Annotated in this window: 48 protein-coding genes, 1 other RNA gene, 1 riboswitch and 2 other annotated features (1 of these 52 running past the window's edge); of the genes, 12 read left to right on the top strand and 37 right to left on the bottom strand. The window is 32.2% G+C overall.

Annotation, left to right across the window (positions count from 1 at the left end):
- Positions 1-212, top strand: the 3' end of a protein-coding gene (locus ABF633_RS04060; RefSeq protein WP_415522273.1) for a DNA polymerase. 1,780 nt of this gene lie to the left of the window's left edge; the window shows 212 of its 1,992 coding nt (coding positions 1,781-1,992); its start codon lies beyond the left edge, outside the window; it ends in the stop codon at positions 210-212.
- 47 nt (positions 213-259) lie between these two features.
- On the opposite strand, the gene ABF633_RS04055 is transcribed toward ABF633_RS04060, so the two are convergent.
- Complete coding sequence (locus ABF633_RS04055) at positions 260-907, bottom strand: helix-turn-helix domain-containing protein (RefSeq protein ID WP_415522271.1); 648 nt, start codon at positions 905-907, stop codon at positions 260-262.
- Between the two features lie 521 nt (positions 908-1,428).
- Here ABF633_RS04055 and ABF633_RS04050 point away from each other — a divergent pair.
- From ABF633_RS04050 to ABF633_RS04025, 6 genes are read left to right on the top strand one after another with little or no spacing between them, the layout of a single operon-like run.
- The gene (locus tag ABF633_RS04050; RefSeq protein ID WP_415522269.1) at positions 1,429-1,638 is read left to right on the top strand and encodes a type II toxin-antitoxin system Phd/YefM family antitoxin; all 210 of its coding nucleotides are present in this window, start codon (positions 1,429-1,431) and stop codon (positions 1,636-1,638) included.
- Between the two features lie 17 nt (positions 1,639-1,655).
- On the top strand, positions 1,656-3,800 hold the full coding sequence (locus ABF633_RS04045; protein WP_415522267.1) for an N-6 DNA methylase: 2,145 nt from the start codon (positions 1,656-1,658) through the stop codon (positions 3,798-3,800).
- Positions 3,800-5,134: a restriction endonuclease subunit S gene (locus tag ABF633_RS04040; RefSeq protein WP_415522265.1), complete on the top strand. Its 1,335-nt coding sequence runs from the start codon at positions 3,800-3,802 to the stop codon at positions 5,132-5,134. The genes ABF633_RS04045 and ABF633_RS04040 overlap by 1 nt, the downstream gene beginning before the upstream one ends.
- Complete coding sequence (locus tag ABF633_RS04035) at positions 5,122-8,247, top strand: DEAD/DEAH box helicase family protein (protein ID WP_415522264.1); 3,126 nt, start codon at positions 5,122-5,124, stop codon at positions 8,245-8,247. Before ABF633_RS04040 ends, ABF633_RS04035 begins: the two co-directional genes overlap by 13 nt.
- A gap of 15 nt (positions 8,248-8,262) precedes the next feature.
- Positions 8,263-9,828 (top strand): ImmA/IrrE family metallo-endopeptidase, encoded by a 1,566-nt coding sequence (locus ABF633_RS04030; protein ID WP_415522263.1) that lies wholly within the window; start codon positions 8,263-8,265, stop codon positions 9,826-9,828.
- Positions 9,828-10,733, top strand: a complete 906-nt coding sequence (locus ABF633_RS04025) for a GIY-YIG nuclease family protein (protein ID WP_415522261.1) — start codon at positions 9,828-9,830, stop codon at positions 10,731-10,733. Before ABF633_RS04030 ends, ABF633_RS04025 begins: the two co-directional genes overlap by 1 nt.
- Positions 10,734-10,989: 256 nt before the next feature.
- On the opposite strand, the gene rlmD is transcribed toward ABF633_RS04025, so the two are convergent.
- Positions 10,990-12,348, bottom strand: coding sequence for a 23S rRNA (uracil(1939)-C(5))-methyltransferase RlmD (gene rlmD, locus ABF633_RS04020; protein WP_415522259.1), 1,359 nt, complete (start codon positions 12,346-12,348; stop codon positions 10,990-10,992).
- Positions 12,349-12,686: 338 nt separating this feature from the next.
- A complete protein-coding gene (locus ABF633_RS04015) occupies positions 12,687-13,094 on the bottom strand; it encodes a hypothetical protein (RefSeq protein ID WP_415522257.1) in 408 nt (135 codons plus the stop codon).
- Between the two features lie 518 nt (positions 13,095-13,612).
- Between ABF633_RS04015 and ABF633_RS04010 the strand changes: the two genes are divergently transcribed.
- A complete protein-coding gene (locus ABF633_RS04010; RefSeq protein WP_415522255.1) occupies positions 13,613-15,529 on the top strand; it encodes an LTA synthase family protein in 1,917 nt (638 codons plus the stop codon).
- A gap of 213 nt (positions 15,530-15,742) precedes the next feature.
- Positions 15,743-16,564 (top strand): sulfite exporter TauE/SafE family protein, encoded by an 822-nt coding sequence (locus ABF633_RS04005; RefSeq protein WP_415522253.1) that lies wholly within the window; start codon positions 15,743-15,745, stop codon positions 16,562-16,564.
- Between the two features lie 192 nt (positions 16,565-16,756).
- Here the strand turns inward: ABF633_RS04005 and ilvD are convergent, their stop codons facing one another.
- From ilvD to ilvC, 5 genes are all read right to left on the bottom strand, one after another.
- Positions 16,757-18,406, bottom strand: coding sequence for a dihydroxy-acid dehydratase (gene ilvD, locus ABF633_RS04000; protein WP_415522251.1), 1,650 nt, complete (start codon positions 18,404-18,406; stop codon positions 16,757-16,759).
- 15 nt (positions 18,407-18,421) lie between these two features.
- Positions 18,422-19,495, bottom strand: a complete 1,074-nt coding sequence (gene leuB / locus ABF633_RS03995) for a 3-isopropylmalate dehydrogenase (protein WP_415522249.1) — start codon at positions 19,493-19,495, stop codon at positions 18,422-18,424.
- Between the two features lie 159 nt (positions 19,496-19,654).
- Positions 19,655-20,149, bottom strand: coding sequence for a 3-isopropylmalate dehydratase small subunit (gene leuD, locus ABF633_RS03990; RefSeq protein WP_415522247.1), 495 nt, complete (start codon positions 20,147-20,149; stop codon positions 19,655-19,657).
- The gene (gene leuC, locus ABF633_RS03985; RefSeq protein ID WP_415522245.1) at positions 20,149-21,417 is read right to left on the bottom strand and encodes a 3-isopropylmalate dehydratase large subunit; all 1,269 of its coding nucleotides are present in this window, start codon (positions 21,415-21,417) and stop codon (positions 20,149-20,151) included. Before leuC ends, leuD begins: the two co-directional genes overlap by 1 nt.
- Before the next feature lie 454 nt (positions 21,418-21,871).
- Positions 21,872-22,876 (bottom strand): ketol-acid reductoisomerase, encoded by a 1,005-nt coding sequence (gene ilvC, locus ABF633_RS03980; RefSeq protein ID WP_415522243.1) that lies wholly within the window; start codon positions 22,874-22,876, stop codon positions 21,872-21,874.
- Positions 22,877-23,371: 495 nt separating this feature from the next.
- Positions 23,372-23,571, top strand: a binding site (T-box leader).
- A gap of 24 nt (positions 23,572-23,595) precedes the next feature.
- Positions 23,596-23,792 (top strand) — a binding site (T-box leader).
- 48 nt (positions 23,793-23,840) lie between these two features.
- Between ilvC and ilvB the strand changes: the two genes are divergently transcribed.
- Complete coding sequence (ilvB, locus tag ABF633_RS03975; RefSeq protein ID WP_415522241.1) at positions 23,841-25,499, top strand: biosynthetic-type acetolactate synthase large subunit; 1,659 nt, start codon at positions 23,841-23,843, stop codon at positions 25,497-25,499.
- Between the two features lie 43 nt (positions 25,500-25,542).
- On the opposite strand, the gene ABF633_RS03970 is transcribed toward ilvB, so the two are convergent.
- Complete coding sequence (locus tag ABF633_RS03970) at positions 25,543-26,910, bottom strand: NCS2 family permease (protein ID WP_415522239.1); 1,368 nt, start codon at positions 26,908-26,910, stop codon at positions 25,543-25,545.
- A 115-nt stretch (positions 26,911-27,025) separates the two neighbouring features.
- Positions 27,026-27,126, bottom strand: a riboswitch (purine riboswitch).
- Positions 27,127-27,463: 337 nt separating this feature from the next.
- On the opposite strand from ABF633_RS03970, the gene ABF633_RS03965 reads away from it, so the two are divergent.
- Positions 27,464-28,363, top strand: a complete 900-nt coding sequence (locus ABF633_RS03965; protein WP_415522237.1) for a DMT family transporter — start codon at positions 27,464-27,466, stop codon at positions 28,361-28,363.
- Positions 28,364-28,484: 121 nt separating this feature from the next.
- Here ABF633_RS03965 and ABF633_RS03960 read toward each other — a convergent pair whose 3' ends face one another.
- The 9 genes from ABF633_RS03960 to ABF633_RS03920 form a co-directional block, all read right to left on the bottom strand.
- Positions 28,485-29,663 carry a trans-sulfuration enzyme family protein gene (locus ABF633_RS03960; RefSeq protein WP_415522235.1) on the bottom strand — a complete coding sequence of 393 codons (1,179 nt, stop codon included), beginning with the start codon at positions 29,661-29,663 and terminating at the stop codon, positions 28,485-28,487.
- Between the two features lie 349 nt (positions 29,664-30,012).
- Positions 30,013-30,366: RNase P RNA component class A (rnpB, locus tag ABF633_RS03955), an RNA gene on the bottom strand.
- Positions 30,367-30,417: 51 nt separating this feature from the next.
- The gene (locus ABF633_RS03950; protein WP_415522233.1) at positions 30,418-31,152 is read right to left on the bottom strand and encodes a zinc ribbon domain-containing protein; all 735 of its coding nucleotides are present in this window, start codon (positions 31,150-31,152) and stop codon (positions 30,418-30,420) included.
- A gap of 141 nt (positions 31,153-31,293) precedes the next feature.
- Entirely contained in the window at positions 31,294-32,109 is an 816-nt protein-coding gene (locus tag ABF633_RS03945) for a Nif3-like dinuclear metal center hexameric protein (RefSeq protein ID WP_415522232.1), read from the bottom strand.
- On the bottom strand, positions 32,100-32,789 hold the full coding sequence (locus ABF633_RS03940; protein WP_415522230.1) for a tRNA (adenine(22)-N(1))-methyltransferase: 690 nt from the start codon (positions 32,787-32,789) through the stop codon (positions 32,100-32,102). Before ABF633_RS03940 ends, ABF633_RS03945 begins: the two co-directional genes overlap by 10 nt.
- Positions 32,790-33,006: 217 nt before the next feature.
- The gene (locus tag ABF633_RS03935; RefSeq protein ID WP_415522228.1) at positions 33,007-33,897 is read right to left on the bottom strand and encodes a PH domain-containing protein; all 891 of its coding nucleotides are present in this window, start codon (positions 33,895-33,897) and stop codon (positions 33,007-33,009) included.
- 103 nt (positions 33,898-34,000) lie between these two features.
- Complete coding sequence (rpoD, locus tag ABF633_RS03930) at positions 34,001-35,122, bottom strand: RNA polymerase sigma factor RpoD (RefSeq protein ID WP_415522226.1); 1,122 nt, start codon at positions 35,120-35,122, stop codon at positions 34,001-34,003.
- A gap of 21 nt (positions 35,123-35,143) precedes the next feature.
- Positions 35,144-36,916, bottom strand: coding sequence for a DNA primase (dnaG, locus tag ABF633_RS03925; RefSeq protein WP_415522394.1), 1,773 nt, complete (start codon positions 36,914-36,916; stop codon positions 35,144-35,146).
- A 315-nt stretch (positions 36,917-37,231) separates the two neighbouring features.
- Positions 37,232-38,260, bottom strand: a complete 1,029-nt coding sequence (locus ABF633_RS03920; protein ID WP_415522224.1) for a deoxyguanosinetriphosphate triphosphohydrolase — start codon at positions 38,258-38,260, stop codon at positions 37,232-37,234.
- A 325-nt stretch (positions 38,261-38,585) separates the two neighbouring features.
- Between ABF633_RS03920 and ABF633_RS03915 the strand changes: the two genes are divergently transcribed.
- Positions 38,586-39,656: a CotS family spore coat protein gene (locus ABF633_RS03915; protein WP_415522222.1), complete on the top strand. Its 1,071-nt coding sequence runs from the start codon at positions 38,586-38,588 to the stop codon at positions 39,654-39,656.
- A 239-nt stretch (positions 39,657-39,895) separates the two neighbouring features.
- On the opposite strand, the gene ppdK is transcribed toward ABF633_RS03915, so the two are convergent.
- The 19 genes from ppdK to dnaJ form a co-directional block, all read right to left on the bottom strand.
- Positions 39,896-42,526: a pyruvate, phosphate dikinase gene (gene ppdK, locus ABF633_RS03910; protein WP_415522220.1), complete on the bottom strand. Its 2,631-nt coding sequence runs from the start codon at positions 42,524-42,526 to the stop codon at positions 39,896-39,898.
- 59 nt (positions 42,527-42,585) lie between these two features.
- Positions 42,586-43,227 (bottom strand): helix-turn-helix transcriptional regulator, encoded by a 642-nt coding sequence (locus ABF633_RS03905; protein WP_415522218.1) that lies wholly within the window; start codon positions 43,225-43,227, stop codon positions 42,586-42,588.
- 267 nt (positions 43,228-43,494) lie between these two features.
- A complete protein-coding gene (locus tag ABF633_RS03900; protein WP_415522216.1) occupies positions 43,495-44,070 on the bottom strand; it encodes a DUF4342 domain-containing protein in 576 nt (191 codons plus the stop codon).
- Between the two features lies 1 nt (position 44,071).
- Positions 44,072-44,818: a DNA repair protein RecO gene (recO, locus tag ABF633_RS03895; protein ID WP_415522392.1), complete on the bottom strand. Its 747-nt coding sequence runs from the start codon at positions 44,816-44,818 to the stop codon at positions 44,072-44,074.
- 46 nt (positions 44,819-44,864) lie between these two features.
- Positions 44,865-45,758 carry a GTPase Era gene (gene era, locus ABF633_RS03890; RefSeq protein ID WP_415522214.1) on the bottom strand — a complete coding sequence of 298 codons (894 nt, stop codon included), beginning with the start codon at positions 45,756-45,758 and terminating at the stop codon, positions 44,865-44,867.
- Positions 45,759-45,978: 220 nt separating this feature from the next.
- A complete protein-coding gene (locus ABF633_RS03885) occupies positions 45,979-46,374 on the bottom strand; it encodes a cytidine deaminase (RefSeq protein WP_415522212.1) in 396 nt (131 codons plus the stop codon).
- Between the two features lie 26 nt (positions 46,375-46,400).
- The gene (locus ABF633_RS03880; RefSeq protein WP_415522210.1) at positions 46,401-47,099 is read right to left on the bottom strand and encodes a diacylglycerol kinase; all 699 of its coding nucleotides are present in this window, start codon (positions 47,097-47,099) and stop codon (positions 46,401-46,403) included.
- A gap of 23 nt (positions 47,100-47,122) precedes the next feature.
- A complete protein-coding gene (gene ybeY, locus ABF633_RS03875; protein WP_415522208.1) occupies positions 47,123-47,626 on the bottom strand; it encodes an rRNA maturation RNase YbeY in 504 nt (167 codons plus the stop codon).
- A 14-nt stretch (positions 47,627-47,640) separates the two neighbouring features.
- Entirely contained in the window at positions 47,641-49,695 is a 2,055-nt protein-coding gene (locus ABF633_RS03870; protein ID WP_415522206.1) for an HD family phosphohydrolase, read from the bottom strand.
- Positions 49,696-49,759: 64 nt separating this feature from the next.
- Positions 49,760-50,902, bottom strand: coding sequence for a sporulation protein YqfD (gene yqfD / locus ABF633_RS03865; protein ID WP_415522205.1), 1,143 nt, complete (start codon positions 50,900-50,902; stop codon positions 49,760-49,762).
- Position 50,903: 1 nt separating this feature from the next.
- On the bottom strand, positions 50,904-51,185 hold the full coding sequence (yqfC, locus tag ABF633_RS03860) for a sporulation protein YqfC (protein WP_415522203.1): 282 nt from the start codon (positions 51,183-51,185) through the stop codon (positions 50,904-50,906).
- Positions 51,186-51,301: 116 nt separating this feature from the next.
- On the bottom strand, positions 51,302-51,745 hold the full coding sequence (locus ABF633_RS03855) for a GatB/YqeY domain-containing protein (protein ID WP_415522390.1): 444 nt from the start codon (positions 51,743-51,745) through the stop codon (positions 51,302-51,304).
- Between the two features lie 22 nt (positions 51,746-51,767).
- On the bottom strand, positions 51,768-51,944 hold the full coding sequence (gene rpsU, locus ABF633_RS03850) for a 30S ribosomal protein S21 (RefSeq protein WP_003441547.1): 177 nt from the start codon (positions 51,942-51,944) through the stop codon (positions 51,768-51,770).
- A 177-nt stretch (positions 51,945-52,121) separates the two neighbouring features.
- Positions 52,122-52,454: a histidine triad nucleotide-binding protein gene (locus ABF633_RS03845; protein ID WP_415522200.1), complete on the bottom strand. Its 333-nt coding sequence runs from the start codon at positions 52,452-52,454 to the stop codon at positions 52,122-52,124.
- Positions 52,455-52,502: 48 nt separating this feature from the next.
- Complete coding sequence (gene mtaB / locus ABF633_RS03840) at positions 52,503-53,810, bottom strand: tRNA (N(6)-L-threonylcarbamoyladenosine(37)-C(2))-methylthiotransferase MtaB (RefSeq protein WP_415522198.1); 1,308 nt, start codon at positions 53,808-53,810, stop codon at positions 52,503-52,505.
- Positions 53,810-54,562, bottom strand: coding sequence for a 16S rRNA (uracil(1498)-N(3))-methyltransferase (locus ABF633_RS03835; RefSeq protein ID WP_415522196.1), 753 nt, complete (start codon positions 54,560-54,562; stop codon positions 53,810-53,812). Before ABF633_RS03835 ends, mtaB begins: the two co-directional genes overlap by 1 nt.
- A 27-nt stretch (positions 54,563-54,589) precedes the next feature.
- Positions 54,590-55,525, bottom strand: coding sequence for a 50S ribosomal protein L11 methyltransferase (gene prmA / locus ABF633_RS03830; protein WP_415522194.1), 936 nt, complete (start codon positions 55,523-55,525; stop codon positions 54,590-54,592).
- 293 nt (positions 55,526-55,818) lie between these two features.
- A complete protein-coding gene (locus tag ABF633_RS03825; RefSeq protein ID WP_415522192.1) occupies positions 55,819-56,013 on the bottom strand; it encodes a hypothetical protein in 195 nt (64 codons plus the stop codon).
- Positions 56,014-56,129: 116 nt separating this feature from the next.
- Positions 56,130-57,275: a molecular chaperone DnaJ gene (dnaJ, locus tag ABF633_RS03820; RefSeq protein WP_415522190.1), complete on the bottom strand. Its 1,146-nt coding sequence runs from the start codon at positions 57,273-57,275 to the stop codon at positions 56,130-56,132.
- Positions 57,276-57,671: the final 396 nt, after the last annotated feature.

Here is a 57,671-nt window from a genome sequence, read left to right as displayed (position 1 = left end):
AGGCAATCTCAAGAGATATCCTCAGCTATGCTATGCATACACTAAGACACTATTTCATCTGTGGTCATGTCCATGACGAATTAATTATTGAATGTCCTATGGATGAATCCTTGGATATCATCTGTGAACAAATGGGGATAACACCCCCGTGGATGAAAGGTCTGCAGTTAAGAGCCGATGGCTATGAGACAATGTTCTATAAAAAAGATTAACCAAAATGGTAGCAACACTGATTCTCAAGTGCTGCTACCATAGTTTTTTAAATCATATCATCCAGTAAATCCATTGCAATTTTCTTAATCTTTGCCACTTTATCAGTGACAGTACTCTTTCCTATCCCAATTTCAGCTGCTATTTCCCTATGGCTGAATCCATCAGATAATAGCTTAAGTATCCTACCATAGTTAGGGTCAATTTCCTGTACACGACTAATCAGTTCATTCAGCGTACCAAAATAGATATCTTCTGAACCATATGTAACTGGAGTAACTGCTTCGAAATCAACCTCTTCCCCTTCTGCATTTTCTGCTGACAGACAGCTGAATGTTAGTGTTCCGAAGTTCTTCTTATCCAATGAAGTGGCATATGGACACTTACTGCATTTGTTACTTTCTGGGCAACGAATCAATTTTCCTTTGCCATTACTTACTTCGCAGCGTTTATCACGATCCTCTGCTTTAAACTCCGCTGAATAGGAACTCATCACGGCATCGTACTGCACTTTAGTTCCTGGAATCAGAACCACATCTACCTTTCTGTTCCCCACTCTCCATTTTCTAATCTGGGATTTTTCTACACCTACTATCATCCCATGTTCTTCGATAGAATCCCTATCGATAATCATAGGTATTAGTACCTGTTCCTCCTCTGCTCTATTTACTCTGATTTCCTGTGTTTCTTTTTTCATTAAGTACTCCTTTCCGCCAAGTTGCTTTGGCGGCAAAGGATACAAAAATAGGGCTTGTGCCTAAAAGAAGTACACAAACCCTAAAAAAGAGCGCAATAAGGGAAGGTACTTCTATTGCAACGCAACTGTTCTTATTAACAGTGCGAAACAATATGTATCCTTTGCCTTATTGCAACTCAGGCATTTGATATTTTTTCAGCAGCCCTTTGACTGCTTTATACAGAAGAATTCTCCGTTCTTCTATATAAAAGTTTATAGAAAAACTTAACTGTTGTCGTATCTTCCCAAGTTAAACAAAAACCCTGAAACAAAGTACTTCCAGCCCTCTACCTGATATTAAAACAAGTTAAAAACAAGCTTTTCTCGAATTGAATTCTAACTTGCCAAGTTAGAAATATCTTTAGTTCTATAAGTAATTGAAATCATTTAATATATGTAAATTTAAAAAGTAGTTGTAATAGTAATTACTTTTTTGATACAATGTAGTGTGAATTGTTGCACACAAGAATAGGAGGTTTAAGATGGCTATTCCAAAGAAAATAAAAACACCTATGGAACATTACAATATGTCTGACTTGCTCAGAGGTCAGGCTTCAAAAATAGTTACATCCATTGCTGAAAAAGATACAACTGGATATATTTTAAAAAATGGAAAGCCTCTAGCAATCCTCATTTCTAATGAGAGATATGAACGTTTGCTAAAGGCCGGAATTGATATAAGTGAATTTTAAACTGGAGGAAAACAAAAATGGCAGATACAAAAATAACTAAAGTTATGATGGATGACGCAAGCATCAACGTAAGTAAAGAAGTAGATATGGTCTTCTCTATTGCTAATACTCTCCGTGGTCCATATAAAGCAGATAAATACAAAGATATTATTATCCCGATGATTATTATAAGACGATTAGAATGTGCATTAGAGGTTAAAGATACTGACGGCAAAACTAAGAAAGAAAAGGTTACTGATGCCTTTAAGAAAAATCCACAAACACCTGCACAAATTCTCACAAGATTGTCTGGCTACCCTTTTTATAATACTAGTGACTTTAATCTAGCAAACCTGTTAGATGAGGCCCCAGCTATTGTAGAGAATTTCTGTTTTTATATTGAATCATTCTCACCTAATGTGCAGGATATTTTAATTAATAGGCTTAAGTTCAAAGAAAAAATTGCTGATTTAGATAAAAATAATCGTCTTCTCGGTGTTGTAAAGAAGTTCTCTGAACTAAATTTAAATCCAGATACCATTGATGGTCACAAAATGGGTTATATGTTTGAAGAAATCATTCGTAGATTCTCTGAAAACGCTGAAGCTGGTGACCACTATACTCCTCGTGAAGTTATTCGATTACTTTCAAGTATTCTACTAGCTGAAGGTTGCGATGATGTATTTAGTGAAGGAAAAGAAATTACAGTATTAGATATGGCCTGTGGCACAGGTGGTATGCTTTCCACTACACACGATTTTATAAAGAGAATGAATCCTGATGCCTCTATTCGTCTGTTTGGTCAGGAAAATAATCCTGAGTCTTTTGCTATCTGTCTTGCTGATATGCTTATAAAAGGGCAAGCCGCAGAAAATATTAGATTTGCTGATACTATGAAAGAAGATTGTTTTGAAGACACTTCAATGCGTTTTGTAATTGCTAATCCTCCATTTGGTTTATCTTGGGGTGGTAAGGATGCAGGCGATGGAGTGGAAAAAGCTGTACGCGCAGAATACAAAAAAGGAAAGAGCGGACGCTTTGGTGCAGGTCTTCCAGGAACAGGTGATATGCAATTACTTTTCATGCAACACGCTATAGCAAAGATGGATAAGGATAACGGACGTGCTGCTATTATTACAAACGGTTCTCCTCTTTTCTCTGGCAATACAACAAGTGGCGAAAGTCAGATAAGACGATTTATGCTTGAGAATGACTTGGTTGAAGCTATCATAGCTCTCCCATCCCAGTTATTCTACAATACTGATATTGGCATTTATGCATTTATTCTTTCAAAGAATAAACGTAAAGAACGTATGAATAAAATTCAACTTATTAATGCTGTAGATTTGTGGAAACCTCTTAAGCGTTCCCTTGGAAAAAAACGTAGAGAGATTTCTCTTGAACAAATTAAGGAAATAACACGCATATATTCTGAATTTCAACCCGGACCTCTTTGCAAGATTTTTGACAAAGAAGAATTTATGTATAAAGAGTATTCCGTATGGCAACCGTTGCAGCGTAGAGGTGTTATCAATGCGGAAAGTATAGAATCTTTAAGAACCAGTGCTTATTTCACGAGCAACTCAAATATTTATAATGAGGCTGATTTTACCGAACTTGAAGAAACAAATCCTCGTGATGCAGCAGCTGAAAAGAAATATCAGAAATATAAACGTGGTCTTGTATTTACTACTGCAGTCATTGAAGCTCTTAAAGCGCATCAATCTGAAACAATCTATACTGATTATGCAAAACTTGAGAATGCTATTAAGTTGATTATCAAAGATATCGATGGATATTCTGCTTCACGTTTAACTGGAATTGCAATGGAAATGTCTGTAATGGATAAAACGGCCGTTATTCAGAAAGACCGTAAGGGAAATATTATCCCTGACCCAACTACTAAGGATACTGAGATAATAAAGCTCAATCAAAATGTACAAAAATATTTTGAGACAGAGGTATTGCCTCATGTTCCAGATGCTATATGGGCATATGAATTCGATGAAAATAAAGCACTTAGCTCTACTAATAAGGAAAAACTTGGTGCTGAATTCCCATTTGCTCGTTTTTTCTACGAATACAAAGAACCTGAAAAAGCTGATGATTTATTAACTCAATTTATAGAGATTGAATTGAGTTTGAAAGAGAAAATCTCACTTTTAACTGGAGGTAAGCATTAATGTCTAAAACAAAAGAAAGTGGTATTAGTTGGATTGGCACCATTCCCGTCGATTGGCAAACTAATAAAATTAAATATATTTCTACATTAAAAGGTCGTATTGGTTGGCAAGGTTTAACTTCTGAAGAATATTGTGATGAAGGAGCTTTTCTAATTACTGGTACAGACTTTGTCAATGGTGGTATTAATTGGGATACCTGTGTTCATGTTCCTATGAAACGTTGGGAAGAAGCTCATGATATCCAAATTGAAAATGGAGACTTACTTATTACCAAGGACGGAACAATTGGTAAAGTAGCCATTGTTGATGGTCTGACCGCCCCAACTTCCCTTAACAGTGGTGTACTTCGTATTTCTACAATAAGCGGATATGATCGTCGTTTCCTTTACTGGGTACTCCAATCAGACGTATTCTGGACTTGGTATGCTATTAAAAATGCTGGCAATAGCACAATTCAGCACTTATATCAAGGTGATTTTGCTGAATTTAAATATACAATACCAAAAATAAATGAGCAAAAGATAATAGCAAATTTTCTTGATAAACAATGTTCACAAATTGACAGTATTATTATAGATTTAAAAACACAATTAGAACTTCTTCAAAATCACAAAAGAAGATTAATTACCGAAACTGTATCACGTGGAATAAATAATTCTGAACCAAGAAAATATAGTGGTATTGAATATATTGGTTGTATCCCCTCATCATGGGAGACAAAAAAAGTTAAATATGTTATTGCAGGTATTAAAGATGGAACTCATGGAACATTTGATAGAGTTTCATCTGGCAAACCACTACTTAGTGCAAAAAATGTTTTTGATGATGGATTGCATATTAGTGATTCAGAGAGTGAAATATCAGAAAAAGACTTCAATCTCATTGTTTCCAATGGCTATCCTCAGAGAAATGATGTTTTACTTTGTTGTGTTGGAACCATAGGTAGATGCTGTGTTTATGAGTACAATGAACCTGTTGCTTTTCAACGTAGTGTAACATTTTTACGTCCACTTTCAACTACTAATCCTAAGTATTTAGCATACTGTTTAAAATCAGAATCGACTTTGATTCAGGAACAACTTTTAACTAATAAATCTGCGCAAGATGGTTTATATATGGGGGCAGTAAAAGAGCTCATTATACCTTTTACTGAAAATATTGATGAGCAGGTCAAAATTGTAGAGTTTCTTGATAAACAATGTGGACGCATTGACTCTGTTATATCTGAAAAGCAAAAACAGATAGAAGTAATGCAGCAACATAAGAAGTCACTCATCTATGAATTTGTAACAGGAAAGAAGCGTGTAAAGGAGAATAAATCATGCCAATTATAGCAGACCAATTGAAAGAAACTAAAGATTATCAAAAATTAATTCTTAACCATTTGCATGATGTAAATGGTTTTCGAATTCGCCAATCCTCTGCTTATAAAGCAGGATTATCAATGGACACAGAAGTGCTCTTTGAATTTTTTGAAAATACTCAGTCCGATGTTATGAATAGCCTTAGAAAGCTATACAAAGATCGCACTGAGGAAACCATACTAAATACAATCAACGCTGAAATAAATCGACATAATGGAAATCTTATCTCTCGCGGTCTTATTGATGTAATAAAAAACGGTGTAGAGTTTGATAATGGAAAAACACTTAAACTAATGTTCCGCAAACCAGATAGTACTAGAAATACAAAGGCGGTTGAAAATTACAATAAAAACATTTTCTCTGTAATGGAAGAGGTCTATCATAAGAATGATGAACGAATTGATCTTGTTATATTCTTAAATGGCATCGCTATTTTTGCTATAGAGTTAAAGTGTAATACATCAGGCCAGACTTATAAAGATGCCATCACTCAATATAAGGACGAACGTGACTGCAATTCTCGTCTACTAAAAGAAAAGATTGGTGTGTTTGCTGCATTTGCAATGGATTTAAATGAAGTCTATTTCTGTACAAAATTGCAAGGAAAAGATTCTTTCTTCAACCCATTTAATATCGGTGATAACTTTGGAAAAGGAAATCCTCACAATGATAATGGAATCAATGTTTCCTATATGTGGGAAGATATTTGGACTAAAGATAGAATTCTTTATTTAATTGAACGTTTTATTTATATAAAAACTAAAGAAACCAGAAATGCAGACACTGGAAAAAACAAGAAAACAAAAGAGCTCATTTTTCCTCGTTTCCATCAGCTCCGTGCCGTAGAAAAGGTAATGGATGATGTTATAATCAATCATACTGACTGTAACTACCTAATTGAACATTCAGCTGGCAGTGGAAAGACAGAGACAATATCTTGGCTTGCACATATTCTTTCCACTGTACATGACCCTGCAAATGATAATATTTTCGATACCGTATTAGTTATTACTGATCGTATTGTTGTTGACAGGCAACTACAAGAGTCCATTTTAGGGATGGACCACAAGAGTGGACAAGTTAAAGTTATGGATGACAAATGTGATTCTGAAGATTTAGCTATCGCGCTCTCTGGAAACACAAAAATTATAGTAACCACTATACACAAGTTCTTCTATATACTTAATAACGATTTATTAGGTAATCTTAAACAGAAGAAATTTGCTATTTTAATTGATGAGGCTCATTCTTCTACAGAAGGAGTATTCATGCAGTCCGTTACTCAGGTTCTATCGAATGAAGATAATGATGAAGAAAAGACAGAAGAAGATAAGATGGTTGAAGAAATACAAAAAAGTGGCAAGCAGAGCAATGTTTCCATGATTGCATTTACTGCAACTCCAAAACCAGATACCATTCAACTTTTTGGCACATTAAATGCTGAAGGTAAGAAAGAATCTTTTGATGTTTATTCCATGAAACAAGCTATTGAAGAAGGCTATATTCTAAATGTCTTAAATAACTATATAACTTGGAAAACTTACTGCCATATTAACAAAGCAATTCAAGATGATCCAGAACTAAATACTATCACTGCTAAACGTAAAATGGCACGTTTTATTGACTTACACGAAACCAACATAGCTCAGAAAGTTGAAATTATTGTAGAACACTTTAAAAATAATGTAATGCACTTACTAGATGGTAATGCTAAAGCAATGGTTGTTACTTCTTCTATTCCCGCTGCTATTGAATACAAATTAAAATTTGAAAAATATATTAACCAAAAGGGCTATACAGGTTTAAAGGCTTTAGTTGCATTTTCAGGCAAATGCACCCTGAAAGATGATCACGATAACCCAACCGAATATACAGAACGTGGAATGAATGGAATTAAAGAAGATGAACTCCGTTATGAATTCGATCGCAAATGTTATCAAGTTTTATTGGTTGCAGATAAGTATCAGACTGGTTTTGACCAGCCAAAGTTGGTAGCAATGTATGTTGATAAAAAATTACGAAAGACTGCAGCTGTTCAGACCCTATCACGTTTGAATAGAATTTGTCCTCCATATGAAAAGACTACTTTTGTTCTGGATTTTAAAAATGAATATTCTGATATAAAGAAGGCTTTTCAACCTTACTTTAAGGATACTATTCTCTTTCAAACAATTTCTCCAGCAGATATTCGTGATCTTGACCGTGAAATTGAAAATTATAATGTATTAGATACTGATGAAATTGATGAATTCAATTCATTCCTATATCAATCTAAACGTACAAATAGGGACAAGCAACGTATGTGGTCATTACTGGATGCATCATTAAGAAGGATTTACAAGATGACTGAAAACGAGCAGATTAAGTTAAAAAAGGATATCCGTCACTTTCTCAAAGGATATTGTTTCTTAATACAAGCTACTGCATATGAGAACCTTGAATTTCATAAACGTTATAATTACCTTTCCTACCTCATTAAAGAAATTGATATAGGAACTGGTGGTAATAATTTCGATATTGCTGATAAGATAACAGTCAGCAACTTTCGTCAAAAACAAACATCTTCTAATAACGGTGATGAAATTGAAGCCAAGCCGGAAGTATCTATTAAGAAACCTAAGCCTGCCACTGTTGAGGAACAGCAGAAAAAATTACTTTCAGCGATTATTGATGAGGTTAACGCCTTGTATGATAAAAACTACGAATCGGATTCTACCTCTAAAACAGCATCACAGATACGAGATTTACTCTTAAATAACAAAGAACTCCATGAGCGCTTAGTGAAGAGTGCAAAAATCAATTCGTTTGATGATTTTAAATTTACGTATGATGATTGCGTTCAAGATGCATTGGTTATCGGATATGATCAAAATGTTGACTTTTATACCCTGCTTTTAAACAATGAAGAAATTAGAGGTAAAATTGCCAATGTATTCATGGGGGAAATATACAAAATCCTACGTGGTGAAACTGCTACTATAAATGACTTTCAAAAGTCAACAAGTAAATATGCACTATCTTCACAAACATATAAAATTGCTGAGAACTCAATACCTTACGTAAAAACTTCAGATGAGGAATAGATATAAGGAGGTACTATGGCTGAAAGAAAAAATCCATTTATGCCATTTATTGATGATTTCGATCAAGAGGCAGAAAAGTTTCTAAGAAAATATAATTGTGCTGAGGCTATTTATACCCCTATGCCTATTCCTATTTGGGATATTGCCACAAAACTTATGGCTTTAGACATCGTACAGACTGAAAACTTATCTGCAGAGAGCAATGTACATGGTGCCATTGCTTTCACTAAAGGAATTATAGAGATATACGATTGGCTTGAGCAGGAGTATATAGGATATGAAGTCAAAAAGGGTACTGTATTCTTAGATGCAGATATGCTAAATAATGGTCGCATCAATAATACACTTGCTCATGAATGCTTTCACTGGTATAAACATAGAGCCTATTTTGTTTATCGCTGTACTCATGAAGCTGGTGTTGAATTTGGATTTCGCTGCGATAATAAATTACATCAAACAGACAATCAAAATTCATGGTCAGATGAAGAAAAGATGGAATGGCAGGCTCGTACTATCGCTCCTAAAATCTTAATGCCAAAAAAGGCTACAATAAAGAAAATTGATGAATTGTACAAAACTGCTTTAAATGCCAATGTATCAGCTGACCGTTTTTCAGTTACAAAATGTGTTATAAATGAGCTAGCATCATTCTTCCAAGTTTCAAAACAATCTGCTGCTATACGAATGACCGAACTGGGGTACCATGAAGCATCAGAATTCTATCATTACGATGAGCAGGAAAGCCAATCACATCAGCATCGGAGACATCGGCATTCAAAAGCCAAACGATATCAGCAGAAAACCACTCCTGCTGAAGCCTTTGAATTATATTGTAGTAATGATTTCCTAAGGGCAACTATAAATACTGGATCATTCTGTTATGCTGAAGGTTATTTTGTATTAAAAGATAGCAAGTACATCATCTTGGACAATAACAAGATTAGTCTAACAGAATATGCAAAAGACCATCTTTCAGAATGTACACTGGACTTTTCTACAAAGCTGGTAAATGAAAATGAAAGATACGATCACGCAACTCCTTTGTACATGATGTACCGCATAGATATGCAATATATCAAATTGCCTACATACGACTCCACTCCCCAAAACATGGAGATGTTTAATAAGGCAAAAGCATTAGAAAATGTAACTGCTGAATTTGAATCAGACTATACTCGTGCAAGAATAGTAAATCAAACAACAACACAAAGAATGTGGTCATATATTCAAGCAGCCAAATGGAATACATCTATTTTCCAAGATAGAACATTACTTGGACCTATGGATTATTCCCGTGTTCAAAAGCCTGAACATATTTTCAAGATTGAGGCATATACGGCAATGGCGGTCGGCTTGAAATTATCACTTACTGAAGCAAATAGTGCCTTGCAATTATCTGGGATGGTATATAGTCCTACTATTAGAGAACATTATGCATATATGTATATTCTTACATCCTTTCATGGATGTTCTATACATGAATGTAATGAAGTATTGCAGACACTAAAAGTACCTACACTTGGCGCTCACTCTCGAGATGAAAAAACTAAAAAACCTAAAAAACAAAGGAGGCTACCATAATGGCTGCTACAAGAGGAAAAAGTATCAACCTGTTCCTCATGGATGGTGATGCAAACGGACGCATAAAATGTACGCTCGCTAACTGGACTGGTGTTGCTTATAAAATTCCACGTACAGAACTTGATAAATGCAAGGAACGAGATGATCTTAAGCAAAGTGGCGTTTATTTTCTATTCGGAACATCAGATCAGACGGGAGAAAATGTTGTATATATAGGCCAGGCAGGAGCAAGGAAAAATGGCGAAGGAATTCTTTATCGCTTATTAGAGCATAAACGCAACCCAGAGAAGGATTACTGGACGGAAGCCATTGTATTCACAACCTCCAATAATTCATTTGGTCCTACAGAAATAAGCTATCTTGAAAATCGTTTTTGTAATCTTGCTACGCAGGCAAACCGATATATTATAAAGAACGGAAATGACCCAACTCTAGGAAATATTACTGAGGAAAAAGAGAGTGAATTAGAGGAATTCGTAGATTACGCTAAAATCATCATGGGTACACTTGGGCATAAGGTGTTTGTGCCTTTCAGTGAGCCTAAATCTATCACTTCAGAAGTTGATACAAAGACCGATGAAGAAATTATTCTATATCTTAAGAGGAAAAGCAGAAAAAGCGGCCAAGTCATTGAGGCATCTTGCAAACAAACCAGCGAAGGCTTTGTTGTACTCAAAGGTAGTCATATTGAAACAATAGATTCCCAAAGCATCCCTGCTGGAATAAAAGATGCTCGTAAAAATGCAAAAATTGATGAACATGAAGTATTACAAGATGATGTTCTATTTCACAGCCCTTCCTACGCTGCTGCTTTTGTTATAGGCGGTCATGCTAATGGTTTAACTGAATGGAAAACCGCGGAAGGCAAAACACTGAAAGAAATCGAAGAAGAATCTGACAAATAATAAACAGCCAATCTCACCGGAAAAGACAATGCCACGAGATTGGCTGTTTTGCATCCATCTATCCTGCATCCTCAACCTGTCTCACATCTAAACCAACTCCTCAACCTACCCAATAATAATCCTATCCACTCAACTATACTCCATTGACATGTTTCCTGTCACCAATAAAACATAATAAAATCGAGAGTCGGAATCATTGCCTAACCAACTCCAACTCTCGAAAGCCCTTACTTCAAGCCTTTTCAGTCCTTTACTTCTATTTCTTTGTTATCAATACAACACACTCCACGTGCCCAGTCATCGGGAACATATCCATCCCCTTAACTCTCTCCACCTTATATCCGCTATCTATAAGCTTTCTAAGATCCACCATCAAAGTCTTAGGATTGCAGGAAACATATACGATCTCCTTAGCATCAAATTTTATTACATAATCTAAAGCCTTTGGATGTACGCCTGGTCTTGGTGGATCTAGAATTATTACGTCTGGTTTATCCTGAAGTTCCTGTATTACTTTGGCTACATCTCCTGCAATAAAGCTGCAGTTATCTAAATTGTTCAGCTTTGCATTTTCATTGGCAGCTTTTACTGCTTCTTCTATGAGCTCAATGCCTATAACTTTTTTTGCATTTTTAGCTGCTGCAATTTGGCCAATGGTTCCTGTGCCGCAGTATAGATCAAAGATTAGTTTTGAATCAGCTTCACCTACAAAGTCCATAACTATGCTGTAGAGTTTTTCAGCCCCCAAAGTATTAGTTTGAAAGAATGACAGTGGTGATATTTTAAATTTAAGACCAAGTATCTCTTCAATTATATAGTCTCTTCCGTAAAGTATATCAATCTTATCTGCTGCTACCACATCAGAAAAAGAATCGTTAGTAGTGTGAAGAATTCCAACTACATTAGCTTCAAGCTTTAAGGAGAACAGTAATTTAACAACTTCTTCTTTATCAAAGGAACCTTGAGAAGTTGTTACAAGATTGACTAAAATTTCTCCAGTGTGCTCTGTTCTTCTGATTACAAGATTTCTCAGATATCCTTCTCTTTTCATTATTTTATAATAAGTAGACTCTTTATCTCTAAAATAGTTTACAATAGTATCCAAAATTTTTCTAAAATCCGCATGAACAAGAGTGCATTCATGAACATTTACAATTCCAAAGGCCTTGTTTTTCATGTGCATACCTAAAGTGAGCTCTCCACCCTTTTCCATATCTCCAAAGCTGAATTCCATTTTATTTCTGTATTCAAATTCCTTTGGACTTCTACCTATGCCTTCATAGATAAAATCGTCTATTTCTGCATCCTTGAATAATTTTAAAAGTTGCTTTTCTTTTAAGTTTATTTGCTTATCATAATCAATAAACTGGTGGGTGCAACCTCCACAGACTCCAAAGTGGACACATTTAGGTTCCACTTCTCCTTCAATTGTATTAAGCGCTTTTATAAGCTTTGCTTCACCATATTCCTTTTTTAATTTTTTAACCTTTCCCAAAACCTTTTGACCTGGTACGGCGCCTTTTATGTATATTTTTCTATCCTCACTGTATGCAATACCCATACCTGGAAATTCTATATCTACTACATCAAATTCATATTCTTCATGTCTTCTCAATCCTGATCGCTCCTAGATTATTTATACTTTTATTTCATTGTAAAACTTATTTATTTTAATCATATAAAAATAAATAATCAGTCAAATATACTAGCATACTGACTAGCTATTTATTTGAATGTACCTTAATTCAATTTCAAGACTTTCTAACAGTAATGCAGATACTCCCATTAAGTACAATGGGAGTATTACATCAGTTAGTCATCAGATAACTTTTTAAGATAAAAATTCACCTTATGAACTGGCGTATTAAATTACTTACTAAAATTAAATACCCGAAATTTTATAAAAAATGTTTATGAATCCTAAAATAATATAATATTATTAAAAGTTGATACTTATTTCGTAATTTTTAAATGTGCTAATTTTTCTCCAAAAGTACTTGATGCTTTTGCTTTATGCATTATTGTGTTGTAGATTATGTTAACAACTACAAAGAGAATAATAAACATACCTTCTTTGTCTTGAACAAACAGTCCAAAAAGCCTTAAAATGAAATCCCCAATAAATAATACTGCTGCAGATATTCCTAAAGAAATAGCCTGATCTACTACGATACTTATAAAGGAATCCTTTCCATTTACAGAATTTGTTTCCTTTTCAACCTTAATTTCTTCTTTAGCTTCTTCCTTTTTTTCTACAGTTCCTGTTTCTACTTCATCTAACTCATTAGATGATGCAGGTGTTATTTCAGTTATATTTTCTTTTTCGATTTCCTTGTTTTCATTATTATTTTCCATGCTCATTTATCCTATCCTCCTGATTATTTAATATTATAATTCCATTTAAGGCATCTGAAAATGAATAACAAGTCAAAGATGCGACGTATATTTTCAATCCAACAAGGAGAAGATAGTGAGCTATCTGAGGGTTCTGTTGACACAGTAGGATTCAAAATAGACTAGCATACTGACTTAATTATTTTTTGAAGCTGCCTAATTATGTATGTATATATCTTCGCTGATGTATAGAAATAAATTAATGTTCAGCAGCAAAATATATTATTAATATAGCTTACACATATGATTATAACATTATTATGCAATAGTATATGGCATATGTAAATACATATTTGCTAAATATACTGTAACATTTACACTTGATATTATTAATTTTTTTAACTATAATATGTAGGAATTATTATATTACTAAATATTTATTTACAAAAATAATTTACATTTTATTTTTATCCTATACATAGTTACAAGTTATATTAGAATAGTGTACTTTTGTATAGTTTATTTTATAGGGGGTTCAAACACTAATGCACATAAACAATAATGCCACAGCAAAAATCAAAAAATTTTTCATTAATAATTTAGATATAGTTTATTTTATAATTATACTATCAATAAAAGCCTTTAATTTCGATAAATCTATTTCCCCTACATATTTTAGTTATTTTTATGTTGGTTCGGCTACTATATCTTCTGTAGTTATTCTTGGAAGCATCGCTTTAATTTTTAAAAATAATACTAGGACAAGACTTCTCTACATATTTAATATAATTATAAGCATAATTATAATTGTAGATACTGTTTATTATAGGTATTTTAAAGATGTAATATCCCTTGGAGTTGTAAGAAACGGCTTTCTTTTAGGAGGCGTTGGTGCCAGTGTAAAACAGCTTATTAGTCCTACTGATTTCCTATATCTTTTAGATGTCTTCATATTAATCCCACTGTTAAGATTCTATAGGAGAGTAGATAGGCCAAATCCAAAATTTTTAAAAAGATTGGCTATGTTTCTAATAGTATTTGCTGTTTTTACATCTATAGATGCAAAAAAAATCTATGATTTATCTGTAGAGCAGCCAAACCTTATATCTACAATGTTTAACAGGATTTATCTCACCCAGCGCCTTGGAACAGTAAACTTTCATGTACTTGATGCTTACAATGTAATCAAGACAGGTATATCCAATATGCAGAAATTGCCTCAAGAAAGGCAAGATGAAATAAAAACTTATCTGGAAAAGAAGAATTCCTCTACAGGAACAAATTTTAAAGGTGTTGGAGCCGGTAAGAATCTAATAGTAATTCAAGTAGAAGCATTACAGCAATTTGTAATAAATCAAAAGATTAATGGTCAAGAAATAACACCTAATCTCAATAGATGGATAAATAAGAGTATGTACTTTGACAATTACTTTTACCAGGTAGCAGCTGGAAATACTTCAGATGCAGAGTTTTTATCAAATAATTCACTATATCCTGCGGCCTCTGGTGCAGCTTACTACATGTACTCCGGTGATACTTACAGTTCTCTTGCCAAGGAAATGAATGATAAAGAATATTATACTGCTGTATTACACGGTTATCAGGAAGGATTTTGGAATAGAAATGTAATGTATAAAGCTGAAAAATTTGATGATTTTTATGGAGAAAGAACTTACAATATTAATGATACTGTAGGCCTTGGTCTAAGTGATAAATCTTTCCTTAATCAAGCCTTTGATAAATTAAAAACTTTTTCTCAGCCTTATTTTGCCTTTACCATAACCTTAAGCAGCCATTATCCTTATGATGATGTAAAAGGATATGATAGGGAAACTACAGGAACCTTTAATGCAGGCAAATATGATAATACTTTATTTGGTGATTATCTTAAGGGAATACATTACACCGATCAGCAGCTTGGAATGTTTTTAGACAAACTTCAAGCCTCTGGTATGCTTAATAATTCTATTGTTATGCTATATGGAGATCATTATGCCATTCCTAAAAATGACATGCCTTCACTATATGATTTCGAGGGTATTAAAAATCCAACAGATTTAGATTGGTATGAACTCCAAAAGGTTCCAATGTTTATCCATTTCCCTGAGGATGCCAACAAAGGAGTAAATCATTTATATGCTGGTCAAATTGATTTGTTCCCTACTATAGCTAATTTATATAATCTTCCTAACAAATATATGCTTGGAAAAGATTTACTAAACAGTACTGAGGGAGACGTAAAGTTCAGAAATGGTTCCTTTACAGATGGAAAGTCTTTTTACGTATCCTGGACAAATACCTTTTATAATATAGCAAATAAAAAGGTTATACCATCTAATCCTGATTTGGATGCCAAAAAGGATACAACTCTTAAAGAACTTCAGTATTCTGATGATATTTTAAATCATAATCTTCTAAAGAAATTTTTACAGGAAGATAGTCAAGGTAATACAAGTAAATAGAAAATAATTACTATTGTACAAAGTATTTTAATATTAATTTATGAGAAAAGCACTATGAAGGTCTATACTATTCTTAGTGCTTTTCTTACTTTTAACCTAATGTGTAGAATTCTCCTGTTCTCTATAGTATAGTTAGAATATCTCCTTACTTCCTTTTTATAATTATGTTAAAATAATATATAGCTTACTACATAGAGAGGATGTCTTATTAACATGTATATTTTACAACTATATAATTACCCTGTGCTTTCACTGGCAAAAAACATATTTACTCAAATAAATCTAAGTACTTTGGCACTATTATGCGTATTTGGTTTTATTGCAGCCGCTGTGGATTCAATTGCTGGAGGCGGTGGTTTGATAAGCCTTCCTGCTTTTTTACTGGTTGGGCTTCCTACCAGATTGGCTTTAGGTACAAATAAATTCTGTTCAACCTCTGGTACACTGATGAGTTCTTTTGAATATGGTAAAAACAGCAAAATGAATTTTAAGCTGTTAAAATACTTATTTCCTTTTACTTTTCTTGGAGCTGCACTTGGAGTTTTAGTTGTTCTAAATATAAATGAAACCTTTGTGCAGTCTCTAGCACTAATATTAATTTTATTTGTAGGTTTATTTAGTATTTTTTCAAAATCAAGAGGTATTACAAATAATTTTAAAGGTTTAAATATTAAAAACATTTTTCTTGGTATATTACTAGCTTTTGCCATAGGTTTTTATGACGGTTTCCTAGGACCGGGTACTGGTTCATTTCTGATTTTTGGACTTATAAGTATATTTGGATTTGATTATATTAACGCCAGTGGAAATGCAAAATTTTTAAATTTAATAAGCAATATAACTGCTTTAATATTATTTGCAGTACATGGACAAGTGAATTATATTTTAGCAATTCCAGTAGCAATTTGCATGATTTTTGGTGCAAAATTAGGTACAAGACTTGCTTTACTTAAAGGTGCTAAAATAATAAAACCTGTATTTATAAGCATGTCCCTTGCTGTGGCTGTAAAGATGTTAGTTTCAATACTTAGTTAAACTATATTTTTAGAAATTTGAGTTTTATAATTACTAGTCACCAACAATTAAAGCACATCATATCTTGCAATAGATTATATTCACAATAAATAAATTTATAGAAAATTAGAGTAAATAAAAAATCACTATCAAAATTGTTAAAATAAATCTTGATAGTGATTTTTTATAGTTTATTCTTTTCCACTTATAATATTATCTTTCAAATATAGCACCTTTATCCGCAGAAGAAACTCCTTCAGCATATCTCTTTAGATAGCCAGTAACTTCTTTTACTTTAGTTTTAGGTACTCTCTTTTTAAGCTCTTCTTCATCTACTAAAAGATTTAATGTTTTCTTATCCATATCAATCTCTATAATATCGCCTTCTTGAACATAAGCTATAGGCCCACCAAGAGCAGCCTCTGGTGATACGTGGCCAATAGATGCACCTCTTGTAGCACCGGAAAATCTTCCATCAGTTATAAGAGCTACAGTTTTATCCATACCCATTCCAGCAAGTAAAGATGTAGGAGAAAGCATTTCTCTCATACCAGGTCCGCCCTTTGGTCCTTCAAATCTTATGACAACTACGTCACCATGATTAATTTCTCCGCCAAGTATAGCTTTTGAAACCTCTTCTTCACTATCATATACTCTAGCAGGACCCTTATGCTGCATCATCTCTGGTGCAACAGCTGCCTTTTTAACTACAGCACCATCTGGAGCTAAGCTTCCCTTTAATACTACAAGGCCACCTGTAGGGCTATAAGGATGGTCATATCTGATTACGTCATTATTTCTTACTTTTGCATTTTTTACATTTTCATAGACAGTTTTACCTGTAACAGTTAAGCAATCTTTGTTAATTAATTCTTTATCTATTAATGAATTAATTAATGCAGGTATTCCTCCAGCAAAATGGAAATCTTCAATATGATGATGTCCAGCTGGACTTAATTTACAAAAATCTGGTGTTCTAGCACTTATTTCATTTACTCTATCAAAATCAATAACTATGCCAACTTCATTAGCTATAGCAGGTAAATGAAGAAGTGAATTTGTAGAACATCCAAGAGCCATATCTGCTGTAATAGCGTTCATAAATGCCTCTTCTGTAAGTATTTTTGATGGTGTTATATCTTCTTTCACAAGGTCTACTATTTTCATTCCTGATTTTTTAGCAAGTCTCATTCTTTCAGAATAAACTGCTGGTATTGTACCATTATAAGGGAGTGCAAGTCCAAGTACCTCTGAAAGACAGTTCATTGAATTAGCAGTATACATACCTGAACATGATCCGCAAGTTGGACATGCTGTATCTTCAAGCTCTCCAAGTTCTTCTTCAGTCATTTTTCCAGCTTTTACTGCTCCTACTGCTTCAAAAAGACCGCTTAAGTCTGTAGGTTTTCCACAAGTATTTCCTGCAAGCATTGGTCCACCGCTTATAACTATTGCAGGAATATCAAGTCTTGCTGCTGCCATCATCATTCCTGGCACTACTTTATCGCAGTTAGGTACAAGCACTATTCCGTCAAAAGCATGAGCACTTGCAACTATTTCTACGCTATCAGCAATTATCTGTCTTGAAGGTAAGGAATAACTCATTCCCTTGTGATTCATAGATATACCATCACATACTCCAATAGTTCCAAAAGTAACTGGGACACCACCGGCCATTCTTACTCCATCTTTTACTGCCTGAACAACTTTATCCAAATTCATATGTCCTGGTATTATTTCACTGTATGAACTTGCAATACCAATAAGTGGTTTATTCATTTCTTCATCTATAAAGCCTAATGCTTTAAAAAGTGATCTATGTGGAGCTTTTTCTAATCCTTTTCTAGCTGCATCTGATCTCATATAAAATTTCCTCCTCTATATTTGTTCAAGAACTAATTTTCCCATTTCTGCAGTTCCTACTTTTTTAGTTCCTTCAATATATATATCAGCTGTTCTATATCCTGCATTCAATACTTTTTCTACTGCTGCTTCCACATCTCTTGCAGCCTCTGACATGTTAAGAGAATATTCCATAAGCATAGCAGCTGAAAGTATCTGTGCAAGAGGGTTTGCTATATCTAGTCCAGCTATATCTGGTGCAGAACCATGTATAGGCTCGTACATTCCGAAGCTGTCTTCTCTTATGCTTGAAGATGCCAGCATTCCTATAGAACCTGTTATCATAGAAGCTTCATCTGATAATATATCTCCAAATATATTGTTTGTCAATATAACATCAAATTGAGAAGGCTTTCTAACCAACTGCATAGCAGTATTATCAACATACAAATGATTTAATTCTACCTCAGGATATTCCTTAGCTACTTCATTTACAGTTTTTCTCCATAATCTTGATGCATCAAGTACATTGGCTTTATCTACTGAAGTAACTTTCTTTCTTCTCTTCATGGCAGCTTTAAAAGCAGAATGTGCTATTCTTTTAACTTCTTCTACATTGTATTTTTCTGTGTCATAAGCTGTTTCTATTCCATCTATCTCTTTAGTGCCTCTGTCACCAAAATATATACCGCCTATAAGTTCTCTTACTACTAACAAATCAACGCCTTCATCTATTATTTCATTTTTTAAAGGTGAGGCAGCTTTTAATACATTATAAACCTTTGCAGGCCTTAGATTTGCATATAATCCAAGTGCACCACGTAATCCTAGAAGAGCTCTTTCCGGTCTTTTAGAGCCTTCAAGATTATCCCATTTTGGTCCACCTACAGCACCTAAAAGTACAGCATCACTGCTTTTGCATTCATCTATTGTTTCCTTAGGAAGAGGCTCTCCACAAGCATCTATAGCATCTCCACCTGCTTTAACTTCTACAAAATTAAATTTTGTATCATATTTTTCCCCAACCTTAGTAATTACCTTTACAGCTTCTCTTATAATATCCGGGCCTATACCATCACCAGGTATAACTGCAATTTTAAATTCTTTCATCTATAACTAGTCTCCTTATATTCATATTAATTTTGCCATTTTTTACTAAAACAAAACAATTTTTATTATATCTGCAGATTAATATTAGTAGTTTATAATTATACCACTATTTAAATCTTTAAAAATCAGAAAACAAAATTATATTTATTAACATTAAAATTATTTGAAGCTTCCATTTTTAACGCAATTTATCAAGCCTTCATTTTCCATAATATCTATCATAAACTGTGGATAGGCCTGAGCTTTATATTCTTTGCCTAAAGTAATATTCTTTATAATGCCACTAGTAAAATCAACTTCAAGTTCATGTCCGTCTTTTGCATCATCAACAGCATCATCACATTCAAGTATTGGAAAACCTATATTTATAGAATTTCTATAGAATATTCTTGCAAAACTCTTAGCTACAACGCAAGACACTCCTGCTGCCTTTAGTGCGATAGGTGCATGCTCCCTTGAAGATCCACAGCCAAAATTTTTGTCTGCAACTACTATGTCACCTTTATTTAATTTTTCCAAGAAATTTACATCCAAATCTTCCATACAGTGTTTTGCAAGTTCCTTTGGATCTGATGAATTTAAATATCTTGCAGGAATTATAACGTCTGTATCAACATTATTTCCATATCTTAAAACTTTACCCTTTGCCTCCATTATAATACCTCCTCTGGTGAAACAATTTTTCCTGCTAATGCAGATGCTGCTGCTACTGCCGGACTAGCCAAATATACTTCACTTTCAGGATGTCCCATTCTACCTACAAAGTTTCTATTAGTAGTAGATATAGCCCTTTCCCCTTTAGCTAGTATTCCCATATATCCTCCAAGACATGGTCCACAAGTTGGTGTACTTAACACAGCTCCAGCTTCAACAAATATTTTTGCAAGACCTTCTTCTATAGCTTGAAGATATATGTTTTGAGTTCCCGGAAGTATTATCAGTCTTACTCCTTTTTTAACCTTTTTACCCTTTAAAATTTCTGCTGTAATCCTTAAATCCTCTATTCGTCCATTAGTACAAGAACCTATAACAGCTTGGTCTATTTTTACATTCCCTACATTATCTATAGTTCTTGTATTGTCTGGCAAGTGAGGGAAAGAAACTGTTGGCTTTACTTCACTTAAATCTATTTCAATTACTCTTGAATATTCAGCATCCTCATCAGCCTCAAATATTTTCCATTCTCTATTTGTTCTATCTTTTATATACTCTATAGCTTTTTCATCTACTGGAAATATTCCATTTTTAGCTCCAGCTTCAATAGCCATGTTTGCTATGGTAAATCTACCATCCATTGATATCTCTTTTACACCTTCTCCTACAAATTCCATGGACTTATAAAGAGCACCATCTACTCCTATCATTCCAATTATGTGAAGAATAAGATCCTTACCACTTACCCACTTATTAAATTTGCCCTTTAAAACAAATTTTATTGCTTCCGGTATTTTGAACCAAGCCTTTCCTGTGGCCATTCCCACAGCCATGTCTGTGCTGCCCACTCCTGTAGAGAAAGCCCCTAATGCTCCGTAGGTACAAGTATGTGAATCTGCTCCTATAACTATATCTCCAGGAATTGTAAGACCTTTTTCAGGTAAAAGTGCATGCTCAATGCCCATTTCTCCAACTTCAAAATAGTTTACTATTTCCATCTCCTGTGCAAATTCTCTCACCAATTTACAATGTTCAGCAGATTTTATATCTTTATTAGGTGTGAAATGATCTGGCACTAAGGCTATTTTATTTTTATCAAAAACTTTATCAAGTTCTAATTTTCTAAATTCTTTAATAGCAACAGGACTGGTAATATCATTACCTAAAACTAGATCTACATCAGCATTTACTAATTGTCCTGCCTCAACGTAATCAAGTCCCGCATGTGCTGCTATTATCTTTTGCGTCATTGTCATGCCCTTTTTCATATACCTTTTCCTCCTTGGGTTTAAGACTATATTTAATAATAATTTTACATAATAATCGGTTTTTCACTATACTTTAAAACTAGACTATATACTATTATAAACTTTTCTATTATATAATTAAAATACATATTAATTATGTCTGTTATAACTATAGGTTATTTTACAAAACAATTGATCTTTAAAAATATAGTATTATATTATTCTTATAATTTCAATATTCAGTATATTCCAACTCTTTAATTGATCATTCTGTTTATATTTTAATTATTTAATAATTTAAACTACTGCTTAATAATTTAGTTTTTTACAGTTGTATTGTAAAGCACACTCTCAAATCAATTTACATATTCAATATATTAGAAAACCAAGTTTATTTTTTAATTATTAAACTTGGTTTTCTGAAAATACTATATTTAAATATTTTTATTATGTTAAATTATCTTTTAAAAAGCTATTATACTAACTTTTCTTTATCGCTCCAAGACATCATTTTTCTAAGTTCAGCACCAACTGTTTCTAATTGTTGGTCTCTATCCATTCTCTTTCTAGCATTGAAGTATGGTCTTCCAATTTGATTTTCTAAAAGCCAATTTTTAGCAAATACACCTTGCTGAATATCCTTTAATACACCCTTCATAGCTTTCTTAGTATCTTCTGTTATTATCTTTTCACCAGTAACATAATCACCGTACTCTGCAGTATCACTGATAGAATATCTCATTAAGTTAAGTCCGCCTTGGTTTATTAAGTCTACGATTAATTTCATTTCGTGGCAACATTCAAAATATGCCATTTCTGGTTGATAGCCTGCTTCAACTAATGTTTCGAAACCTGCTCTTATAAGAGCTGTTACTCCTCCGCACAATACTGCCTGCTCACCGAAAAGATCTGTTTCAGTTTCTTCTTTAAATGAAGTTTCTATAACTCCAGCTCTTGCTCCACCAATTCCAAGTGCATATGCAAGTGCTATATCTCTAGCTTTTCCTGTTGCATCTTGGTGAATTCCGATAAGACATGGTACCCCTTTTCCCTCTAAGAACTGACTTCTTACTGTATGACCAGGTCCCTTTGGAGCTATTAAGAATACATCCACATTCTTAGGTGGTACTATTTGACCAAAGTGAATAGCAAATCCGTGTGCAAATACTAATGCTTTTCCTTCAGTTAGATTTGGTTCTATTGATTCTTTATAAAGCTTACCTTGCTTTTCATCATTTATAAGAATCATTATTATATCTGCTTCCTTTGCTGCTTCCTCAGAAGTAGTAACTTTTAGACCAGCTGCTTCAGCCTTTTCCCAAGACTTGCTGCCTTTATAAAGTCCAACAATAACATCAACTCCACTTTCATGCAAGTTAAGCGCATGAGCGTGGCCCTGGCTACCATAACCAATTACAGCAACCTTCTTTCCTTTTAGAAATCCTAAATTACAATCCTGTTCATAATAAACCTTTGCCATTATAAAATGCCCCCTAAATTTATTTTAAAAAATTTTTAAATTTTTTATGAGCTGATACCATTTACTATTTTACTACATTTGATGCATAATTAAAAAGCTTTTAATTTGTATTTTTTATAAAAAATTTATTTTTTTAATATATTTTATATTTTTTTACAAATTTCGGAACACCATACTCATTGCCTAGAATTATAGTTATTTATTTGAATGTGCCTTAATACATGATTAAATTTCACTAACTATAATACACAATAAATAAATGCATAACTTAGAAATTAACGCATTTTAAAAGTGTTATCAACTTTTCCAAAATCGTAACACCAAAATTTTAAATTGTCAACCTGTATGAATATATTTTTTAAAGTATCAATATTCACGAAATATTATATTATATTTTTAATAAAACATATGAAAAATTGAACAAATAAAAAGTTTTAGAAAATATCATTGACATATTTTTATGATGATAGTATATTTATACGTAAATATTAGTTTTGAAAAACCTTGAAAGGGAAAAGTAAGTATAAGAGATGTCCAAAAGAGAGCAGGGGCAGCTGAAAACCTGCGGATAATTGTATACCGAAACTCACCCTGGAGTTGCAGACTGAATTAAGTAGGTTGTGCCGGCATGTAGCCGTTATATAAATTAAGTAATAAATTGGGTGGTACCGCGAAACAGTCTCCTCGCCCCAGGAAGGATGGCTGTTTTTTATTTTAAATTAAATGCTATGATAGGGACTAGTATACATAAGGATATCCAAAAGAGAGCGGGGGCAGCTGAAAACCTGCGGACAATTGTATGTTGAAAATCACCCTAGAGCTGCAGGCTGAAATCAGTAAGCTGTGCCGGTCTATTGATCGTTATTTTTACAAGAAAAATTTTGGGTGGTACCGCGAACAGACACTCGCCCCAGGGCATTGTGTCTATTTTTTTATACTTTTTTAATATTAAGGGGGATTTAAATTGAAATTATCAGGTGCGCAAGTACTATTAGAATGCCTAAAGGAACAAGGAGTTGACGTGATTTTCGGTTATCCAGGTGGAGCTGTATTACCAATATATGACGCTTTATACCATGAGAAAGAAATAAAACATATATTAACTGCTCATGAGCAAGGCGCCACTCACGCTGCTGATGGTTATGCAAGAGCAACTGGAAAAGTCGGTGTTGTAATAGCAACCTCAGGGCCTGGTGCTACTAATACAGTTACAGGAATTGCTACTGCCTTTAGTGACTCAATACCACTAGTAGTTATTACGGGGCAAGTTGGTAAATCCTATCTTGGAAAGTCTTCTTTTCAGGAGGTTGATATAACAAGTATAACTAAGGCAATAACTAAAGAAAACTACATTGTACAGGATCCCGAAAGCCTTTCAGACACTATAAGAAGAGCTTTTAAAATAGCCTCAACCGGTCGTCCAGGTCCTGTACTTATAGATATTCCAAAGGATATACAAAATACTATTATTAATTATTATCCTTTAACCGAAACTGTTAAAGATACTTTGCCTGAAACTGGCGATTTATCTCAAGCTGTTAATCTAATAAAAGCATCAAAGAAACCTGTTATCTATGCTGGAGGTGGAGTTATAAGTTCTAATGCTTCTAAGGAATTATACGACTTTGCAAAAAAAATTCAATGTCCTGTATCCTGCTCTCTTATGGGTCTTGGAGGTTTTCCCGGGGATGATCAATTGTTTCTTGGCATGGTAGGTATGCACGGAACTTATACCTCTAACTATGCATTTTCTAATTGCGATCTTCTTATTGCCATAGGTTCACGTTTTAGTGATAGAGTTACAGGCAAGGTTACCTCCTTTGTGCCAAATGCCAAAATAATTCATATAGATATTGATGCTTCTGAGTTCAGCAAAAATTTACCAGAGGATGTTTCCATAAGAGGTGATGTGAAAACTGTACTCACAACTTTAATCTCTTCCTTAGAGGAGAAATGTGAGCCACAATGGCTGGAACAAATTAACCTTTGGAAAAATTCTCATCCACTTATGTATAAAGAAAACACTAGTGTAAATCCTCAAATTTTACTGGATAAATTGCATAAGTTTACGGAGGGAGACTGTATAGTTACTACAGAGGTTGGTCAAAATCAGATGTGGACTGCACAATTTTTTAAATTTTTAAATGCAAGAAGCTTTATTACCTCTGGGGGACTTGGAACCATGGGCTTTGGACTTGGTGCTGCTATAGGTGCCTGTATAGGCAGTGATAATAAAAAAGTAATAAATGTGGCTGGTGACGGCAGTTTTAGAATGAATTGCAATGAACTGGCAACCTTAGCAAAATATAAACTTCCAGTAATTCAGCTTGTTTTAAATAATCATGTACTGGGTATGGTATATCAGTGGCAGGATATGTTTTATAACAAAAACTTTTCCCAAACTGTATTTGATTCCACACCAGACTTTTGTAAACTTGCAGCAGCTTACGGAATAAAATCCTTTAAAATATCTTCTAATGATGAAATAGATTCTGTACTAGAAACTGCTCTTTCTTTAAATGAACCTGTAATAATTGATTGTGAAATATTAAAGGAAGAAAAAGTACTGCCTATAGTTCCTCCTGGTTCTGCAAATACAGATTTGATTGAACTTGAAGATTAAAAAAAGTTGGGATATAATTCCCAACTTTTTTTAATATGAAATTCTATTCTGGTAATATTAAGAATCTTATTATGAATATTACAGCTAATATATAAATCAATGGGTGTACTTTCTTACCCTTTCCAGTAACTAATTTTACTATTGGATAAGATATTATGCCTGCTGCTATTCCGTTAGCAATACTATAAGTAAAAGGCATAATTACTATAGTAAGGAATGCAGGAAATGCTTCAGTAAAATCCTCAAAATTAATTTTTGTAATTGAACCCAGCATCAAAACTCCTACAATAACAAGTGCTGGAGCCGTTGCCTGTGCCGGAACCATACCTACAAGACCTGAGAAAAATAAAGCAAACAAGAATAATACTCCTACTACTAATGATGTAAGCCCTGTACGTCCACCTTCTGCCACGCCCGAGGTAGATTCTACATAAGTTACTACAGTACTAGTACCAAATACTGAACCTACTGTTGTAGCTACTGCATCACATATAAGCGCCTTTGGCATATTTTTAACTCTTCCATTTTCATCAACCATATTTGCCTTTTGTGCTGTTCCAACTAAAGTTCCAAGAGTATCAAATAAGTCAACCAAGCAAATTGTTATAACTACCATTAATACACTGACTATTGCTCCTACAACACCTGCTTTACCTAGTCCAAGAAGTCCACCAAAATCCATTTTTAAAAATGTAGGTGCTATACTTGGAGGAAGACCCACAAGCTGGCTAATTGGTACCGGATGAGTTATTTTAAGAGGTATACCAATAATTGTTGTAACTAATATACCTATTAAGATTGAACCCTTAACCTTTTTTGCCATAAGTATTGCTGTAATGACAATACCTATTAGTGTAAGGGTGGCACTTGGCTCAATAAGTTTACCAAAGCCTACCAATGTAGCTTCATTGGCAACTATAATACCACCATTTTTAAGTCCAATAAGTGCAATAAAAAGACCAATTCCACCTGAGATAGCAAATTTTAAAGTTTGAGGCAGTGCATCTACTATCTTTTCTCTTATAGAAGTTAAGGTAATTATTATAAATAATACACCTGAAATAAAGACTGCTGCTAATGCCTGCTGCCATGTATAATGCAGCGTAAGGCATACAGTGTAAGTAAAGAATGCATTAAGTCCCATGCCTGGAGCCTGTGCAAAAGGCAAATTAGCATACAATGCCATTATAATAGTTCCCACAGCTGCCGCTATGCAAGTTGCAACAAAGACTGCATTTGCATCCATTCCAGTAAGCTTAAGTATACTTGGGTTTACAAATATAATATAAGCCATAGTAATAAATGTAGTAATACCTGCTACAATCTCTGTTCTTGGATTTGTCTTGTTCTCTGACAATTTAAAATATGATTCCAAAAATGATTTGTTTTGAGTTTCTTCCCCGTTTGTCAAAAGTCATTCCTCCTTAAAAATAAATATAGAATAAAGCAAAAAAACCCGTCATGAATATATAATTACATCCATTAACGAATCTTATTTTAAATTTTCCTGTGAAGAAAATTTAAAATATTAACTTAGATTCATCCATAGTCAAAGATTTAAGGTACCTTGGTAGAAACTCTTGACCCATATTGTCAAGATTATACGGATGTTTTAACATTACGTGAAGAATTTTAACATTTAACATTTCAAAAGTCAACCTAATTTTTATTTTATACTGTTATAAATTAATTTTGTATTGAATAAATGATAATACCGTACACCCTAATTAATATCTGCTGTGCAGCATTATATGCTTAGCTTTATGAAAGATTCTAATGCAATATTGATAATCGTTTTCTTTAATATATTTGCATGAATAAAAAAAATATATGTCATTATTGATTATATGTATAATTTAAAAAACAATTTATATATTATTTTTAATAAAAAATTAGTATTAAAGAGGATTTTGAAAAAGATATCTATTATAATTGTAATAGATAAAATAAGGAGGCATTTTTCAATGAAAACTAAATACTTTTTAGCAATAATTTTATTATCAGCCTTATGGGGCTTCTCTTTTCTATTTATGAAAATCAGTTCCCCGGAAATGGGAGCAATCTTTACAACAAATTTAAGGGTTCTAATATCTGCCATCACCTTGATAATTGTCTGCTTCTTAAATAAAGATAAGATATCATTTTTAAAAATGTGGAAAGAATATTTTATTTTAGGTCTGTTAAATGCAGCACTGCCCTTTGCCCTTATATGCACTGCTGAATTACATATAACTGCATCATTAGCCGCAATCTTGAATGCAACTACACCAACCTTTACGGCTATTGTTTCAGTAATTTGGAGCAAAGAACATTTAAATATAAAAAAGGTACTTGGTCTAATTTTAGGTTTTTTAGGAGTTATAGTTCTTGTTGGATTAACAAGTACACATGTTAAAAATATATGGATATATGCTCTTTTGTCTATATTAGCTGCATTTTCCTATGGATTTGTAGGGGTATATTCTTCCTTAAAAGTTTCCAAAAATGTACCTCCCCTAAATTTAGCTCTCGGCCAGCAATTAGCTGCTACAATAATATTGTTACCTTTTAGCATTTTAACTCTGCCTAAGCAAGTACCTAGTTCTAAAGCAATTATTTCTGTTATTTTATTAGGTATACTTTGTACATCTATTGCTTATTTAATATACTTTTATCTAATTAAGCAGGTTGGTGCAGTAAAAACCTTAAGTGTAACTTTTTTAGTTCCTGCATTTGGCATTATATGGGCTGCCCTCTTTTTAAGAGAAAAAATTACTATTCAAAATGTTATTGGATTAATAATTATAATTTTAAGTATTGTTTTAATTAACAATAGAATTCCATACAAGAAAAAAATACAAGCTCTTAGAAATAAAGCTGTCTAATAACTACCATAAATCTTAGAAATTACATTTAAAATTTAATTGATAATAAAAGCACCATGGAAATTCGTAAAGATTCCGTAGTGCTTTGTTATAATCATAAAAGTTTAGTTATAATTGAATTTTACAATCCACATTTCTCAAAGGCTTGCCTTAAATCATTTATAATATCCTCTGGATCTTCAAGGCCCACACTAAATCTAAGATGTCCCTCTTTAAATTCCTCTGGATAAAAGTGATTTCTTTCATCATCAGGTCCAGTGTAGACAATTAAACTTTCATCATGCCCAATGGATACCGCAGAAATAACAATTTCCAAAGAATTTACAAATTTATTATGGGTTTCCACATCTGCCTTTAGACCAAAAGATATAACTCCAGAAAACATACTCATCTGTTTCTTTGCAATTTCATGTTGTGGATGACTTTTAAGCCCAGGGTAAGCAACAAATTTTACTGCTGGATAACTCTCCAAAAACTCTGCAATTTTAAGTGCACTTTCACTATGTTGTTTCATACGTAAAGGAAGTGTTACAACACCACGCATTATTAGCCATGCATTAAAAGGACTTATGGCACCTCCTACGTTTACCATAGCCTCACGTTTAATCTTATCTATGAGTTCTTTCTTACCAATTATACCTCCACCCATAGCATCTCCATGTCCATTTATATACTTTGTCAAACTGTGAACCACAAGATCTGCTCCAAGCTCAAGTGGATGCTGTAAAAATGGTGATGCAAAGGTACTGTCTACTGAAAGTAAAGCTCCTGCCTTTTTCGCAATCTTTGATATCTCTTCAATATCACTTATTCTAGTAGTAGGATTTCCCGGAGTCTCTATATGTATAAGTTTAGTATTTGGTCTTATTGCCTTTTTTATCTCATCTATATTTGAACTATTCACAAGAGTAGTTTCTATACCATATTTATCAGGTAAATATTCATTTAATAACCTATATACTGCTATGTATGAAACATTAGAACAAATTACATGAGACTCCCTATTTAAAAATGTAAAAAATACAGCAGAAAGTGCAGCAACGCCGCTAGCTAGCACAACACAATCCTCTCCACCCTCTAAAGCTGCTAATCTCTGTTGAAGATATATCTGATTGGCAGAAGTATTTCTAGTATAAACTAAATTATTTGGATCACTCCAATTAAGAGTTGATGCATCTTCTGGAAGTCTATAGCTATTTGCCATAGTAAGTGGCCTTCTTATTGCTCCAGTTTCTTTATCTATATCATTACCAACATGGACACATTTTGTAATAAAGCTAATTTCATTTTTATCGGCCATAATATATCCAACCTTTCCTATGTGTTTTATAAATATTATAAAACATTTAAGAAAAAATAACAACCACAATATTAGCAGCATCCTAAAAAATATATATATTTTATTATAAGTGAATAAACAATAGTTATATGGTAATAATGTTAAATGTAGTCTTCATGAAAAATCACTTTTCAAAAGACCTAGGTTTTACTGAGCCTAGGTCTTTAAATTTTTCTAAAGAACATATAAATTCTGTAAGAGAAAATTTTCCCCATCCAATTGTATCATGTAGAATTTAATGTAATTCTCATAGAAGACTCTAAATAAGTTATACTAAAAAAACACCAGGTATAAAACCTGGTGTTTTCAATGGACGAGCACGCCTGTAAGCCGAGTTCTGTGTTAGACAATCATCTATCTAGGCCTATTGTTACCATATAGGCTCAAGCGATACACCCAAAGACGGAACGGGCCGTTCCATAAAGTCTTTCTATTCGATCTTGCTCCAGATGGGGTTTACATAGCCACATAGTTGCCAATGTGCTGGTGAGCTCTTACCTCGCCTTTCCACCCTTACTAGTATAGCTAAAAGCTACCTTTAGCGGTATATCTCTGTTGCACTTTCCTTAGAGTCGCCTCCACCAGGAGTTACCTGGCACCCTTGCCCTATGGAGCTCGGACTTTCCTCTCCTGCAAAAGCAGCAGCGATTGTCTGGCTTACTCGCAGATAATATAATATCATATTACAATGAGAAAATCAATGCTTTTTTGAATTTCATTTAGCTTCTTTCAACTTTTTTCCATCATCATATATTAAAATCCTTCCACAGTTATCACAGTACACTATTTCTTTTCCTTTATATATATTATCCAAAGTAACTGATGAAACTCGCATTTTACAGCCTTCACAAATTTCATTTTTTAACTTTACTACTGCAACTTTTCTCTTATCAATCATAGAATAAAATACTTTTAACTCATTTTCTGGAATTATTTTCTTCAATTCCTCTACTCTATTCTCTGATTCCTGTAACTTATCTTTTGCATCATTTATTTTTTCGCTAGTGACTTTTTTATAATTATAAAAATTATTTTTAACATTTATTAAATCCATTTTAAGTGACTCTATATCTAACTTTAATTTTTCTTCTACTTCTAAAAGCTCTATAGCTTTATCCTCTAAAGTTTTTAATTTCTCCTTGTTAATTTCAATATTGCTTTGAAGTGCATTTATAGCTTTTACATCATTATCAGCATTATTATATAAATCATGTTCATTTTTATCTATTTTATTTTTTAAACTTCTTAAGTCCTTACCTATAGAAGTGTATTCAACTTTTAAATCTTCAAGAGCTTTGCGTTTTCCATTATATTTATTCTTCATATTCTCAAATTCTTTTTTCATCTTTTTTAATAGATAAAGATATGATCCATCATTTAAGACCTTTCTGCTCTCTTCAATATCCTGATAACACCTTTGAAGCTCAAGTAATAATTTTGAATTACCCATAGTAATCATTCCTCCCTGATTCTATAATAAGTAAGATTATTTTACACTCACTATAAATAGTGTTAGAAATAACAAATATTAAGCATCTATATATTTTATCTATATAAAACAAAATGAAGCAGAAATAGCATTAAGCTATTCCTACTTCGTTTTGTATGGATTTCTTGTAACTTCTGATAATACTACAGAATTATTATATCCTAATTTATTAATTCCATTTTCAAGAACAGAGGCTACTTTCTTTAATGCAGGCCATTCTGTTCCAAAATGTCCTGCATCAATAACAGCTATACCCATTTCAGCATAATCACTAGCATAATGATAAGTCACATCTCCTGTAATTATACAATCTGCACCTAATTCTCTGCTTATATCCATATAAGCAGTTCCACTGCCATTAATCAATGCTATTTTTTCAATAGGGCTTTCTTCCTCACCAATATATGCTAAATGAGTAAGTTCCAGCTTCTCCTTTACCAATTCGCATAACTCAGAAAGTTTAATTTTTTTATCTAAAACTACAATTCTTCCAATTCCAGAATTTCCATCATTGAAGCCTTCAATTGTTGATAGTTCTATTACTTCTGCATTAGAAAACCCTAAAATTTCTACTAATATGTCGTTTAGTCCACCCTTTACAGAGTCTAAATTAGTATGGGTGGAATATAAATCTATATCATTTTTAATTAATTTTATAATCTTTTCTCCAAGGAGAGTCCCCGTAGTTATTGAATTAGGTCTTTTGAAGAGTAGAGGGTGATGTGTAAGTATAAAATTACATTTTTTCCTCTTAGCTTCCTCAATAACAGTTAAAGTACAATCCAGTGCAACTAAAATGGAACTTATATTTTTCTCGAAATTTCCGACCATAAGTCCAACATTGTCATAATTTTCGCTTAATTTTTTAGGTGCAACTTTCTCCATAATGGAACAGATATCTTTAACTCTTAAAGGCATTTCAACAACTCCTTAAGTTTTATAATCTTTCCTTCTAATTCACATTTTCTACTTATTGCAAGTTTACTAGTATAATTTATATCATTTAATATTTTATCATACTTTCTGATTTTAAAAAAGATATATTTTTTTAAAAGTGGATGTTTTTTTTCTAATAGTTTTTTACTTATTTCACAATATATATCATCAAACTTTTCAAATTTATTGTCATAAGCGATTTTTATAATCTCATAGTATTTATTCTCATCAACACAAAGTTCCTCGTCAATTATATTATAGCCATTTTCCAGGATATATTTTCTAAGTACATCTACATTCTGAACAGGCTGCAAAATTACATAATCTAAATTTTTAAAAACCTCAATACTATCTTCTAATATATCTCTTATTAAATTTCCACCCATCCCTGCTATAATAGCACAATTTACCTCTTGTGGTAAAATCGTAGTAAGTCCGGCTCCCAACCTACATTGTATCTGATCTGATCTATGTGCAAAATAAATATTGCGTTTTGCCTTTTCTACAGGCCCCTTATTTATATCAGAGGCAATGGCTCTATTACAAATCCCCTGTTCCACCAAATATATAGGTAAATAAGCATGATCTGTACCTATATCTGCAACGCATTCACATTTTCCAACCATATTTGCAATACTTTTCAATCTATTACTTATGTCCATCTCTACACTCCCATATACAATACTTCATTAGCTTAGGCATATTCAAAAAATAACTAAGTCAGTATGCTAGCCTATTTTGAATCCTACGACCTCAGCAGAACCCTCAGATAGCTCACTATCTTCGGAACCTGTTTCCTTGTATGATTCAAAATATACGTCGCATCTTTGACTTATTATTTATTTTCATATGCCTTATTATTTACTTTAACATCAATTATTAAATAACCCTTGATATTATTCTTTGCTGAATTAATAAAAAAATTAAAGCTATAGCAAGAGAAACATATAAATATTTATAGGAGGATTCTCTATGATGCTTTGCACTAAAATGTGCAGCAAAATACATGCACAATAATATGGCTGTATTAAATGCTCCATAACTCATTTGTCTGAATAAAAAGTCTCTGCTTGTACCAATAATAGTTGGCTGAAATTTTATATTAAAGCTTAATGGCATAGACGAGGGAAGCAAATTTTTATAATAAAGTATGGCTGGACGTAATGTAAAAAATACAATTATAATTATTGACGCAAGAAGCGGTATCATGAAATGCTTATCCCTGTACAGATTCACAGGTTTATTTGATTTTGCATACCAATCCCCTATAGAAATATTCTCAGATATTAATCTATTTTCAAAACTTTTAAAGCTTTCAGGGGAAACTCCGTACACCCCTTGATTATTCTTTAAAAAAAATATATTTTTACTGGAAGTCACATACATGTTTACAAATCCTAGCTTTTTAAAAAAACATTTTCCTATAACGAAATTTTTTTTGCCATATCCACTTAATTTTACTGCCTCAATACTCCCACTGGATTTACTGTATTTCTCCATTTCCTTGAAGGGCAGAATAGTTTTTTTCATTCCCCCAAAAGTTATTATATAAAAAGCCTCATCATCTACAGCATAATTAAGAGTAACAAACAGTGCCACATGGTAAAATTGATATATATTAAAAACAATTAAAAAGGCTCTTAAAAAAATATTAAGCACATAATCATTTAAATATATAGAACCTAAGCCAATGAGAATATCAAATAATAAGGTTATAAAAATTATAAATTCCATGCCTTTTCTTCTATCCAAGGGTTTAAAATATTCCATCCTATCACCTTCTCCAAAATTATTATAGCATAAAAGAAATATTATTAAAACTCACTGAAAAAACTGCAACCCCCTTTACCTGATTGCAGTTTTTCGCAGATTATCAATCTAAATAATCTTTTAACTTTTTACTTCTGCTTGGATGCCTTAATTTTCTAAGTGCCTTTGCTTCTATCTGTCTTATTCTCTCTCTTGTAACATTAAACTCTTTTCCAACTTCTTCAAGAGTTCTAGCTCTTCCATCATCCAGCCCAAATCTAAGTCTAAGTACCTTTTCCTCACGGGGAGTTAGTGTGTCAAGTACATTTATAAGTTGCTCCTTAAGCATAGTGAAGGCAGCTGCTTCTGCTGGTGCTGGTGCTTCATCATCCGGAATAAAATCACCAAGATGGCTATCTTCTTCTTCACCTATAGGAGTTTCAAGAGAAACTGGCTCTTGAGCTATTTTCATAATTTCTCTTACTTTATCCACGGGCATTTCCATAATCTTGGCAATTTCTTCTGCCTGAGGTTCTCTACCAAGTTCTTGAAGAAGCTGTCTTGAAACTCTTATTAATTTATTGATTGTCTCTACCATGTGTACTGGTATTCTTATAGTTCTTGCTTGATCTGCTATAGCTCTTGTAATAGCCTGCCTAATCCACCAAGTAGCATAAGTACTAAATTTGTATCCTTTTCTGTAGTCAAATTTTTCTACAGCTTTTATAAGCCCAAGATTTCCCTCTTGTATTAAATCCAAAAATTGCATTCCTCTGCCTACATATCTTTTTGCTATACTTACCACAAGTCTTAAATTAGCTTCAGCTAATTTTTTCTTTGCTACCTGATCTCCTTCTTCTATTCTCTGTGCAAGATTAATTTCCTCATCAGGAGATAATAGTGGTACTTTGCCAATTTCCTTGAGATACATTCTAACAGGATCATCTATAGCTATTCCTTCTGGAACTGATAAATCTAATTCTTCTTCTTCAACTTCTATATCTTGAATATCTCCAATAATATCAATACCCATTGTCTCTAAAACTTCATATACCTTCTCAATTTGCTCTGGACTTAAATCTATATTCTCCAGTTCATCCATTATTTCCTTATAAGTTAAATTACCTTTTTTCTTACCTTTATCTACAAGTTTTTTTACAAATTGCATTTTTTCACTTTGAGTTTTTAAATTTGCCTCTTGCTCTACACCCTTAACTTCTACTTCACTTTGTTTCTTTTCTTTCATGGAAATATCCTCCTTTCGTGTTTATAGCAAGTTATTTATTTCTTCTTGAATTATATTTAACTCTTTTACTTTCTCCAAAGATTTCTCAACCATTCCTTTAGTTTCATAATATTTTATTTCTTTCATTATTTTCTTTTTTGACTCCTCTAATTTAAATTTTTTCACATTAATTATATAATCATCAATAAGTTCTTCCATATTACAGTTGCTATTATTAAATTTTTCTTCGCAAATATTTATCCATTCAGAGGAACTTTCTGGATCATCACATTTCATTTCTATTGCCCTTTTTCTATGTTCTTCCTCCAAGGATCTATTTTCAATTATTAAATTGAATATTTTTTTATGACTTTCTAAGTTCAAGTCATCAGAAAATAATTTTCCCACTATATAATCATATGCTTCTCTATTACAATACATAAGTTTTAATAAAAGTCTTTCTGCTTTAATATAAGCAGGCTCTAAATATAATTTTTGTCCATAATTATCCATATTATTCACGTTTTGTAAACCATTAGTGTTTTTATGCATTTCATCACTTAAAAGGTCATAAATTGCTTGCTCTTTTATACCTGTATTTTCTGAAACTTTTTTAATATAAACATCCTTTTCGATGGGATCAAGATCAATTAAAATATCAGCTATTTGCTTTATATATGCAGGTATTTCCTCATTATTTTTAAAGTTAACATTATCTCCTGCTCTTTTAATTCTATAATCTATAAGCGGCATAGCATTATTTATAAGCACTTCAAAAGCTTCTTTACCATTATTTCTTATAAATTCATCTGGATCCTTTCCTTCTGGTACCTTCAACACTTTTACAACGAGTCCTACATCTCTTAATATTTTCAATCCTCTTAGAGTAGCTGTTTGCCCTGCTGTATCTGCATCATAGGATATTATTATATTATCAGCATATCTTTTTAGAAGTTTTGCTTGGCTTACTGTAAGTGCGGTACCAAGTGATGCCACTGTATTAGTAATTCCATATTGATGAAGAGTTATGCAATCCATATAGCCTTCAACTATTATAAATGTTCTTTTATTATCTCTTTTCAGTGCAAAATTTAATCCATATAGATTTATTCCCTTTTTAAACAAAGCAGTTTCTGGCGAATTTAAATATTTTGGTTTTGAATCATCTAAAACCCTTCCCCCAAAGCCAATAACTCTTCCTTTATAATCAAACACCGGAAATATAACCCTATTTCTAAATCTGTCATACTTATTACCTTTTTCATTTTTTATTATTAAGCCAGCATTTAATAAGTCTAAGTCAGAATAACCTTTTTTCTTTAGAAAATTCATTATTCCATGCCAATCATTTAGTGCATATCCCAAGCCAAAGCTTCTTATGGTGCTCTCCAATATACCCCTGCCTATGAAATAATTTTTCGCCATTTTATTTGAATTTAAATTAGAGAAAAAAAATCTTGCAGCATCTACATTAATTTTAAAAAGTCTATCATTTTCATTCTTTTTCTTGCTATTACCCTTTTCAAAATAATCTAAATCTATATGAATTCTTTCCGCAAGTATTTTTACTGCTTCTATAAATGACAAATTTCTTGTTTTCATGACAAAGGTAATTACATTTCCTGCTTCACCACAGCCAAAGCATTTATATATTTGTTTATCTACAGACACACTAAATGAAGGTGACTTTTCGCTATGAAAAGGACAAAGTCCCATATAGTTTCTACCACTTCTTTTAAGCTTAACCGTATCAGATATTACATCTACAATATCATTTTCATATTTGATTTTTTCTATAACATCTTCAGGTATCACCAGCACACTCCCACCTAACTAATTATTCTAAGACACCTCAAAAAACTAATCAGTCAGTATGCTAGTTTATTTTGCATCATATACTTCTTTAAATTCCTATGCACCATTATCATGGGAATCTGCATTATGGTCTGATACAGAATATACCAACACCTTTGCCTTCCTATTTTTTTAGATGCCTAACACCAACTATCTAGTATTTCGACAAAAACTTTTAAATTCCTTCTTCTTTTTAAAAATTTGTTTATTTTATTGTTTATTTTATTATTCATGAACTATTTTACCCAAATTAATTGATAAATTATTCTAATTATTTTAATAAACTACTAATTTGGGTACATATTTTTCATTAAAGGTTAGTAAGCAATAATCATCGCTCATTCCAGATATGTAATCAGCAACCCCTTGATAAAGTCCTTCTCTCTTAACTATATCTCTATAAAATTGTGGAAGCTCTTTTTCATTCTTTAGAAAATAAAAAAATACCTGTTCAAGAATAAACTTAGCTTTATCTCTTTCAACCTTGAGTTTACTGCCACTATACACATTCTTAAACATAAAACTTCTAAGACCTAAAAGTGCTGCTTCTATATCTTTACTTAAACTTACTTCTATTTTGCCCTCTTCAATATTTTTAAGAGTATTATATATACAATCTTTAACTAAAGTATCTATTCTGTCACTACAATTAGTTCCTAAGATTTCTATATAATCTTTTGGTAATTCCTCTTCCTGTAAAATTCCCGCCCTTATAGAATCATCTATATCGTGATTTACATAGGCAATTTTGTCACTATATTTAACTACCTGACCTTCCAAAGTAAATGCCCTTTTATTTTTGTTGGAGAATCCACTGTGATTAAGTATTCCATCCAATACCTCTTTAGTAAGGTTTAAGCCCTTACCTTGATTTTCAATCTTAGTAAGTACTCTTATGCTATTAATATTATGACTAAACCCAGTTGGTAAAAGTTCATTTAGAATCTCTTCTCCATTATGTGCAAAAGCCACATGGCCTATGTCATGTCCTAAGGAAATGGCTTCTATAAGATCTTCATTTAACCCTATACCTTTTCCTATAGTTCTGGCAATTTGTGATACTTCAACCGTATGAGTAAGTCTTGTTCTATAATGGTCACCAAAGGTTTTTATAAAGACCTGAGTTTTGTGTTTTAATCTTCTAAAAGATTTGCTGTGAACTATTCTATCTCTATCTACCATAAAGGAAGTTCTTATTTCATCAGGTTCTTCTTCTATTTCTCTTCCTATTGTCCTTACAGAGATAGTACCGCAAATATTCATTGATTTTTTTTCTTTTTCCTCAATTATCTCTCTTATACTCATCTTGATCACCTATCCTAATATCTTATTCTATAATAATTGCTAAAACTCCTTTTTTTATTTATATTGTTTTAAAATAATGTATTAGATATTCATTATTTTATTAATAACCTTTCATTTAAACGTATATTATAAAAATTTTATTAATATGATTATAATGTAAAGTCAGCTACATAAAAAAATATTAAATCAAAAATATGTCACAGCTATACTCTGCAAAATCAAGCTTATTCTGAAGATAGTTTAGTTATCAAAAGATCAGCTTAAAGATTAGACTAGCATAATGTCCACTTAATTTTAAATATCTCTTATGTAAGGAGTGTTAACTATGCCTCAGCCGGCTGTAAAATATATTTTATTATCTGAAGATAAATTGAGAAAATTCATATTAAGCAAGTATAATCTACAAGATGCTTCTATTTGTCAAATAAAGTTTAAGGACACCGATAAACAAAGAGCTGTATATAAAGTAGAATCTAATTCTAAGGCCTATTGTTTAAAAAAAGTTTACTATACCAAAGAAGAACTTCTCTTTGTATACTCCAGTATTGAATGGCTTTACAGATTTCAATTAAATGTTCCAAGAATACTCCCCACAAAATCTGGTGGCAGATTTGTTATCTATAATGATATGATCTTTATACTAACTCCTTGGATTGAAGGTGAAAAGTGTGACTACGATAATACTACTCATATAATTGAATCTGCCAAAACCTTAGCCGAAATGCACAAGGCCACAGAAAACTTTTTTCCCATGACAGGAAGTAACATGCGACTTGGATATGAAGACATGTATTCATCCATGAATAGACATTTTCATCAATTAATCAGTTATTCAAATTTGGCTTTTGAATACCAAGATATTTTTTCCGGTATATTCGTCAAGAATTTTCATGTATGCATTAATTTAGCTAAAATATCTAATGATGTAGCTTCACATATAAATTCCAATAATATGAGAAAATCTCTTTGTCATTTAGATTTTGTAAATAAAAATATAATATTCGATAAAGATAATAAGGTCTGGATAATAGATTTTGATAAATGTAAAATTGACTATTGTGCTCATGATATATCTTATTTTCTTAGAAGATTTTTAAAACGTGAAAGTACAAATTGGGACTTAAAGCTTTTAGTAAATTGTCTATACGAATATGAAAATATTACTCCTTTATCTATAGACGATTATAGATATATTTTATCATATATTAGCTTTCCACAAAAGTATTGGAAATTGGCACGGGATTATTATAATAATATAGATAAATGTAACAAATCTGCATTTATAACTTTATTGGAGAAAACTGTAAAACACACAGAGAAACAGCTGGAAATGGTCTATAGATTTAGAGACTTTATCAATTCATCTAAACTCAGTGGGAGTTTGTATTCCCACTGAGTTTAGATGAATTATCCAGGGACGTAGCAGCCGTTATCTCCCACTTTGATAGAAAAGCAGAGAACCAAAATCTTGGATTTTGTGTGAATCGCTTTCGCTGTGTGCGATGGGAGTATTACGGATGGTAGTCATCGGATAAAAAAATGATTTAGGCGATGCCGCTTGCTGCACCGCCTAATATTATAATTCTAATAATTATACTGTATAAGAACTCAAACTGATGTCTAGAACTCTGTTTATTACCTCGGATTTTTCACCTGAGCTTGTGCTGCTGCCAGTCTTGCTAGAGGTACTCTAAATGGTGAACAAGATACGTAGTCAAGCCCTACGTTATGGCAAAATTCAACTGAGGATGGATCTCCTCCATGTTCTCCACATATACCAAGATGTATATCTGGTCTAGTTTTCTTTCCAAGTTCTGCTGCTATTTTTACAAGCTTTCCTACTCCGATTTGATCTAATTTTTCAAAAGGGTCAAATTCATATATTTTATTTTCATAATAGTCATTTAAAAATTTACCTGCGTCATCTCTAGAAAATCCAAATGTCATTTGAGTTAAATCATTTGTTCCAAAGGAAAAGAATTCTGCTTCTTTTGCAATTTCATCTGCTGTAAGAGCAGCTCTTGGTATTTCTATCATAGTTCCCACACTATATTTAAGTTTTTCTCCACTTTTATCAATTATTTCATCAGCAGTCTTTACCACTATATCCTTAACAAATTTTAGCTCTTTTATTTCACCAACAAGGGGAATCATAATCTCAGGTACTATATTAATTCCTTTTCTTTTATTTACTTCAAGAGCCGCCTCTATAATAGCAGTAGTTTGCATCTGTGCAATCTCAGGATAGGATACAGTAAGTCTGCATCCTCTATGCCCCATCATAGGATTAAACTCATGCAGCGAAGCTACTGTAATTTTAAGTTCATCAAAACTTATCCCCATTTCCTTTGATAGTGCTCTTATATCTTCTTCTTCAGATGGGAGAAATTCATGCAGTGGTGGATCCAAAAATCTTATAGTTACAGGTTTACCTTCCATAGCTTCATATATACCTATAAAATCTTTCTTTTGCATTGGCAATAACTTATCTAAGGCTTTCTTTCTCTGTTCTACAGTAGTTGCTACTATCATTTCTCTTACAGCTGGAATTCTATCTTCTTCAAAAAACATATGCTCAGTTCTGCATAGCCCTATACCCTTGGCTCCAAATTTAACTGCTTCCGTAGCTTCCTTAGGTGTATCAGCATTTGTTCTAACCTGAAGCTTCTTAATATCATCTGCCCATTTCATAAAGATTTCGAAATCACCGCTATTTTCAGGTAAAGTAGTTTTTATAGCTTCACCATATACATTTCCAGTACTTCCGTCTAAAGAAATATAATCTCCTTCAGAATACTGTTTTCCACCAACCTGAAATACTTTTTTTTCTTCGTCGATATTTATCTTGCCACAACCTGCCACGCAGCAAGTTCCCATACCTCTTGCAACTACCGCAGCATGAGAAGTCATACCTCCCCTTACTGTAAGTATACCTTCTGCTGCAACCATTCCCTCAATATCTTCAGGAGATGTTTCAAGCCTTACCAGCACTACTTTTTCTCCTTTTTCATGGTATTTTTTTGCATCTTCTGCAGTAAAATAGACCTTACCACAAGCAGCCCCTGGTGATGCTGGCAAACCTTTGGCTATACAGGTAGCCTTTTTAATTTCATCTGTATCAAAAGCAGGATGTAGCAGTGTTTCTAACTGTTTTGGTTCAACCTTTAGAATAGCTTCTTCTTTAGTAAGTGAACCTTCATTAACCATGTCTACTGCTATTTTCAAAGCAGATTGTGCAGTTCTCTTACCATTTCTTGTTTGAAGAAAATATAATTTTCCCTGTTCTATGGTAAACTCCATATCCTGCATATCTTTATAGTGATTTTCCAGACTGTGTGCTATATTTATAAATTCTTCATAACACTGTGGTGAATCTTCTTTAAGTTTTGTAATTGGCTGTGGAGTTCTTATACCAGCAACTACATCTTCCCCCTGAGCATTTATAAGATATTCACCAAATATTTTATTTTCTCCAGTGGCTGGATTCCTTGTAAATGCCACACCAGTGCCTGAAGTATTACCCATGTTACCAAATACCATAGTTTGAACGTTTACAGCAGTGCCCCATTCTCCCGGTATATCATTTAATCTTCTATATACTATAGCCCTGGGATTATTCCATGATCTAAAAACAGCTGTTACAGATTCTATAAGTTGATCTTTTGGATCTTCCGGGAAAGGTTTTCCTATTTCTTCAGCATAAAGTTTTTTAAACTGAAGCACTAATTTTTTTAAATCATTTTCGTCTAATTCAGTATCAAATTTAACTTTCTTTTCCTCTTTAATTTTATCAATTAAATCCTCAAATTTCCTCTTTTCAATTCCCATAACCACATCAGAAAACATTTGAATAAACCTTCTATAGGAATCGTACGCAAATCTTACGTTATTAGTTAATTTTACTATTTTTTCTACAGTGATATCGTTTAACCCTAAGTTAAGAATAGTATCCATCATTCCAGGCATAGAAACTCGAGCACCGGATCTTACTGATAAAAGTAGTGGGTTATCTGAATTACCAAAACGTTTGCATGTAATTTTCTCAAGTTTCTCTAAAGCATCATTTATTTGAATAATGATGTCATCAGACACATTTTTTTCATCCTCATAATATTTTATACAAGCTTCTGTACTTACAGTGAAACCTTGGGGAACTGGTATACCCAAATTAGTCATTTCTGCTAAATTAGCACCTTTTCCCCCTAACAGATTTCTCATTTTAGCATTTCCCTCACTAAAAAGATACACATATTTTTTATTTTCCATAGTAATATCCCCCTTTATTGACTTTCTATTTATTTTAATAAAATTAATTAAACCCTAAACTAAACATCATTTCCAAGTTTTACGAATAATCTTGTTATATTTGTCTTAGATATTTTTCCTACAATTTTGTATAATTCTTTACTTCCTTCAATAACTTTTTCAACTACAGGTAAGCTATCTACCTCATGTTCTATTATTTTCTTAGCTGCTAAATAGGCCACATCTTCTGCTTCTACGCAAATTATATTTGGCATTCTAGTCATTATGACACCTATTGGCACCTGATGCATATCTGTTCCACCAATAGCAGTTTTCAAAAAATCTTTCCTAGATACCGCACCTACAAGATAGCCTTTGTTTTCAATAAACAATGTCCCCACATCATTTAAAAACAGGTATACAATAGCATCATAAACTTTAGTTTCTTCGTCTATAACTACTGGTTTAGACATTATATCTTTTGCTTTTATATTTCTTATATAATCATATAGAATGCTATATGATGGCTTTTTCGAATAAACATAACCAACTTTAGGTTTTGCTTCCAATATTCCCGTCATTGTAAGAATTGCAAGATCAGGTCTTAAGGCTGCTCTTGTCAAATTTAATTTTCCTGCTAACTGCTCGCTGGTTATAGGCTGTTTTTCTTTTACTAAATCTATTATTTCCTTTTGCCTTTGTGATAATTTAATGATTGACACCCTCTTTCTAAATCTTACATTCTAATTATAACACTTAATTCATTTTAATTGTATAGCACTTTTTATTTTTGCATAATTTTAACATACATCATATTGGCAAAAAAATTACTTTATCCAATTATATCATTTGATCCATTTTAATTGTATAGCACTTTTTTATTTTTATGTGATTTTAATGCAGGATATCAACAAAAAAAATCACTCCGTTAGAAGGTATAAATCATTTTAATTTTATACCTTCTAACGGAGTTACTCAACAATTATTATTTACTTGTTGTTTTTGTCTTCCTTATCTTCTTTATCTACATCTTCAAACTTTACAGTATATTGATATGAATTACTATCTCCTGTGCTATTTTTATCAGCACTGTCCTTAGTAAATTTATCTTTAACTTCCTCTGCCTTATCTTTAACATTTGAAACAGCATCTTTTATAATTTTATTAACTACCTCTACACTTCCATCTTCTTTTGTGATTTCTACAGTAACTTTAGTAATCACAGCAGTTAAAAATATTACAGCAAGCAGTGCTGGCAGTGCTGCCATTATAGCAACACCTGCTGCTACACCTGCATTTACAGGTATATCAACAAGAATTTTCTCATCTTTTTTCACTACAATTCTTGTTACATTTCCTTTTCGTATAATCTCTTTCATCCATTCAACAAATTCTTCTTTTGATGTATAAATCTGTTCTTTAGTAGTTTTTGCATTTTTTTCAATATATATCAGTGCATCTACCACATTTCCATCTGTAGCCTCTAATGCCGCTTTTGCCTCAGTATAAGATACTCCTGTTCTCTCTCTTATAATATCAATTTTTTCTAATGTTATTTCTGCCACATTAATCACTCCCTCTTAAACTATTTAATATTTCTAAGCTCTTTGGTTTTTTCCCATAACTTTGTAAAATTAAGTCGCTTAAAATTTTGTAGATTTCATCCTTAATTTTACTATCAAGATTAACTCTGTAGACTTTATCCATAGATAATTTAGATAAATAATTCAACGCTTTAAAAGCAGCAAAACTTATGTTTTTTCCATTATCTTTTTCACATTGATTACAAATACCACCATAATATTGATAACTAAAATAATTAGAAACAGATAACTTTTTTCTACATTTTACACAATAATCTAAATTAAAACCATATCCAGTCAACGTTAAAAGCTTAATTTCAAAAGCTCTAGTAAGAGTTTCTATATCCCCAACCTTATTTTTTATAAGATAAAAAGCAGTAACAAATATTTTAAATAGCGCTCTATTGCTCTCACCTTCAGTCATTGATAAATCAATCAACTCGCAAAGATAGGAAGTATAGGTTAATGTATCTAAGTCAGATAAAAATTCCTGAAAGGAATCTATTATTTCACCTTCATTTATATTAAACATACTCTTACCTTTAAATAAAGTATAATTACCAAAACAAAAAATCAGTGAAATGGGCATAAGTTTACTTCTATTTTTTTTTGCACCTTTTGCTATTACAGTTATTTTACCAAATTTTTCTGTAAATATCCATAAAATTTTGTCATTTTCTTTTATATCCTGGCTCTTTATAACTACGCCTCTGCTATTAAATATAGACAGAAAATCACCCCACTATCTATATTCTATCCTTTTTTCTTAGAATTAATTATTTTTTTATTTTTTTGTATCCTAATTCATTTAGTAAAAATGGATTATCTCTCCATTCCTTTTTTACTTTAACCCAAATTTTTAAATTAACTTTTATTCTTAAAAATTCTTCTATATCTTCTCTTGAATACTTAGAAATTTTTTTCAACATACTGCCATTTTTGCCTATTATAATTCCCTTATGAGAATTTTTCTCGCAGAATAGAGTAGCCTCAATATTATATTTGTTATTATCATTCTGTTTCATTGACATTATTTCTACAGCTATACCATGTGGTACTTCCTCTGTTAAAAGTCTTAACGCCTTTTCTCTTATAATTTCACTTATAACAAATCTCTCCTGTACATCTGTAAGCATATCTTCAGGATAGTATTGTGGTCCCTCTGGCATATTTTCTATCATTATTTCAAGAAGTTTATCTACATTTTTTCCTTTAGCCGCAGATATAGGTACAATTTCTTTAAAATTAAATTTTTCAGAGTAATTTTTTAAAGTCTCTGCAACTCTCTCCTGAGTAGTTTCGTCTATCTTATTTAAAATTAAAAAGACAGGAATATTCAATCCCTTAAGTTGCTCTAAAATAAATTCATCGCCTCTTCCCATTGTAACATCTGGAGTAGTTACAAAAATTATTAAATCTACATCCTTAAAGGAATCTGTAGCAACCTTAACCATGTACTCTCCAAGCATATGTTTTGGTTTATGTATTCCCGGTGTATCTACAAATATGAGTTGAGAATTACTTCCTGTCAGTATTGTCTGAATATTATTTCTTGTAGTTTGTGGTTTATTAGATACTATGGATAATTTTTCACCCATAATATAATTTAGCAAAGTGGACTTCCCCACATTAGGTCTACCTATAATTGTAACAAAACCTGATTTATACATATTTTCTCCTTTTGTTCTCTAATAAATTTTACTTTTAAAACTGTTAGGCATATTCAAATAAATAACTAGTCAGTATGCTAGCCTATTTTGAATCCTACTGCGTCAGCAGAACCCTCAGATAGCCCACTATCCTCGGAACCTGCTTCCTTGTATGCTTCAAAATATTCGTCGCATCTTTGACTTACTATTTATTTTCACATGCCTTGGTTATTTATTACGCCTAATCTAAATCTTTTTTTGAAAATGCTCCTGGTAATATTTCATCAAGACTCTTTACAATATAGTTATTTTCATTTTTTGCCAAAACTATATCTGTACTATCATCTGAAAATTCCTCAATAACCTGTCTGCATATGCCGCAAGGATATGTATAATTATTTAGATCTCCAACGATAGCGATAGCCTTAATAGTCTTTCCGCCCTCAGATACAGCTTTAAAAATAGCGGTTCTTTCAGCACAATTTGTTGCTCCATAGGAAGCATTTTCAATATTGCAACCTGAATATATTTTACCATCCTCCATTATTACAGCTGCTCCAACCTTAAATTTTGAATAAGGTGCGTATGCTCTTTCTCTGTATTTTAATGCTTCTAAAATCAATTTTTTATAATCCATATATAAATATCTCCTATTGTGAATTCCTATTCAAACAATCTAAAGAGCAATATAGTTAAAAGTGTGCCAAATACGCCTCCAACTAACACCTCAAGTATTGAATGTACTTCAGAATCCACCCTACTTTGAGCAACTAAAAAGGCTAAAAAGTAACTCAGTATAATCACCGTTGGCTCCTGTGCTATTAAAGTAATGGTAGTAGCTACTGCAAAAGCAATAGCACTATGACCACTTGGCATACCACCTCTTAAGGGCGTACCTTCTCCAAACACAGCCTTAATTATAAGTGTAGTAATAGATACAATTACCAAGATAACAAATATCATATAGGGATTAGAGTTCTTAATCTTTGCTATTAATGCAAAGGATACAGGTCTCAATTTATCTCCAAATATAATGTAACCAACTATAACTGCATTTACGGCTGTAACTAGTACTGCACCAGCTGCTACATTCTTAGCTATTTTTGCTAATGGATGATAATAATTTGCGGACATATCTACAGTACATTCCACCGCTGTATTTATCATTTCTGCACTTATAACCATAGTAATAGTAATAGTCACAATTAGTAATTCTACTCTACTCAAAGCTGTAAAAAAACAAGCTGTAAGTACAAGAAGAGCGCCTATCATTTCTATTCTCATATTCCTTTGAGTTCTAACAGCATACAGTATTCCATCAATAGCATAATTAAAGCTATCTACCACCTTTTTTACCTTCATACTCAGGCATCCTCCTAGAAGCATTATATTCTGTTTATGTTGAATTTATTTAATATCTCTTCTTCCCTTTTTCTCATTACTGTTTTATCTTCTTCCCTTATATGATCATATCCCATTAAGTGAAGTACTGAATGAATAGTTAAATATGCACATTCTCTTATAAAAGAATGATCAAATTCTATGCTCTGAGCCTTTGCTTTTTCTAAAGATAATGCTATATCTCCTAGCACAAGCATACCCTCATCTAGAAAAATATCTTCAAATCTATTTTCACCATAAACTTGTTTATATACCTTTCCTTCAGGATATTCCAGCATAGGAAAAGACAGAACATCAGTTATGCTGTGAATACCTCTCATTTCATCATTTATCTCTTCTATTTCCCTATTGTCAATTAAAATAACTGAAATCTCATAGGGCATATTCACTCCTTCTTCTTTAAGTGCATAATCAATTATATCTCTTATTGTTTTTTCATTTTCCAGGGAAAAGTCTATTTTATCCTGTCTGTTATCAATAAAAATCATGAAAAAGTTCTCCCTTATTTTTTTATTTGAGATTTATCTATAGGATATTCAATTCTCTGATGGTAAATACCAGTTAAAGTCTTTAAAAAAGATTTTCTTATAATATCTATATCCTTTAAAGTTAAATCACAGTTATCAAGCTGTCCTTCATCCAATCTAGCTCTTATTATGTTATTAACCATTTCTTCAATCTTACCTTTGGTAGGACTAGAAATTGACCTCACTGAGGCTTCCACACTGTCCGCCAGCATTATTACAGCATTTTCCTTAGTCTTTGGAATAGGACCTGGGTATTTAAAATTTTCTTCATTTACATCATTGGGGTTTTCACTGGAATTTTTCATGGTTATATAAAAATATCTAACTAAAGTAGTTCCGTGGTGTTCAGCTATAGTATCCTGTATTGTTTTAGGTAATTTATACTCCTTTGCAAGTTCTAAGCCTTCCTTCACATGGGAAATTATAACCAAAGCACTTAAATTAGGTGATATCTTATCGTGAGGATTATCTTTTCCAATTTGATTTTCTTTGAAAAAATAAGGCCGCATTATTTTTCCAATATCATGATAATAGGCACATACCCTGGTAAGTACCGGATTACCTCCAATATTCTCTGCTGCAACTTCTGCAATATTGGCTACTAAAATACTGTGATGATAAGTACCCGGTGCCTCCATTAGCAATCTTTTCAATAAAGGCTGATTTGGATTTGACAATTCTAAAAGTTTAACTGTGGTTACAATGTCGAATACACTTTCTAAAAATGGGAGAAAACCTACAGTTAATATAGCGGAAATGCATGCACCTAGGAATGAGAATCCTGTTATTGTAAGTACATCTATAACATTATTACTAATTAAAAAGCCCACTGAAAATGTGATTATGGCATTTATTACCGCTATATAAATAGAAGAATATAATATATCATTTCTCATCTGCATCTTTCTTAAAACAATAGCCGGAATCAATGCACTAGTTATAGAAATCAGCGTTATTTGTGTATTAAATTGAACTACTACACTAATAAGTATACAATTAAGTATGCTTATAAATAAAGATACCCTATCATCTATTAGAAGTATTAAAAGCATAGGCATACACGCTAATGGAATTAAAAACGGAGAAATAATATATATAGATCTAGCTAAAATTAGAGAAATCACATTAAGTAAAAATATAAGTATTAATTTGCTGTTATCCTTAAACAATCCCTCATGATATCTATATAAATAAAATACCTCTATAAACAATATAATGAAAATCAATACTGCAAGGTTAATATAGATAAACCAATTGGAACTATTATTATTGTCTAAAAGTCCTAAATCTTCTAACATTTGTAATTGTTCTTTTGTTACCGGTTCCCCTTCTTTGGCAATAATCTGATCCTTTTTTATTATAACAGGTGATACTTTCCTTTCCGCACTATCTCTCATTTCCTGTGTTTTATCTTCATCTAAAAAAAGATTTGGCTTTATGTAAGAATTAGATATTATAGTTCCCAAATCAATTATATCTTTATTGAATTTAGAATTGCTAAATTGCAAATTTATATAATCTTGAGCTTTCTTAACATCATCACTATTACTTTCTCTTATGTCATTAGAATATATTCCCTTAATATTTTTTATAATTAAAGCTTGAAGACTATTAAAATCATCTTTACCCATTGAAATTAAATTATTAATCTCAATATCCGATAAATTATAAGGTATAGAATTTTTAATATTAGAAGCTTTTTGATTTATATCTGCATTAGAATTTCTAATATTATTTATCTTATCAAAATTAGTATTTAAATCTGCCTCTGAATTTCCCTCTACCTCTGTCTTTTTATTATACTGTTGACCTACTAAATCCGCTGCCTGCTTTCTTCTGGCATCAGTAGCCAATCTATCTTCTACTTCCCTTGAAGCTTTAATATCAGCTTTAGCTATATCGCCTTCCTTAAGATCGTATTTCTGAGTTACAAGAGAAGTAAGCATAATCCCGTAAATTATAACAAATGTAACAAAAAAAATATATACCTTTCTCGCATTTTTTCCTTTTATTAAACTTAATAATTTCATATAATTCACCCTTTTGTTTATCTAAGACATTTTCCACTATTTATTTTGCAACTACTCAAATTATTTATTTTGAAGTTTCTGCTATATCTTCTTCTGTAGTTACTAGCACTCTTACTTTACACATATTTCCCTGAACACTACTCTCTACTGCTCTATCAATAATATTAACAGACTTATCAAAATTTATCACTAAATTTTGATATATAGCATCTGCGGTTTGGTTCACAGCAACTTCAGGATCTGTTTTAATATTTTTTTCCTTAACCTCATAGTATATTTCCTTTTTTATGAAATTATCATTTTCTTCTATTCTATCATATTTGGCAAATTTGTTTAAACTATTTTTTAAATAAAATTTTTTACCTAATATAGGTATATAATAATTTATAATCTTATTACCTGTCCTATTTTTTTCCGTCCTAGACAAAGGAACCTCCCTTGTTTCTTCATAATAAATTTTAGCTATAACGCTGCCACTAGCATGTACCTGATAAGTACTCCCTTCGTTTCCCTGCTCACCTTTAACAATAAGCTGGCCTTTTCTAACTATATCCCCTTGCTTAACCACAGCAGTTCCGGCCTTTGTATATATTCTCACTATCTGACCATCTTTTTTTGCCACAAGATTACAGGGTGAATCATCATTAATTACCTCAGGGGGTGACTGCCTTTCCGTAGCTGTTACCTTAAGCTTAGAGCCTTGTATTCTCACTCGTACCCACATTATATTTTCATTATTAGTCTTTAGTTTTTCTTCTATATCGTACACATTTATATTCCTTTTATTTATGCCGGCAGTTATGCCAATATTCTTAAGCTCATCTCTTATTTCATAGGGTGCGATATTTTTTTCAGTAGTTATATCAATACCCCATATATAATTTGATAAATAGCATATAATTCCTATAAAAATAAATACACCCAAAACCATAGCTATTCTATTCTTTAGCTTCATTTTAAGAAATATCATACCTCTTCTATTTATTATCTTTATCTTACTTTTAGTCCTTGCAGCCAATTCTTTTACCTTATAGTAATTATTAAAGCTTGTATCAAAGGTTATAACATTTATACTATTTCTCTTTATATTTGTTATTACTATACCATGACTCCACATCACATTTATAATTCTCTCAATCTCTTTAGACTGAAGCTGTACCGTTATGATTCCATTTTTATACTCTTTAAAATTAAATTTATCTCCCATTTTATTTCCCCTCATATTCCACAGACTTAAAAATGCCACTTAGCACTATAGTCGTACCTGAAATAAATAGAATTTCAAAACCACTTCCCTGTACACCTATATTACCAAGACTGGATTTTATTCTTATAAAATTATCACTAAACTGTAAAATCCCCTGATGATTTTCGATGGTTATTTCATCATTTCCAACAATGATTATCTTAGGTATATTTAAGACAACATCTCTAGGTATATCTAATTTTTCAGCCAGATCCTTTTTTACCTTTGAAATCTTATTCTGCATATTCTAACCCTCTAACCTACAAAAATGCTCTCATGTAAATTTATGAAAGGAAAATGGAATTAATTACTCAAAAAAATAAAAAGCCCGGCAAAACCGGACTTAACATATTACATTACTTATTTTAAATATTCCTTTACCAAGCTACTAATCTTGCTGTTATCAGCACGTCCCTTAGTTTTAGGCATTATAGCAGCCATAATTTTTCCCATATCTTTTATGCTATTAGCGCCAACTTCACTAGCTGCACCTTTTATTATATCTTTTAATTCATCTTCTGTTAATTGCTGAGGAAGGTAACTCATAAGAATTTCAATTTCAGCATTAGCTGTATCAACTAAATCCTGTCGTTTGCCTTTTTCAAATTCAAGCAAAGCGTCACGTCTTGACTTAACTTCCTTTGCCAAAACCTCAATAACTTCTTCGTCATTTAATTTAACTGCTTTTGTCTTTTCAATTTGTAAAATAGCAGCTTTGGCCATACTGATCACATTGGCCTTAAATTTATCTCTACCTTTTAAGGCATCTTTCCAATCCTGCTGTAGCTTTTCCTTAAGGGACATCCGTCTACCTTCTTTCAAAACCCTATTTAAACTTTCTTTTCCTAGCAGCTTCTGATTTTTTCTTTCTCTTTACGCTAGGTTTTTCATAATGCTCTCTCTTTCTCACTTCTGAGAGAACTCCAGCTCTAGCACATTTTCTCTTAAATCTTCTTAAAGCACTTTCTAATGTTTCATTTTCTCCAACTTTAATTTCTGACATCTGTATCCCTCCCTCCGCTAGTACAATTCAAATCTTAAATTTAAACTAGCTTCTATATGGGCTAAGTAGCACATTGTTTATTATACAACATTATATTTATTAATGTCAACAATTTCAAAGGTAATAAAGAATATTTTCCATAAAATTTGTAAATTTATTCTATTTTATACCTAAAGGCTAATCTAATTTCTTACCTCCTAGAAGGTGGAAATGTATATGTGATACTGTTTGACCACCATCTTCTCCACAATTTGATATTATTCTATAGCCTTTCTCTGATATGCCCAATTGCTTAGCAATTTTTACCATTACAGTATAAATATATCCTACAAGCTCCTCATCCTCAGCTTTTAAATCATTAGTACTGCTAATGTGTTTTTTTGGTACAGTTAACACATGCACTGGTGCCTCTGGATTTATATCCTTAAAGCTAAGCACCTTGTCATCCTCATATACTTTATCACAAGGTATCTCACCTTTTATGATTTTACAAAATAGACAATCTTCCATTTTATCATCTCCCTATATTATTTATTCAACAAAATAGTTCATTTTCCTTTAGATATGGTGAATTTCTCCAAGTAAATATTCATCTTCAATTTCAAGCAACTCTGTATTCTCTATTTTTGAACACAGACTCTTATTGGATCTTGAAACTACTTTTATATAGTTTGGCGTATAACCTTCATACAAATTATTATTTTCTTTAAAAACATCTTCATAGAGCACCTCAGCTTTAGTTCCTATAAATCTACTAATGAACTCTCTTTCTAATCTATCATTTAATTCTATTAAAGCCTTGCTTCTTTTCTCTTTTGTATTTCCATCAATTTGATTTTTCATTTCAGAGGCCTTAGTTCCTTCTCTTGGACTATACTTAAATATGTGCATTTTTGATAATTTTATTTCCTTTAGAAAATTATAGGTAGTATCGAATTCCTCATCTGTTTCTCCAGGAAAACCTACAATTACATCTGTAGTAATAGATACATCTTTAATATTATTTCTAAGATCTGTAACTATATTTTTATATTCCTCTGAAGTGTATTTTCTATTCATTCTTTTAAGTGTTTCATCACATCCACTTTGAAGTGAAAGATGAAAATGAGGACAAAGTTTTTTTAGAGAAGATATTCTTTCAATAACTCCCTCAGTAAAAAAAGTAGGATCAATAGAACCTATTCTCACTCTATTAATTCCCTGTATTTCATCTATTTCCTCTAATAGACTTACAAGATTATAATCTCCTTTTATATCTACTCCATAGGAAGCTGTATGTATTCCTGACAAAATGATTTCTTTAAAACCATGATCAGCCAACTTTTTTACTTCTTTTAATACCTTTTCAGGCTCTTTACTGCATACGCCACCTCTTGCATAGGGTATTAGGCAATAGGAACAGAATCTGTTACATCCATCTTGTATTTTCAAGAAAGCTCTTGTTCTATCCTGGTATTCCTCTATATTTAACTCTTCAAAAGTCTTATCCGTAAATACATCATTTACCGCTATAATTTGCTTTTTCTCATTCATTGCTCTATTTACAAAATATACAATTTGCCCTTTATTTTTTGTACCCAAAATAACATCTACTCCATCTATTTTGGATATTTCATTAGAGGCAACCTGTGAGTAACATCCAACTACAGCAATTATAGCCTCTCCATTTAACTTCTTAACTTTACTTATCATTTGCCTGGACTTCCTGTCACCCATATTAGTAACTGTACAAGTATTTATAACATATACATCTGCCGCATCACTATGTGTTACAACCTGGAAACCTTCTTTTATAAATTTTTCTGCCATGGCCTCAGTTTCGTACTGATTTACTCTGCATCCTAATGTAACAAAAGCAACCTTCATTAAATTTCTCCTCCAATATCTCCTAGCTCATACATTAACAAAGAGGAACAAACAAAGCCTGCAGTTTCAGTTCTTAAAATTCTTGGTCCTAAAGTCACTATATATGCACCAATTTCCTTCAATTTCTTTATCTCTTCCTCTTCAAAGCCACCTTCCGGTCCAACCATTATGGCTATAGTATTTATTTTCTTTCCTTTTAAATTAGCAATCATATTTTTAATTCCTTGATTCTTTTCATTCTCATAGGGTATAACTACTAAATCGAAATTCTCTACTTCCTTTAAGAAATCATTAAATTTAATTATATTTTTAACCTCAGGTACAATGGTTCTCTTACTTTGCTTACAAGCCTCCAGGGCTATTTTATTCCATCTTTCTATTTTTTTTGACTCACTCAACTCATTTTTTACTATAACCCTTTCCGTTATGACAGGGGTAACTGACATTACACCAAGTTCTGTAGCTTTTTGAATTATCAGTTCCAATTTTACAGCCTTAGGTAATCCCTGATATAAATGAATTTTGATATTGCTTTCATTATTTATATTAATATTTTCAATGATATTGCAAGTGATTAATGCCTTATCTATAGATTTTATTTCCCCAAGAAATTCTTTTCCAATACAATTATTTATATTTATTTTATCTCCTATTTTAAGCCTTAATACTTTATAAATGTGCTTAACATCGTCCCCTGTAATAATGGCAATGTTATCCTTAATATTGTTTTCAGGCACAAAAAACTTATGCATAAAATCCTACACTCTCCCTACTGCTGGTTAAAGTTGAGCTACTATACATATCCACTCACCTTGGTTATTTACTTCAAGTATATCGAATCTATTTTTCTTAAGAGTAGCAATAACTTCTTCTGCCCTATCTTTTATTATACCAGAGGAAATAAAATAACCTCCCTTTTCTAGAAATTTAAGTACATCTGGAGTAAGCAGCATTATTATATCTGCTATTATATTGGCAACTACAATATTGGCTTTTCCATCAATAACTTCCATAAGGTTGCCATGTATAATTTCAATGTTATTTATATCATTATATTTTACATTTTGTTTTGCTGAATCCACAGCAACAGTATCTAAATCTACACCTATAACTTTTTTAGCATTTAATTTTGCAGCAGTAATAGCAAGTATCCCTGAACCTGTTCCTATATCAAATACTGTTAAGTCGTTTTTAACGTATCTTTCTAGAGCCTGAACGCACATTCTTGTAGTTTCATGGGTGCCGGTACCAAAAGCCATTCCTGGATCAAGTTCCACAACCAGTTCATAATCTTCTTTATCGTAATCTTCCCAAATAGGCTTTACCACAACTCTTGCTCCTACTTTAGTTGGCTTATAATATTTTTTCCAGTTATTTTCCCAATCCGCTTCATTTACTGTATTTACAGTAACAACTCCAGCTCCCTTATCTATACCAAACTCACTGAGGTTATCTATAGATTTTTTTATATATTCTATGTATTCATTAAAATTTTCGTCTTCTTTGTAATATGCCTTTATGGTAGTTCCATCTTTCACTTTTAAAAGCGTTTCATCAAAATAATCCCAGTCACCAGGATGCTTCTTTTTAAACTCTACATCATTAGGATCTTCTATGGAAACTCCTTTAACATCCGTATTATATAATATTCCATTAACAGCCTCTACAGCTTCACTAGTTGTAATTATGCTAACCTCTAGCCATTCCTTTTCCATTATGTATTTCCTCCAATTTATATTTCATGTATTCTAATATACACCCATTGATTTTACTTTATATATAAACATAGTATAATTAGCCTAATCTAAATTTTTTCATATAATAATCTATAGTAAGTCATCTAAAAAAAAATAGCAAGTGAAATAAATAACCTTCAATTAGTAATTTAAGAATTTTACAAAATAAAAAAGCATTCCGGGCATATAAGAAAATTTATGTAATTTTCTTATATCTATTATTTTAGGCAAAACCTAAAATTCTTAACCGAAATGCGCAAAAATTATAAATTTTATTTTACCACACCAGCTTCCTCTATTTGCTCATCAATTTTCTTAAGAAGAGTCTTATATTCTCTTATTACTTTCCTAACTTCATCTTCCCCATATTGCATTTCATCACTTATATCATATCTTAGTTCATCTATTCTACTAGTAATTAAGCCCCGTAACTTTTTGATATCATCATATTCTAAACTTATTCTCATAAAAACCCCTCCTAAAATTATTTTTATTTAATAATACTTATCCCTAGTATTATTATATCAAAAAAATCGCACATAATATGTACGATTTTTAAATTTATATATAAATTAAACTCATCTTATTTAAATCCATGTTTTAATTTATCATAAAAGGAAGACTTTTTATCACCAGCTTCAGAGGTGCCTGCACTTGCCTCTTCAAACAGTTTAAGAGCTTCTTTCTGTTTTTCATTCAATGTCTTTGGTATATCTACTATTACTCTTACGTATTGATCTCCTCTACCACTTCCATTAACTCTTGGTACGCCCTTACCTCTAAGTCTAAATCTTGTTCCCGGTTGAGTACCAGCTGGAACTGTATATTTAACATCCCCATCTATGGTTGGAACTCTGGTTTCAACACCTAGAGCTGCATCTGCAAAGGATACGTGAGTATCTATAAATATATCAAAATTCTCTCTTTTAAATATTTTATGAGGTGCTACTCTTATATTTATATATAGGTCTCCTGCAGGGCCACCATTTTTTCCATGTTCTCCATGGCCTCTTAATGGTATTACATTTCCAGTATCCACTCCTGCTGGTATCTTTACTGTTATCTTTCTCTTCTTTCTTTGCACACCAGCACCATGACAATCATGACATGGATCTGAAACTATAGTTCCCTTGCCACCACATTTATCACAGGTACTTTCACTTACAAAGCTTCCAAGAGGTGTATTCCTTTGAACTCTTATACGTCCGCTGCCATGACATTTATCACAAGTTTTCGGAGAAGTTCCAGGCTTCGCTCCGGTCCCATGACAGGTTTCACAGGATTCACTTCTGGTAATAGATATTTCTTTATCTACTCCAAAAACAGCTTCTTCAAAGGTTAGATTTATGGAATATTCCATATCATTTCCTCTTTGAGGAGCATTTGGTCTTCTCCCTCCGCCTTGAGAAAATCCACCTCCGAAAAATGATCCAAAAATATCTCCTAAATCTGAGAAGTCAAAACCACTTGCATCATAGCCGCCAAAGCCTCCAGCGCCAGCGCCATTGAAATCAGCAGTACCAAATTGGTCATATTGTGCTTTCTTTTGAGGGTCAGATAAAACCTGATAAGCCTCATTAATTTCTTTAAACTTTTCTTCTGCTTCTTTGTTTCCCTGATTTTTATCTGGATGATATTTTATAGCTAGCTTTCTAAAAGCTTTCTTTATTTCATCATCACTGGCACCCTTTTGCAATCCAAGCACCTCATAAAAATCTTTTTTTGCCATCCCATTCACCACCTACGTAATTAGTTATTTACTCTTAACTGAATATACCAATAGTATAATTTGTATACACTATAAATAATTATACTTTATCTTTATACAATTTATCTAGAGCAATATTTTCTTTATTTAAGAGTTTCTAACTTAAAATTAAGGGAACGGTAAAACCCTTCCCTTATATTTAGGCATCATAAATAAATAACCAGCCAAGTCAATACGATAACAATCTTTGACCTTTTATTTATTTTCAGATACATTATTATACTTTATCAATTGAAGCAAGTTCTTAATTCAGGTGGGAATTCTTTTACCCCATCTGAATTTTAGAACTGCAAATGCATGGCTTACTTGGCGTTGAACTCCCACTTGAAGAAAAGCAGAGAACCAAAATCTTTTTTT

This window comes from Clostridium sp., assembly GCF_047718555.1.
GTDB lineage: Bacteria > Bacillota > Clostridia > Clostridiales > Clostridiaceae > Clostridium_I.
The sequence above is the reverse complement of the archived record's forward strand: the minus strand, read 5'-3'. Positions and strand labels throughout refer to the sequence as shown.

What these genes read in the sequence shown, in the direction of transcription:
- ybeY (WP_415522208.1), bottom strand. Translation starts at nt 47,626, where the DNA reads ATGATTTTTATTGATAACAGACAGGATAAAATAGACTTTTCCCTGGAA.
- ABF633_RS03855 (WP_415522390.1), bottom strand. Translation starts at nt 51,745, where the DNA reads ATGTCCCTTAAGGAAAAGCTACAGCAGGATTGGAAAGATGCCTTAAAA.
- ABF633_RS03885 (WP_415522212.1), bottom strand. Translation starts at nt 46,374, where the DNA reads ATGGATTATAAAAAATTGATTTTAGAAGCATTAAAATACAGAGAAAGA.
- ABF633_RS04025 (WP_415522261.1), top strand. Translation starts at nt 9,828, where the DNA reads ATGGCTGCTACAAGAGGAAAAAGTATCAACCTGTTCCTCATGGATGGT.
- ABF633_RS03960 (WP_415522235.1), bottom strand. Translation starts at nt 29,663, where the DNA reads ATGGCCGATAAAAATGAAATTAGCTTTATTACAAAATGTGTCCATGTT.
- ABF633_RS03825 (WP_415522192.1), bottom strand. Translation starts at nt 56,013, where the DNA reads ATGAGAATAAGTTTAGAATATGATGATATCAAAAAGTTACGGGGCTTA.
- ilvC (WP_415522243.1), bottom strand. Translation starts at nt 22,876, where the DNA reads ATGGCAAAGGTTTATTATGAACAGGATTGTAATTTAGGATTTCTAAAA.
- yqfC (WP_415522203.1), bottom strand. Translation starts at nt 51,185, where the DNA reads ATGCAGAATAAGATTTCAAAGGTAAAAAAGGATCTGGCTGAAAAATTA.
- ABF633_RS03870 (WP_415522206.1), bottom strand. Translation starts at nt 49,695, where the DNA reads ATGAAATTATTAAGTTTAATAAAAGGAAAAAATGCGAGAAAGGTATAT.
- rpsU (WP_003441547.1), bottom strand. Translation starts at nt 51,944, where the DNA reads ATGTCAGAAATTAAAGTTGGAGAAAATGAAACATTAGAAAGTGCTTTA.
- ABF633_RS03950 (WP_415522233.1), bottom strand. Translation starts at nt 31,152, where the DNA reads ATGGGTAATTCAAAATTATTACTTGAGCTTCAAAGGTGTTATCAGGAT.
- ABF633_RS03945 (WP_415522232.1), bottom strand. Translation starts at nt 32,109, where the DNA reads ATGCCTTTAAGAGTTAAAGATATCTGTTCCATTATGGAGAAAGTTGCA.
- ABF633_RS04010 (WP_415522255.1), top strand. Translation starts at nt 13,613, where the DNA reads ATGCACATAAACAATAATGCCACAGCAAAAATCAAAAAATTTTTCATT.
- yqfD (WP_415522205.1), bottom strand. Translation starts at nt 50,902, where the DNA reads ATGGGAGATAAATTTAATTTTAAAGAGTATAAAAATGGAATCATAACG.
- ABF633_RS03920 (WP_415522224.1), bottom strand. Translation starts at nt 38,260, where the DNA reads ATGAGTATAAGAGAGATAATTGAGGAAAAAGAAAAAAAATCAATGAAT.
- ABF633_RS04055 (WP_415522271.1), bottom strand. Translation starts at nt 907, where the DNA reads ATGAAAAAAGAAACACAGGAAATCAGAGTAAATAGAGCAGAGGAGGAA.
- prmA (WP_415522194.1), bottom strand. Translation starts at nt 55,525, where the DNA reads ATGGAAAAGGAATGGCTAGAGGTTAGCATAATTACAACTAGTGAAGCT.
- ABF633_RS03965 (WP_415522237.1), top strand. Translation starts at nt 27,464, where the DNA reads ATGAAAACTAAATACTTTTTAGCAATAATTTTATTATCAGCCTTATGG.
- ABF633_RS04035 (WP_415522264.1), top strand. Translation starts at nt 5,122, where the DNA reads ATGCCAATTATAGCAGACCAATTGAAAGAAACTAAAGATTATCAAAAA.
- dnaJ (WP_415522190.1), bottom strand. Translation starts at nt 57,275, where the DNA reads ATGGCAAAAAAAGATTTTTATGAGGTGCTTGGATTGCAAAAGGGTGCC.
- ABF633_RS03915 (WP_415522222.1), top strand. Translation starts at nt 38,586, where the DNA reads ATGCCTCAGCCGGCTGTAAAATATATTTTATTATCTGAAGATAAATTG.
- ilvD (WP_415522251.1), bottom strand. Translation starts at nt 18,406, where the DNA reads ATGAGATCAGATGCAGCTAGAAAAGGATTAGAAAAAGCTCCACATAGA.
- ABF633_RS04045 (WP_415522267.1), top strand. Translation starts at nt 1,656, where the DNA reads ATGGCAGATACAAAAATAACTAAAGTTATGATGGATGACGCAAGCATC.
- ppdK (WP_415522220.1), bottom strand. Translation starts at nt 42,526, where the DNA reads ATGGAAAATAAAAAATATGTGTATCTTTTTAGTGAGGGAAATGCTAAA.
- ABF633_RS03935 (WP_415522228.1), bottom strand. Translation starts at nt 33,897, where the DNA reads ATGGAATATTTTAAACCCTTGGATAGAAGAAAAGGCATGGAATTTATA.
- ABF633_RS04050 (WP_415522269.1), top strand. Translation starts at nt 1,429, where the DNA reads ATGGCTATTCCAAAGAAAATAAAAACACCTATGGAACATTACAATATG.
- leuD (WP_415522247.1), bottom strand. Translation starts at nt 20,149, where the DNA reads ATGGAGGCAAAGGGTAAAGTTTTAAGATATGGAAATAATGTTGATACA.
- ABF633_RS03940 (WP_415522230.1), bottom strand. Translation starts at nt 32,789, where the DNA reads ATGGACATAAGTAATAGATTGAAAAGTATTGCAAATATGGTTGGAAAA.
- ABF633_RS03845 (WP_415522200.1), bottom strand. Translation starts at nt 52,454, where the DNA reads ATGGAAGATTGTCTATTTTGTAAAATCATAAAAGGTGAGATACCTTGT.
- ABF633_RS04040 (WP_415522265.1), top strand. Translation starts at nt 3,800, where the DNA reads ATGTCTAAAACAAAAGAAAGTGGTATTAGTTGGATTGGCACCATTCCC.
- ABF633_RS03880 (WP_415522210.1), bottom strand. Translation starts at nt 47,099, where the DNA reads ATGAAGGTAAAAAAGGTGGTAGATAGCTTTAATTATGCTATTGATGGA.
- ABF633_RS04005 (WP_415522253.1), top strand. Translation starts at nt 15,743, where the DNA reads ATGTATATTTTACAACTATATAATTACCCTGTGCTTTCACTGGCAAAA.
- leuC (WP_415522245.1), bottom strand. Translation starts at nt 21,417, where the DNA reads ATGAAAAAGGGCATGACAATGACGCAAAAGATAATAGCAGCACATGCG.
- era (WP_415522214.1), bottom strand. Translation starts at nt 45,758, where the DNA reads ATGTATAAATCAGGTTTTGTTACAATTATAGGTAGACCTAATGTGGGG.
- ABF633_RS04030 (WP_415522263.1), top strand. Translation starts at nt 8,263, where the DNA reads ATGGCTGAAAGAAAAAATCCATTTATGCCATTTATTGATGATTTCGAT.
- ABF633_RS03835 (WP_415522196.1), bottom strand. Translation starts at nt 54,562, where the DNA reads ATGCATAAGTTTTTTGTGCCTGAAAACAATATTAAGGATAACATTGCC.
- rpoD (WP_415522226.1), bottom strand. Translation starts at nt 35,122, where the DNA reads ATGAAAGAAAAGAAACAAAGTGAAGTAGAAGTTAAGGGTGTAGAGCAA.
- mtaB (WP_415522198.1), bottom strand. Translation starts at nt 53,810, where the DNA reads ATGAAGGTTGCTTTTGTTACATTAGGATGCAGAGTAAATCAGTACGAA.
- ABF633_RS04015 (WP_415522257.1), bottom strand. Translation starts at nt 13,094, where the DNA reads ATGAGCATGGAAAATAATAATGAAAACAAGGAAATCGAAAAAGAAAAT.
- leuB (WP_415522249.1), bottom strand. Translation starts at nt 19,495, where the DNA reads ATGAAAGAATTTAAAATTGCAGTTATACCTGGTGATGGTATAGGCCCG.